The sequence below is a fragment of the Hyphomonas pacifica genome (assembly GCF_000682675.1).
Classification (GTDB): domain Bacteria; phylum Pseudomonadota; class Alphaproteobacteria; order Caulobacterales; family Hyphomonadaceae; genus Hyphomonas; species Hyphomonas pacifica.
The window spans coordinates 54,942-112,492 of the sequence record NZ_AWFA01000056.1 but is presented as its reverse complement, the minus strand read 5'-3'; the positions used below and the strand labels follow the sequence as shown (position 1 = coordinate 112,492).

The following is a 57,551-nucleotide window of genomic DNA, read 5'->3' as shown; positions in this document are numbered from 1 at the left end:
CGCACGCCGAACTTCGGCCGCAAGTCTCTGAACGAGATCAAGGAAGTTCTCGCCGGTCTTGGCCTGCACCTCGGCATGGAAGTGCCGGATTGGCCGCCGGAAGACATCGAAGGTCTTGCCAAGAAGTACGACGACCACCTATAGGACCCGCTTTAACGGGGGCCTGACCACCTCCTGAAGGATAACGACAATGCGCCATCGCCATGGATACCGCAAACTGAACAAGACGACGTCGCACCGCAAGGCGATGTTCGCGAACATGGCTGCCAGCCTGATCGAGCACGAGCAGATCGTGACCACCCTTCCGAAAGCGAAGGAAATGGCTCCGATCATGGACCGGCTCGTGACGCTCGCCAAAAAGGGCGACCTGCCTGCTCGCCGTCAGGCGATCGCTCAGGTTCGCAATGAGGACGCTGTCCGCAAGCTGTTCGACGTCATGGGCGAGCGCTACAAGGACCGCAATGGCGGCTATACCCGCGTGCTGAAAGCCGGCTTCCGCCATGGCGACAATGCACCGGTTGCCGTTCTGGAACTGGTCGATCGTGACGAGAGCGCCAAGGGCGCCGCTGACAAGGCCCGCCATGAGGCCGAACTCGACGCGATGGAAGACTAAGTCTTCACGGCTCTTCGGACCTGAAAGATATCAAGAGCCCCGGACGTAACCCGTCCGGGGCTTTTTGTTTGCGCTGTCGCCGCGTCAGCAGGGGAGGCCGAAAGAAACTGTCATGCTGGTGCGCTAGGCGGGCCTCACATCCTGTGTTTGTGAGTCCTTTCCGGAGATCTGCCCCATGACATTCCTGTTGCCTCGTTTCCCGGCCGCACCGGCCACGGCTTTGGCTGGCCTATTTGCCTTGATGGCGGCCTGTACGAATCAGCCTGCGGCAGAGTCTGCCCAGATTGCCGTGGTGGAGAGCGAATCGGTACGTCTTGTTGAGCCGGTTACAAAGCCGGCGGACCCGACCGACACCTATTTCACCATCGCCGTGCTGCCCGATACTCAGAACTATCTCGATTATACGCACCAGAAAGCCGAGGGTTTTCCGTTCGAGGCGAGCGAGATGTTCCTGGAACAGATGCAATATGTCGCCGACAATCTGGAAAGCGCCGGCGGCGAGATCGCCTTCGTTTCTTCGCTGGGCGATGTGTGGCAGCATCAGACCAAGGCCATGGACCCGGAGCACGCGGCGCGCGGCTTCAAGGCCGTCCCGAACCCGATCATGGATTCCCATTTCGCGCCGACCGAAAAGGTAAAGACGGTAGAGATGCCGAAGGCGCATGAGGGCTTCAGCCTGATCGCCGGCAAGACGCCGTTCTCCGTCGTGCCGGGCAATCATGACTATGACGCGATGTGGACCGATTCGAAATTTCCGCCCTCGGCCAAGGGCCCGGCTGATATTGACCCTACCGATTTGAAAACGTCTCTCGGCGTTCTGCATCCAGGTGGGCTGGACAATTTCCGCACCGTGTTTGGTGCAGAAACCGATTTCTTCAAGGACAAGCCCTGGTATGTGGCCAGCCATGATGGCGGCGCCGACAGCGCGCAGATCTTCGAGGCGGGCGGCTATCGCTTCCTGCATATCGGCCTGCAATTCGATCCGCCGAACGCGTCTCTGGAATGGGCCGCCGACGTCATCGCGCAGTATAAGGGCCTGCCGACCATCATTTCCACGCATGACTATATGACCAAAGAGGGCGAGCGCCTGCCGAACCCGATTGTGGATGGCCATGCTGTGGATCCGCTGAACAACAGCCCGGAAATGGTATGGGAGAAGCTGATCAGCCAGCAGGACCAGATCTTTCTTGTTCTATGCGGGCATGAGCATGGCCAAGCCTGGCGGGTCGACGAGAATGCCCATGGCCACAAGGTGTGGCAGGTGCTGGCCGACTATCAGGACCGGGGTCAGACGGCCATCCAAGCCGGCGTGAAATCTGCCTGGCCGGTCGGCATCGGCGATGGCTGGATGCGCCTGATGAGCTTTGACTTCGGGGCCGAGGTCCCGATTCTGACAGTGGACACCTATTCGACCTATTATCGCAAGGACAGCCGCGACACGGCAGAGTACGCCACCTGGTACAAGGCCGCCGAGAAGCCGCATCTGAGCGATGAGGCGTTCCATGACGAGGATGACTACACGCTGACCTTGGAAGATTTTCGGGTGCGGTTTGATGAGACAGGCCGTGTCAAAAACTAGGCCCAGAGCCTTGTGATACAAGGAAACATGATTTTGCATATCAGTCCCCGGATCATATGTGTCCGGGGATTTTTTTATCTTTGGGGTTGACGCTGCCCGCGCCCTCCGTCATATGGCGGCCTCAATCCACTCAGAGGACGGACCGATGAAACGGCCAGAACCAAACTTTCAAAGCGCAAATCGTAACCGGCTACCCGGTAGCGAGGGCTGCTGCATGGAGGTGAGTGGATAGGGCTGAGTGTCAGTCCGGGGCTGGGCAACCGGTCTTATGCCGCCCTCCGCGCGTTTACGCCCGGAGGGTTTTTTTTATGTCTTTCGAACCCGATGGAAACGCGTGGAGGGCTTGTCAGGAGGAGTCTGAGAAAAGAGCAGACTAAGGAACAATGAGCGATTTTGAAGTGATAGAAACCAGCGCTGGCGGGCGCATCAAGGCCTGGGTCAAGGGTGTGCCTCTGGAAGCGCAAGCGCGCACCCAGCTGGAGAATGTGGCGGGTTTGCCGTTCATTCACAGCCATTTGGCCGTGATGCCGGATGTGCATTATGGCCGCGGCGCGACGGTTGGCTCGGTCATCCCCACGCGGGGCGCGATCATTCCTGCCGCTGTCGGGGTCGATATTGGGTGCGGGATGATGGCAATCCGCACTAGCCTGACGGCGAAAGATCTGCCGGATAGCCTGTCGGCCATCCGTAGCGAGATCGAGCGCAAGGTGCCGGTTGGCAATGGGCGCGGTGGCAACCACAAGGAAGCTCCGGCGCGCGCGGCAACGGCCCTGAAGGCCTCTGGCCTGGCGGACAGACTGGATGTGATCCTGAAGAAGCATCGGCGTATTCAGCGCACGGCATTTGCCAAGCAGTTGGGCACGTTGGGCGGCGGAAACCACTTCATCGAGCTGTGTCTGGATGAAGCGGACCGCGTCTGGGTGATGCTTCATTCCGGCTCTCGCGGGACGGGGAACATCCTCGGAACCTATTTCATTCAGGAAGCACGCGAGGCCCTGGAGAAACGTGTGCTGAGCTATCATGTGCCGGACAAGGATCTCGCCTTCTTCGTGGAAGGAGAGGCATTGTTCGACGATTACACCGAAGCGGTCAGCTGGGCGCAGGATTATGCCCGCCTGAACCGCGAGGTGATGATGGACCGTGTACTGTTTACCCTGCGTGAGCATTTTCCGGCCTTTGCGCTGGAGAAGGAAGCGGTGAATTGCCACCACAATTATGTGGAGCGGGAACACCATTTTGGGTCCGATGTCTGGGTTACCCGGAAGGGCGCCGTGCGCGCCGGGAAGGATGAACTGGGCATCATTCCGGGATCAATGGGGGCGAAATCCTTCATTGTTCGCGGGAAGGGACATGCAGACTCTTTCTGCTCCTGCTCCCATGGGGCAGGGCGGGCCATGAGCCGGGGTGAAGCCAAACGGCGGTTCTCTGTCGAGGATCACCTTGCGGCGACCGAAGGTGTCGAATGCCGGAAGGACAAGGGCGTGATCGATGAGACGCCCATGGCCTATAAGGATATCGACAGCGTCATGGCCGCGCAGACAGATCTTGTGGAAGTGGTTCACACCCTGAAACAGGTTGTGTGCGTGAAGGGCTGATAAGGCCTGGCCGTTGCAGAATGTGACGGCCTGTGCCTGCCAGTAAAATGGACTTGACAGGCTATCCGCTGACGGATGGCCTGTCAGGCAAGCGAGACAAGATGAGATGATGCAGAGTTGTAGAGACACACACAGCTCCTCGCAAAGGCGGGGGGCGTTGTCAGCGGCGCCCGCGCTATGGCCGGTCGCCTCCTGATACTGAGATGATTCTGAAGTTTCATGGTCCGGGAAAAGGAAAATCTGTTTCCGGATCAAGTGAAAGGAGGTGGATCATGGGCACGCTCATGACCCGCGCGGGTGTCTTGTCTCGTGGCAAGGCCCCCGCACCAACGCCTTTGCTGGTGTTCATTGCCGGGCCGCATGCGGGCCGGGTTGCCCATCTCTGGCCTGCGCCACATGCCGGCTTCTTTGCCTTGCCGACGGCGCGGCGTCATGCGGCAGCGATCCTTTTGCAACGGCGCTGGACTGATCCCGGCGGTATGGAGCTGGACGTTGTGCACGCGGTGGAGCGTGCCCGCGACGCTGACCTTGCCCGCATTCTGATGCGCGGTGAGGCGCCGGGTGGCCTGATGAAGGCGCTCGGACGTCTCGGTGAAGCGCTGTGGCAGGAAGACGCGTATGATGCCTTTCTGGCCCTGTTTGCCGATCCGGAAGCCGTCACAGTGTTGCGGCACATGCCGCAGATTGAAGCAGATCAGCTGACCCTGATGCAGGCCCTTCCGTCTGCGTTACGGGTGCCAGGCATCATCGGCCGCCTTCCGGAGCGCAAGGAGGCAGCGGAAGACCTGGCGGATGCCTATGCTCTGGCCCGGAGAATTCATGGGGCGGGGCATGGACCTCACCTGGTCAAGCGCTGGCAACGGGCGGCGACGTCTGTCCGCCTGTTCGACATGGCGGCGGAAGCCCTGCAGCCGGCCGAGTTCGGCTTTGTGCTCGCGCCGCCGCGTCTGCCGGCAGCGTTCCATCCGGTTCGTACCCGCAAGGCACTGGCTGAGATCGCATTGGAGTTCCACAATTGCCTGCGGGACTTCGCGGCCGATCTCTCCCTGGGGCGTATGGCGGTCTATGCCGTACGCGAAGGGGGCCGTCCGCCGGTTGCTCTGGCCCTGCGTCAGGATCCGGCTGGCTGGCGGCTGGCAGAGGCAAAGCTGGCCCGGAATGCCGATGTGGAGGAGCCGCATCTGCGTCACCTGGTCGGCCTACTGGAAGGGGCCGGTGTGCGTACAGGCGAGTCCAGCTGGACGCTGGCAGACCGTCTGCACAAGCATGCCTGTCCGCACTGTGGGCCGGCCTATGTGCCCCATAGGGAAGACTGGCGGGCCGGGCTGATGCTTGGCTCCCTGTGGGACTAGGCAGGACACGGCAAGGCAAAAGGCGCCCCCGGACCAAATGGCCGGGGGCGTTTCTGTTTGTGTCACCGCGCTGGCCTGTGTATTCTGAGCAAAAGATATAAGGGAGGTAAACATGGCCGACGGGCACGATATGGGCGAACGCGCCAAATTCCGCGAAATGCTGGAGGGCACGAAGGAAGACTGGGACATCATCGCGGCGAATTCCAAGGCCTTCAACAAGGGGCTTGCCAAGCGGGTGCTGGACCATTTGCGCCTGCTGGATGGAGATTTTGGCGGCTTTCCGATCGACCGGCTGGAGCACTCCCTGCAGACAGCGACACGTGCGCACCGGGATGGCCGGGATGAGGAATATGTCGTCTGTGCGCTGCTTCATGACATTGGTGATACGTTGGGAAGCTATAACCACCCGGACGTTGCCGCCGCGATCCTGAAGCCTTTCGTCTCAGAGGCAAACCACTGGATGGTGGCCAATCATGGCGCGTTTCAGGGGTATTATTTCTTCCACCATCTGGGTCTCGACCGGAACTTGAGGGAGAAATTCAAGGACAGTCCGCATTATGAATATTGCGCGCAGTTCTGCCATTTATATGATCAAACTGCATTTGATCCGGAGTATAAGAGCGAACCGCTGGAGTTTTTCGTGCCCATGGTGGAGCGTGTCTTCTCCAAGCCTAAAAACTCTATGTATCTCAAGGCAATGGAGGAATAACAAAAGGTGGATTTTTCTACGGGACGGCGGTGTCTTCGCAAAAAGTCGCTTGCCTTTAGTTAACCATGTAAGAGGCTGTTTTTCCTGAATATTTCAGGAAGGACGGCCATTTTTGTGTCAGGTGGTATGCTGTCGATGCAAGGCTCTGATGACTTGTGACCTTCTGTAACGCCTTATTAGTCATGCTTAACAAAATATTATCTTATCCTTATACAGATAAACCGTATTCAGAACTCTGTTAACCATCACATGGGCCGATTATCTGTGCTCAGCCTGTTGGGACGTAACGCTGCGTTAAGCGTAGTTGTGGTACCCAAATGCTTAATGATAACAGTGGTAATGGGCTATGAGAAACGATGCACGCGCTTTGCTGGAGAAGTTGAGTCGTCAAGATTTTCGATACAAGCAGTTCGAAGATCCCTATACGGATATGGAGTTGTGGCCCGTGTTCGAGGCGCTGCTCAAGGACGAACGGATTTCCGGCAAGGGCGAACGCCGGGAAGAGGCGCCGCGAGCGCCTGAACCGCGCCGACCTGCGGCACAGGCACGTCGTGCGCCCCAGTCGGCCAAACCGGCGGGCAGTTTTCTTGGGCAGTATTCGGCGCCGCAGCCATCACCCGCGAATGAACCGGGGCGAGCCCAGACTGAAGCCGTCGATCTTCGACGGTTTCTCGGCAAACTCGGACAGGCAAAATCATGACCGTAATTTCAGTACACTCTCCGAAGGGCGGTAGCGGTACAACGCTGATCGCGGCGCGGCTGGCGATGTCATTCGCGGGCCGTGGTCGTCCGGTCACCCTGATAGACTATACTCGCCAGGATACGTTGAAACTGCACTTCGGAATGGTGCCTTCACAGACGATCCAGCCATGGCAGGGCGCTGAAGCTGATGCCCCGGTGATCGGGGGCGTGCGTCTGGTAAAAGGCTATGGCAGCCGGATGGCAGCGGAACAACTGGTTCAGGATTTTTCCGGCGGCGACACAAGCCAATTGTTCATTTTCGACATTTCCTCTTCCAATCTGGAACTACGCCATGAGATAAGCCGGTTTGCGGATTTCAATCTGTGTGTGCTGGAACCAAGTCCGGCGGACCTGACCAGTCTGACTCTTCTGGATGAAGGGCAATCAATCCGGGAGCTGCAGAATTTTGGCGTCGTACTCAACCGCGTGGATGAGCAGTACAAGCTTTCGCGACATTGCCGCCGGTTTCTGGCTGAACTGCTGGGCGAGCAATATTTCGGAATTGTCCGCCGGGATGAAGCCGTCAATGAGGCGCTGGCACAGTTTGAGGTGCTGGAGAAATTCGCGCCGCAAAGCGTTGTGCTGCGGGATGTTACAGCACTGACCAATATGATTGAGGCACATCTGAAGGGTGAGCCGGGGGTCAGCACTGAAGGCGCAGACACGGCTACGCGGCGGGCGGTCTGATCATGGGAAATTCCTTCGGATTTCTCCGCAAGGTGATGATGCTTCCAGTCTGGATGCTGGTTGCCTTTCTGGCTGTCATGGTCATTTCCGTGCCGCTGGATTTCAGGGATCAATGGATCTTTGGCCTGGGCGTCATGCTCGCGGCCTTTATTGTAAGCCGCACCAAATCCCGCCGTGGTACACTGGTGCTGGCAGGCATCGCACTGTTGGTGTCCACACGGTATATCTGGTGGCGTACAACCCACACGCTTGAATTTGGCACACCGGTGGAGTTTGTGCTGGGCACCGGTCTCTACCTGGCAGAGCTGTATGCCTGGTTGATCATGCTGCTGGGCCTGATCCAGACTAGCTGGCCACTGCATCGCCCGGTCGTGGAGATGAAAGGGGAGCCGTCGGAATGGCCAACGGTGGATGTCTATATCCCGACCTATAATGAAAGCCTGGATATTGTCCGCAATACGGTGTTTGCCGCGATGGACATGGACTATCCGGCAGACCGCTACCGCGTCTTCATCCTGGATGATGGCCGCCGCGAGGAATTCCGTGAATTCGCCCGCGAGGCCAATTGCGGGTATTTGACGCGCACGGACAACAAGCATGCCAAGGCCGGCAATCTGAACGCCGCCATGAAGAAGACTGACGGCGACCTGATCGTCGTGTTCGATTGTGACCATGTGCCAACGCGCGCTTTCTTGCAGCTGACAATTGGCTGGTTCCAGAGAGACCCGAAGCTCGCCCTGTTGCAGACACCGCACCATTTCTATTCGCCTGATCCGGTCCAGCGTAACCTTGGTAGTGTCGAGGATTTGCCAGGGGAGGGTGACCTGTTCTATGGCCCCGTGCAGAGCGGGAACGACCTTTGGAACGCGACCTTTTTCTGCGGCTCCTGCGCGATCATTCGCCGGGAAGCCCTGATGCAGACCAACGGATTTGCCGGGGAAACCGTCACGGAAGATGCGCATACTGCGTTGAAACTGCAGCGAATGGGCTGGAATACGGCCTATATCTCTGCGCGCCTGTCTGCGGGCCTCGCGACCGAGCGTCTAATCCTGCACATCGGACAGCGCATTCGCTGGGCACGGGGCATGACGCAGATTTTCCGCATTGATAATCCGCTGTTTGGCAAGGGGCTGAAATTGCCACAGCGGCTTTGTTATTTGAATGCGATGTTGCACTTCCAGTTTCCGCTGCCGCGCATTGTCTTCCTGACCGCCCCGCTGGCCTATTTGATTGCTGGGCAGAACATCATCCACGCCTCTGCCGCGTTGATCTTCGCCTATGCCGTGCCGCATCTCTATATCTCTACCCTTTCTAGTGAACGTACGCAGGGCGGAGACCGCCGTCCATTCTGGGGAGAGATTTACGAAACCCTGCTGGCCTTCCATCTGGTAAAGCCGACCGTGCTGACCCTGCTCCAGCCACGCAAGGGCAAGTTCAATGTGACCGACAAGGGTGACCTGCTGGACAAAACCTATTTTGACCTGGATGCCGTCAAGCCGCACATGGTGACCATCGGCCTGATGATATTTGGCATTGTTTTCGGAACCGGCCGTCTGCTGATCTTTTCTGAGCCGGGCAGCATGCCGATTGGCACGCTGCTGTTGAATATCGGCTGGGCCACGTTCAGCCTGATTATCCTGCTGGCGGCTGTGTCGGTTGCGCGTGAGACACGCCAGGTGCGTGAACACATTCGGATCGACCAGACATTGCAGGCCACCCTGTACCGGGATGACGGATATGTTTTCGATTGTTCCACGATCAACTTTTCCATGGGCGGTGTGGCTGTCCGCCTGCCGGAAGGCATGGACCTGACCGGACACACGATCAACAGCATCTCCATTCCGATGGGCGATGACACGCTGACGGTTCCGGTTGAAGCCATTCGGACTGATGGCGGCATTCTGCGTCTGCGGTTTGAGCCGCTGGACCAGCTGTATTCGCGCCAACTCGTCCGTGCCGTGATGGGACGCGCCGATGCCTGGCAGCCGAGCGCCCCCCGGGAACCGGTTTCGGGGATGCGCTCAATCAAGGATATCGTGGGAGTTGATGCCGTGACCTTTAAACGCATTCTTGGCCCATCCCTGGGCCGGGTGCCTGTAACTTTGACCGCCATTGCCGCGCTTTGTGTGCTGGCGGGGGCGCTAACACCATCCTTCGCACAGGAAGCGCCGCCACTGCGCTCCGGCCCGGTCAGCCAGGATCTGGGCGCAGGCATGCGCCAGAGCCGCATGACGCTGGAAGACCTGTCGATCCGCTCTCCCATTAGATTGCAAGGCACGCGCGCGGAGATTGGCATCCCGTTCGGCATGCGGGCTGACGAAGTGGCCACAAAGGCATCTGTCACGGTCAACATGGCGTATTCTCCGGCTCTGCTGGGGGATCTCAGCCAGTTGGTGGTGATGCTGAACGGGGAAGTGATTCAGACAGTGAAGCTGTTGCCGGATGGCGCAGATGGCACGACGCTGGAGCTGGAGATTGAACCGGCCCTATTCCTTCCGGGGGCGAACCAGCTGAACTTCCGCTTTCTGGGCCACTATGCCGCCGATTGCGAAGATCCATTCCACTCCTCCCTTTGGATGAATATTTCGAATGAACGCACTTTCCTGGATGTGACGGTGCAGCAATTAAAATTCCCGCCGGATCTTCGAAAGCTGCCGGCGCCTTTCTTTGACGAGCATGATTCCATGCCGCTGAACCTGCCTTTCGTGATGGCGGCGCGACCGAGTGATGGCGAACTGGAGGCTGCCGGAACGATTGCCTCCTGGCTAGGCAGTTTGGCTAGCTATCGCGGATTCCGCTTCACGCCGCAAAGTGGTGTGTTGCCGGAAGGCAATGCAGTTGTGTTCCTGGACGCACAAGATCGTGTACCAGGCATTGAGCGCCAGGTGACTGGCCCGGAAGTGGCGATCGTGCCGAACCCGGCAGACGAGTTTGGCCAGCTTCTGCTGATCATGGGGCGGACCGATGCGGAACTGAAACAGGCGGCCGCAGGTCTCGCCTTTGCCAGCGGCTTCGTGGGCGGCCAGGACATTTCCATGAAGGATTTCCGCGTGCCGGCGTTTGAGCGTTATGGTGCGCCGCGCTGGCTGCCGACTGACCGCAAGGTTCCGCTTTCAGAGATCAGCGAGCCATATTCCCTTGAGGCCCGCGGCCTGCCGCCGGGTCCGCTGAGTGCGCAATTCCGGGTGTCGCCAGACCTGCTCTTCTGGCCAGGCACAGGCGGCAAAGTGGATATGGCGTATCGCTATCCTGCTGCGCCATGGCTGGACCGGGCAGCCTCGCGGCTGGATGTGTCGCTGAATTCGAACTTTCTTGAAACCCTGCCGCTGGGCGGTGAAAGCGTGCTCAACCGCCTTGTGAAGGGGGCTCAGACGGTCTCCGAAGAGCGTAAGGCAAAAGTAACGCTGCCCCGATACAATTTGTTTGGACAGAATGAGCTGGTCTTCGACTACAACCTCATTCTGGCAGACAAGAGCGAGTGTACGGGCATGATACCTACGAATGTCGCGGTGAGTGTTCTGGCTGACAGCCAGATTGACCTCACAGGCGCACATCATGCGATGCAAATGCCGGATCTGGCCCCCTTTGCCGGGGCAGGATACCCGTTCACGATACGTCCGGATCTGGCGGAGACAGCCATTCTGATGCCGCGTGATGCTGATGCGGCAACGATTGAGACCTATCTGGTGCTGATGGGTCGCTTTGGTGATTCGACTGGGGCACCTACTGTCCGCGCTCGTGTGACGCGCGAGGTGAATCCAAACCGCATGCATGACGAGGACATTCTGGTCATCGGACCGGTCAGTCTGGGCAATGATCAGGACCTGTTCCACGGGGCACCTGTGTCGTTCGCAGGTGGCCAGATTCATGTGCCTGCCTCCAGCCTGATGGATCGCGTGGGCAGCATGGCCTCCACCCGTAAACGCAACAGGGCCGCTGAGGCTAATGACACGCTGATGGCGGCGGATGAGTTCACCGGCATGATCGGGTTTGAATCGCCCTTCGCGTCACGGCGCAGCGTTGTGGCCGTACTGGGCAGCGATACGTCGCGCCTGCCGGGCATGATTTACGCGCTGGAAGACATTGATGTGATCGCAGACGTTCAGGGCGACCTGTCCATTGTACATGGGGACGGCATGGCCAGTTACATGATCGGCTCCAGTTACTGGATCAGCGATCTGCCCTGGTGGCTGGCCTTTGCCTTCTGGATGAGTGGTCGCCCATTGTTCATGGTGTTCAGTGGTGTGATCGTTGCCCTGATTGTTGCCGGGCCCGTCTATGCGCTGTTGAAACGTCAGGAACGTCGTCGTCTGCAAGATATGGATAGTGAGTCATGAAAACGACACACCTGACAGCCCTCGCTCTGGCCAGTGTGATCGCCGCCCAAGTGGATGGCGGTCAGGCCGTTGCGGAAAGCGCTGGCGTCGAAACGCTTTTGCAGCAGGCGAAATACTGGGAAACGCGTGGCCAGCATAACCGGGCCAAGGAAACCTATAAGCGGGTGCTGGAGCTCGATCCTCAGAACGCAGTGGCCAAGCAGGCGCTGGAGTTCAATGCTGCCAAGACGGTTCTGACGGTTCCGGTCGCTAGCAAGACGACACAGGAGGCTCCGCAGACAACAGACAAAAAGCCTGGGCCTGCCAGAAGCATGCCAGCGCCAAAGCCTAATCCGGCAGGCGATGCACGTGCGGCCGGGTTCAAGGCGCTCGAAGCAGGCAATCTGGATCTCGCCGAGACATCCTTCAACCGGGCCCGCAGCCTGTCGCCGAAAGATTCCGACGTGCTGGGCGGGCTGGGCGTGGTGCAGCTGCGCAGGAACAATTTTTCCGAGGCAAAAGACTTGCTGGGTCAGGCCCGCAAGCTGGGCCACTCCGACAAATGGGACCAGGCCTATGCGTCTGCGGACTTTTTTGCACGGGTCAGTGAGGCATCTGCCGCGCTTGAGGCGCGCGAGCTTGATACGGCGCTGTCGATTTCGGAAAACCTTGTGCGCTCCGGTGATGGCGATCAGGCGATTGCCTATGGTTTGTTGTCAGATGTTCTGGATGAACTCGGCCGCTATAGCGAGGCGGCGCAGGCGGCTCGCACGGCCCTGCGCATGCCGGGCCTGGAGCAGGGCTTTGCCGATCAGTTGCGCATGAATGCCCTGCGACGGGAGGCCATTGATGCGTCCCAGCAGGGCCGCACGGTTGTGGCCGAGAAACTGTTTCAGGATGGCATGACATCCTATCCGAATGATCCGTGGATTCGGTATGAATATGCGCGTTTCCTGAACGGGCAGGGCAATAGCTGGCAAGCGCGCGCAATGGTCACGTCACTGGCGGCGTCAACCGATGCGGAGCATCTTTACGCCGCTGCGCTGTTGTCTGAGCAATTGGACATGCCGGGCGAGGCGCAGGATCTGATTCGGCGTATTCCGGATGCTGCCCGCACGCCGGAAATGCAGGAATTCGTCCTCAGCCTGACAGCGCAGACGGCGATAGACCGCGCGCAGCTTCTGGCTAAGCAGGGCAAGACCGCGCAGGCCGTTTCCGGCCTTAAGCAGATTGCCGCTACAGGCCGTCTACCAGCCTATCGCCAGGCAGAAATTGCCGGCGTTCTGTATGACCTAGGGGACCGCAGCGATGCGGTGACCATGGCGCAGAATTTGATGAAGGAGAGCCTGTCTGATCCGGCCGCCTATGAGCCTATAGTGCGTATCCTGACATCAGAGGGGCAGACAGCCTTTTCCTATGGCGCGATCCAGCGCGCGGCTGAAGCCGCGGGGGATTCGCCGGAGAAGCAAGCCATCGTGGAGCGCATGCGCCGCATGATGGCGGTGATCGAGGCGGATAATCTGCGCGAAGTCGGCAATTACGCGCAAAGCTATGAAGTGCTGCAGACGGCTTGGCAGACAGCGCCAGGCGATACGGATGTGCTGATGTCTCTCGCGCGGCTCTATCAGGCAGGCGGAATGGCCCTACCGGCAGCGAGAACGCTACAGATGGTGCTGCAGCAGGAACCGCAGAATAAGGATGCTCTGCTTGTTCTGGTCGACACAGCCAGTGCGGCAGGAGATGCAGACTTGGCGCGCACCGCCTTTGAGCACCTTGAAACGCTGGACCCGGACAATTACGAGATTTTTTTGGCCGCCGCCCGTATGGAGAAGCAGGCCGGACGCGACCGTGCGGCCCGCAAATATCTTGAAAAGGCCCGGGAGCTGTACCAAGCCCAAACCGGAGAGGTCGGCGGCGGTGGCTTCAGCAGCACCAATCCGTTTGCCAATCGCGCCATGGGCGGTAATCCGTTTGCCGCGTCCGCCGCGCCGAACCCATTTGATACCAAGGCCTTGGTATCCAGCAACACCCAGTCCGCCAATCCGTGGCAACTGGCCTCGGCTTCTACCGGTCCGGCCTATGGTCAGGCACAGACGACCCCATCCACTCTGCCGGGCAGGGATATGCCGGGTATGCAGACGATTTCTGTCAATCAGAATCCAGGCGGGTTTGGACTGGCCGACCCGGTTCTTGTCGGCATAGCAGCAGACCTTGCGGAGTTGGACGCTGAGACGGGGCCGCGCATCAATGTCAGTACGCACTATCGTGACCGGTCAGGCGAGTCTGGCCTTAGTGCCCTCAACGAGTTGGGTGGAACGGTCGAGTATTCGACCGGCTTCGGCGGTGGGCGTGCCTTCGTCGCAGCGCATGCGGTGTCGATTGATGCCGGCGAAGTGGGTGAAAACAGCCAGCTGAAATTTGGCCGCAATGACCTGCTGCAGGCGCGCGGCATCGTCGGCGAGTATGAGGCTGTTCTGGCAGACCCCGGCACGCAGCATGAGGCGGGTGTCGAACTGACAGCTGGCTATCGCGGCGAATATCTGAACGCGGATGTGGGCGTGACACCACTGGGATTCCAGAAGACCCGCGCGCAGGGCGGCATTTCATATGAACCCAAATTTGGACAGTATACGACCGGAAAGGCCTGGGTGGAGTATCGCCCGGTGACAGACAGCGTCCTGTCCTATGCGGGCACGACCGACCCTGTGACAGGAGAGTTCTGGGGGGCAGTGATGCGCTCGGAAGCCGGTGTGTCGCTCTCCTATGAGCGGGACGGATCAGGCTTCTATGCGGAAGGATCCTATGCCGAGTATGCAGGCGAGAGCGTCAAGGATAATAAAGGCATGCAGCTGAATGCGGGTGGCTATCTTCTGGCACACAAGGGTAAGTACTCGGACCTGTCCGTCGGCGTGAACGGCAACTATCAGGCCTTCGATGACAACCACAATCTCTTCACTTCAGGTTATGGTGGATATTTCAGCCCACAGAGCTTCCTGAGTGTCAGTTTCCCGATCCGCTATGCGTATACGCGCGAGAGGCTGGAGGCGAAAGCCAGCATCACGCCAGGCTATCAGAGCTTTGAGCAGGACCGCGAACCCTTTTATCCGACAGATCCGGCCGCCATGTTCGAGGTGGGCTATCTGGCCTTCCTGAACGAAGATGTGCAGGCCTATCATGATAGCAGCAGCGAAACCGGCTTTGGCGTCAACTTGAACGGGTCAACCTATTTCCAGGTGGCGCCGGGCACAAGCATTGGCGGTGAAGTGCGCCTGAATACGTTCGGCGAGTATAATGAATTCCAGACCCTCTTCGGAATCCGGCAGAACTTCGGAGCATTCCAATGATCCTCATCAATAAAAAGAGCCAGGTGCAGGTACATAACCGCGCTACGGCGACAGCGGTCAGTATAGAGACGCTTCTGTCCCTGTTTCTGGAAGAGGTGACCTCTACCGCCACGCCGGAGCAACTTGACATGTTCCTGGCATCTGTGGGTCGCCGGCTTGCCGGACTGGACCCGCTGACCGGGCTGAGCGACGTCGAGGAAATTGAAAGCGCGGTCAACGCACTTTGGCATGAACTCGGCTGGGGGCATGTGATCTTTGACCTGGATGATGGCGGCATCGACATCATGCACAAGAACCCGCCGACCAGTGCAGGCCAGGAGGACGGCATCCCCTGGGATGTGATCATGCCCGCCCTGTTGCAGGGGGCCTATGCCGCCTGGTTCCACACCTTGTCAGGCAATGATGCCTTGCGTACCTGGATCACGAAATGCGAACCCGGACTTATTGAGCTGCGTCATGCGCCTTGATCGTCGCATGGTTTTGCAGGGGCTGGCGTTGAGCCTGATCTCCGCCTGCGGTGAACGCAGCCAGGCCGAGCCGCCCTATGGCGAGACCGTCGATGCCAATCCTGTCAACGCATCTGTCAGCTTTCTGGATGACTGGGCGTCCTTCAAAAGCCTGTTCGTGAACGGCGAAGGCCGCGTTATTGACAATGGCAATGGTGGCATCAGCCATAGCGAAGGCCAAGGCTATGGTTTGCTGTTTGCCCAGGCGGTCGGCGATCAGGAAACGTTTCGTACACTGCATGACTGGACAGAGGCTAATCTGGCACGTCAGGACGTGAATTTGTTTGCCTGGCTGTATGACCCGGCCAAGGCAAAGGGCGTGGCAGACCCGAACAATGCCACAGATGGAGATATTCTGATTGCCTGGGCGCTGATGCAGGCGGCCCGGCGTTGGAATGAGCCGGCCTACGAGCAGCGCGCCAGCGAGATCCGTGAGGCAATTGCCCGGCATCTGGTGGTAGAGCGGCAGGACAGGATGATTCTGTTGCCTGGCCTTAATGGCTTTGATCATGATGACCTTACCATTTTCAACCCGGCCTATTTCATCTGGCCTGCCTTTCGGGATTTCTCTGCTGGCGGCATGGACAAGGTCTGGACGCGCATCATTGCAGACAGCCAGTGGCTGTTGGCCCAATCTGCTTTCGGTCCACTGCAGCTACCTACGGATTGGTGCGAACTGACCCGCGAAGGCGATGTCCAGCCTGCCAATGGCTGGCCGGCACGGTTTGGTTATGATGCCATCCGTATACCAGTCTATCTGCAAATGGATGGGCTGCAGGTGCCGGCACCGATTGTCACCTTCTGGGAATCCTACCTGTCCGCAGGGCACAGCGTGCCTGCCTGGATTGATGTGAATAGCGGCAACACGCCGGATTTCGGCCCCTCAGAAGGGGGGATGGCTGTAGTCGCCAAGGCGACCGGACGCAGTCTGCAGCATACGAGTTTGCAGGGCGATTACTATTCTGCCGTGCTGAAACTGCTGGTGGGGCTGGTCCAATAAAAAAGCGGGCAATCGGCGCCCGCTTTTTTGACTTTCACTCAGTATACGCCTCAAGTAAGCGCGTCGGCCAGCGGCACGCTCAGTATTTCCATGCTGAGGCTTTCGGCCACGGGTGCGCAAGTGATCTTGCCATTCCAGACATTGAGACCTGCGGCGAGGTGCGGATCAGCCTGAAGGGCGGCCTTCCAGCCCTTGTCTGCAATGCGCAGCCCATGGATCAGCGTTGCATTGTTGAGCGCATAGGTGGAGGTGCGCGCCACGGCGCCCGGCATGTTGGCAACGCAGTAGTGCACAATGTCGTCGACAATATAGGTCGGGTTGTCATGCGTCGTGGCGTGTGAAGTCTCAAAGCAGCCGCCCTGATCGATGGCGACATCCACCATCACCGCGCCTGGCTTCATCAGGGACAGCATCTCACGCGTGACCAGTTTCGGTGCGGCAGCACCAGGCACCAGCACCGCGCCCACGACGAGGTCAGCTTCGGACAGTGCCTGTTCCAGCGTCGCCTTTGTGGAGTAGATGATTTTGGCGCGGCCTTCAAAGTGCGCATCCAGACGGTCCAGCACGTCCGTGTTGCGGTCCAGAATGGTAACTTCCGCATGCATGCCAACGGCCATTTGCGCTGCGTTGAAGCCGACTACGCCGCCACCGATGACGAGCACATTGCCGGGGTGTACGCCGGGCACGCCGCCTAGCAGAACGCCGCGACCGCCTTCATTCTTTTCCAGGGCAGACGCGCCGCATTGAATGGCGAGGCGGCCGGCAACCTGGCTCATCGGTTTGAGAAGGGGAAGGCCGCCATGACGGTCCGTGACCGTTTCATAAGCGATACAGGTGGCACCGGAAGCAAGGAGATCTTTGGTCTGTTCGGGGTCTGGCGCAAGGTGAAGATAGGTGTAGAGGATATGATCCGGGGTAAGACGTTTACGCTCGTCAGCGAGCGGCTCTTTCACCTTGATGATCATTGTGCTGTTGGCGAAGACATCCTCCGCTGTGGGAGCTATCTTGGCGCCAATTGCGACATAGTCTTCATCACTGGCGCCAATGCCGACACCGGCCTGGGTTTCCACCAGCACGTTGTGGCCACGGGCGATGAATTCCCGCGCGCTTTCCGGCGTAAGGCCGACGCGGTATTCGTGGTTCTTGATTTCCTTGGGGACACCGATCTTCATAATAAAATTCCTGCGAAGCCGAAATTAGGGGCGCTTCATGCGCCATATTTGTGGTTTCCTCGATATTACATTTCTCATTTCGCGCAAGACTTGGGATATTATTTCTTTCAGTGCTCGCGGCAGGTAAAAGGCACTGCCTATCTTGGGAGGCATCCTGTATTCATTCGCGAATTCGAGAATGAAACGGGTTTCGCGGAGGGGGGGCTGGCTAGGCCTCACGCCCCTGCGCTCAAGCTTGCCGGGCGCTTTTGCCAGCAGGACAAGCATACCTTTGACGCACCTGCTGCCTGATTTATAGAGTTTGGAGTAAAGCGGGGCGTCTTGAGCCATGAGGTGGTGCGGCCTTCACGGGGTATTTCTGTTGCATTGCCCATGTTCACCAATGCTTGCTTATTTGCCAGAATCTGATTTTGCTGACCACGTTCACCAGCGTGTGGCGTTTGTCTGAAAGGGAGTTAGGCCCTTCCAGGATGATGGGCTGGCAAGCGATTAACTGAACTTGTAATCAAGATGCTCGTGGACTCTGGAGAGTGGATACGGATATCTGAAACCGGATTGTCATATCGTGTTCGGTGCGTAGAGCAGGTGGTCGATATGCTTAGTGGAAGGGTCGGCTGAATGCCTGGAAAGAGGTCGTCTGGTATCAAGAAGGCTTCAGGTAAGAGGAAACCTGAGGCGTGTGATGTCGAATTGGAGGCAAAGGTTGCGCCGTCACAAGACCGTGCACGAATCACCTTCGAAAAAATACTTACAGTTACCGGAGAGTTGCTCGGTGAGGTGGGTTTTGAGCGTCTGTCCACGAACCTAATTTGCAAGCATGCTGGAATTACACCGCCTGCTCTGTATTGGTACTTTCCGAACAAGTACGCCATTCTTCACGAGTTGGGGGAGCGCCTGACATCGGCGCAGGAAAAGATCGTTACCAATTGGGTTGAAGAGGGCGGACTGGAGAAGGATTCCTTCGAGGAAACGGTTCAGAGCTTCATGACGCTGATGTCACGTGTCAATGAGCAGAGCAAGGCGTTCCCGGGTGGCCTGTGGGTTATTCGCGTCATTCGCGTTACCCCGCGCCTGAAAGGTGTGCGGGTTGCTTCGCGAGAGCATTATGCGGCACCAGCCTTTGCAAAACTGCAGGAAGCTTATCCCGGGCTGCCGGAAGAGCGTATCCGTCTGATTACACGCCTGGTTACGGATGTCATTTATGCTGCTGCCGAACTGGCAATTGATGAGCCAGAAGATGAGATGGCGATCATTTTCGATACGAGCGTCATGATTGCCAGCTATTATGAGAAGTTGCGGGAGTTCCTGCGCAAGACCTAAGCCCTGCCCAGGTCTCGTCTCTAGCTTTTGCAGGCACCTTCTGCAGCGACGCTGGTCTTGGCCGCATGGGCCATGCAGGGATTGTTGTAGGTCTTTCCGTCACACCCGCAGACCGGGTTATATTCCCGGGTGCACATCGGGCGGACTTGCTGGCAGGTGCCTGCTGCGTCGGCGATGTTGCGGCAGGCGCCATCATCCATCTTGCAGAACAGGCCGTCTTTGCACTGAATGGCAGCGATGCCGCCACAGGTTTCGCCTTCGCTGACCATGAACGGACCCTGAGGGGATGCTGTGGATGTCCCTGTTGGTGTGCTGGCTTCAGGCGGCGTCTGGACCATGCCGCAAGCCGTGAGCAGCAGGGCTGAAAACAAAAGAGCGATGAGGCGCATGTTGGTCTCCTTTTGGCAGGAGATACCTGCGCCTCAATCGCGTATTTGGCAAGAATGCGGGCGCGTCAGCCCTGCATGCCTTTTGCCACGGCGGCAAAGATGTTCTGGCCGTGCTCGCCGCCGGATTTGAAGGCCGGGCGGGTCGTGGCGACATCCGTGATCTGGTCCCACTTGGCGGCAACGGCTTCAGCGGTGAGGGCTTCGCCCTGGCCGACGAAGACGCCTTCGGTCTCAACGATGCGAGCCATGGAAAACGCGCCGGCACCTGCGGACAGGATCATGCCGGTCGGGGCATCGTCCTTGACCAAATTCATCACGCCCGGCGTGACATATTCCGGCTTCAGCGCGGCGAGCGCCTCTTCGGACATCAGGCCTTCGGTCATGCGAGTTGCCGCGATTGGGCAGACAGCGTTGACCTTGATGTTGCTCTTCGCGCCTTCGATTTTAAGCGTATTCATCATGCCGACCACGCCGAGCTTGGCCGCGCCGTAATTGGCTTGGCCGAAATTGCCATAGAGGCCGGTGGAAGAGGTGGTTACGACGATCCGGCCATATTCCTGTTCCTTCATGATGTTCCAGGCTTCATGGACCGGCATGAAGGTGCCGCGCAGGTGAACGTCCAGCACGAGGTCAATGTCCTGCTGGCTCATTTTGGCGAAGGATTTGTCGCGCAGAATGCCAGCATTGGCGATGATGATGTCGATGCGGCCCCATTTATCCATGGTGTCGCCGATCATTTTCTTCACGCCGGCTTCATCGGACACGGAGGAGCCATTGGCGATGGCTTCGCCGCCAAGGGCTTCGATTTCCTTCACCACGGCTTCAGCCGCTTCGGAATTGCCGCCGGTTCCGTCCATCGAGCCGCCAAGATCGTTGATCACGACCTTTGCGCCGCGGCGGGCGAGTTCCAGGGCATGGCACCGGCCGAGACCACCGCCAGCACCGGTGACAATGGCAACGCGGCCGTCAAAACGGATATCAGACATGGGAGAACTCCTCACTCTATGACTTGTCTGAGCGTGACACACCAGACGCTCACGTAAACGTCAAGCATGCCCCTTGCGTCACCCCTTGCGCGGATTGACGCGCCGTGGTCACGATCTGCTGCACAACAGGTAAGATTACAGGGAGAAACGCAATGCTGGCCTATCTGACACTTGGGACGAATGACAAGGACAAGGCCCTGGAATTCTATGACGCCGTGATGGCAGAGATGGGAGCCAAGCGCGCTTTTGCGAATGACCGCCTGCAATTCTACGGCGTTGGCCCCGGCCAGCCGATGATTGCCATCGGCACACCGTATGACAATGAGGCCGCCAGCGTGGGCAATGGCGTGATGCCGGCCCTGGCCTGCGCTGACAAGGAAACAGTGGACCGGGTTTACAAGAAGGCCATCGAACTGGGCGCGGAGGATGAAGGCGAGCCGGGCAATCGGATGCCGACCTTGTATGGCGCCTACTTCCGCGACCTGGACGGCAACAAGATCTGCGTCTGCAAGCTGGGCTGATCCCAGCACGTTTGCCCGGCCCCGCGGTGCGGTCCGGTCAGGCGAGCTGTGTTTTCAGTGCATCTCAGCCAGAGCTTTCCCAGCTTTCCAGCCCGGCGCGGATAAAGCCCGGCAGCGCCGTGGCCACCGCGCCAAGCTCTGGCGACAGGCGGAACGCGCCCGCCGCGGGGCCGACCATGGGCCGCGCCTCTCCCTTCGCCTGCATCCGCTGCAGCGTGCGCGCCAGGCGCTTTGCGGCGGCCTCCGGCGCTTTCAGGATCTTCTGAAGCGCCAGAATGCGGTCAATCAGCGGCTGGGTGCTCACCGGCCCGGATAGACCCAAAACAGCCCCAAAAGTGTCCCGAGCCTGATCCGACAGGATGACCCGCCGCGCAGGCGGCATCAATGTGAAGCGCTTGACCGGCACGCGCGGAAAAATGGCAAGCTGGGTGCCTTCCGGCAGGTCTGGCTCTGCCTGAGGCGCGCGCGGCGCGGAGGCGGCCAGCGGGCCAAGCTTCAGGGCGAATGCCATCAGAAGGATCAGACGCCGGACGATTGTCTCGATCTGCTTCAGCCGTCCATTGGCCCTGGCCCGGCGCGAACGCGGCATGGTTTTCGGGTTGAGCTGGAGATTGTCCCGCCCCACCACATCCACTACAGCCCGCCGCGCCTGCTCCAGACCCTGCACAAGAAAATCGCCCATCGCATCCATACCGCAAAGTATCCATGCGCGTCTTTTCAGACGGATTGGGACGGACGTTACCCCAGTGCGCCGAGGAGGGCGTGGAGGGTTTCCTGAGCGAACAGGCGCATGTTTTCGGCGCGGTCGGTGAGGCCGGTTTCCAGCGTGTGGGAATGGCGGCTTCCGCCCGGGCCGATGACGGCGATGCAGGTGTGGCCGGCCTCATCGCCATACATATTGCCGCCGGGGCCTGAGGCGCCGGTTTCACAGACGCCCCAGTCTGCGCTGAGCTGGTCCCGGATGCGGCCTGCGAGCAGGCGGGCATAGGGCTCTGTTGCGGAACGGTGCTCTCCCAGATCCTCCCGGCTGAGGCCCAGCAAATGCTTGTAGGCCTTGGCCGTGTAGATGACGCCGCCGCCGCGATAATAGGCCGAGGCGCCTGGCACGGCGAGCAGGGCGGCAGAGATGAGCCCCCCGGCAGAGGATTCCGATATGGCGACGGTTTCGCCGCTATCTTTCAGCTTGTCTGCAATCTGGGCGGCGATGGGGATCAGCGTTTCCATGACCTCTAGTTGAAGCAGGCAGGGCGCCAGTGCAAGCGGCATCTTGGTCCTGCGGCGACCTCACGCGGCGGCAGGACTGATTCAGGTTAACAGATGCCAGAGTCTGCGGCGCCATTGGCGTGTTGCAGCGCGTAGCGCACAAGAGTGCTTCCCCTCTGGCGATGTCACGTTTAAGCCTTAATGTGACAAAATCGGGGAAGGGATCGACTTCATGATTTCGATTGCGGGTTATGAGTGGGGGTGGGACAATGCACGCGCCCTGATCGGGATTGTGCTGATCTATGGCGTTTGTTGGCTGTTGTCAGAAAAACGCAAATTGTTTCCATTGAAACTGGTAATCGGGGCGACGCTGATGCAGTTCGCCTTTGCGCTGATCCTGTTCGGCGTGCCGTTCGTTCGGGCCATTCTGTTCAAGGCGAATGATGTGGTCGACGGCCTGCAGGCCGCCACGCGCGCGGGCACGAGCTTTGTGTTCGGCTATGTCGGGGACAATGTCGCCGCCGAGCAGCTGATGGGCGGATCGCCGCCGCCGCTGTTCTTCTTCCAGATTCTGCCGATTGTGATCGTCGTGGCGGCGCTGTCTGCCATTCTGTGGCACTGGCGCATCCTGCGCTGGGTGACGAATGGCTTTGCCTATATCTTCCAGCGGGCGATGGGGCTGGGCGGGGCGACGTCTCTGGCTGTGTCGGCCAATGTGTTCATGGGAATGACAGAGGCACCGGTTCTGATCCGGCCTTATATCAAGGGCATGACGCGGTCTGAGCTGCTGATCATGATGACGGCGGGCTTTGCGACCATCGCGGGCAGCGTGCTGGTGGTGTACGGCGCGTTCCTGGAAGGCAAGATGGCCAATCCGCTGGCGCAACTGCTGACGGCGTCGATCATGGCGGCCCCGGCGGCTGTGGCCGTGGCGCTGGCGATGATCCCCGAGACGACCCCGGCGACCGAGCGCATGAAGGAGCCGGATTTCAACTATGCCTCCACGATGGATGCCTTCTCCCGCGGGGCCTCTGACGGGCTGCAGATTGTTCTGAACATTGCGACCATGCTGATCGCGGCACTGGCCCTGCTGTGGCTGGTCAATGCGGGCCTTGGTGCGCTGCCGAATGTGGCGGGCGAACCGCTGTCGATCGAGCGCATCCTCGGCTGGATCTTCGCACCCCTGATGTACATGATCGGTGTGCCGATGGGAGAGGCGGCACAGTCCGGGTCCCTGATGGGTGTGAAGACGGTGTTGACCGAATTTGTGGCCTTCCTGCAGCTGGCCGAAGTGCCCGTCGATGCGATGGACCCGCGCACACGCATGATCACGGCGCACGCCATTTGCGGTTTTGCGAACTTTGGCTCCATGGGCATTCTGATCGGCGGCCTGACCATTGTTGAACCGGCGCGGCGCGATGACTTCCTGGCGCTGTCCTGGCGGACGCTGTTGGCTGGGACGCTGGCAACGTGTCTCTCCGGCGCTGTGGTCGGCGCGCTGCCCTATCAGCTGTTCTCTGGCGGAGCGGGCTGATCTTTGAATCCCTTCTCCCTTGGGAGAGGGGATAAGGGGCAGCGCAGGTACCCATTGCATACCGCAAGGGCAGGTACGAAACACAAGCTTTCCGCCACCGTAGGACTCGCTCATGCCGCAACACCGTCATCCGTCACGCCCGGTCCCTCTCCCAAGGGAGAGAGGGGTGCGCATGCGAGCCCGGTTGCTTACGTCAGGCGCTGTGGCCCTGATGGCTGCAGGCCTGCCAGCCATGGCGCAGGAGCGTCTTGCCGCTGTGAAAGTTTGGGGAGATCGCCAGAGTTATGATCCCGGCTCTGTCGCGACGCTTGATGCCGAACAGGTGTTTGAGGTTCGCGCTGACCATCCGGCCGAGATCCTGAACCAGCTGCCCGGCGTGAACGTGCAGATGAATTCCGGGCAGGAGCACCTGATCGCCATCCGCTCGCCGGTGCTGACTGGCGGGGCCGGGCAGGGCAGCTTCCTGATCCTGGAGAATGGCGTGCCGGTGCGCTCGCCCGCTTTTGGTAATGTAAACAGCCTGCTGGAGCCGCATCATGAAGTGGCAAGCGCCATTGAAGTGGTGCGCGGGCCGGGCAGCGCGAAATATGGCTCGAACGCCGTGCACGGACTGATCAATGTCATCTTGCCGGAGGTTGGCCAAGGCAGCGAGGCCGTGGCGAGCTATGGCACGCTGGGGCGCTGGCGCGGGGATGTGACGCTGGATGAGGGCGAGGACTGGCTGGCGGCGCTGTCGCTGCAGAAGGATATTGGCTGGCGGGACAATACCGGCATCGACCAGCAGAAGCTGACCCTGATGGGTGACTGGACTCTGGGCGCCTGGGATACGACCGCATGGCTGACGGCCTCCAACCTCAATCAGGAAACGGCGGGCTTCATTGAGGGCAAGGATGCCTACAAGGATGAAGACATCGCCAGAAGCAATCCGAACCCGGAAGCCTATCGCGATGCCTGGTCCGCGCGGGCCGGGGCGCGGCTGTCACGGCCACTGAATGGTGGCGAACTGGTGCTGACGCCCTATGCGCACACGCAGGCGATGACCTTCGCGCAGCACTTTCTGCCGAATGGCGGGGTTGAGAAGAACGGTTCCACAGGCGGCGGCCTGATGGCGCGCTATGAGCGGGCGGCGTCAGACGCGCTGACCTGGCGGATCGGCGCGGATATGGATCTGGCAAGCGGCTGGCTGAAGGAAATCCAGCCGGAGCCGTTCGGCTTTTTCCCCGGCGACGGGCGCTTCCCGCAGGGCAAGCATTACGACTATACGGTCGACACACTGATGGGCGCGCTGTGGGGGGAGCTGGACTATGCGCTCACGGAAGATGTGCGCGTTGTGGCCGGTCTGCGCGCCGAGGCGCATGACTATGACTATTCCACCGATGTGGCGCCCGGCATCAATGGCCGCTTCAATGTGCCTGCCGACCGGACGGATAATTTCGAGCTGCTGACACCGAAGCTGGGCGTGATCTGGTCTGTGGCAGACACGGTTGATCTCTATGCGAACTATGCCCGCGGGCAGCGCGCGCCACAGGCGTCCGATCTCTACCGCTTGCAAAGCCTGCAAGTGGCCGGGCAGGTGAAGGAAGAGACGCTGGACAGTGTGGAGATCGGCGCGCGGGGCAGCGCGCTGCAGGGGCGGCTGGTCTATGATGTCTCCGCCTACTGGATGGACAAGGAGAATTTCTTCTTCCGCGACAGTGACGGCCTGAATGTTCCCGATGGCTCGACCGAGCACAAGGGTGTCGAGGTGACGGGCGCGTTTGAGCTGTCGTCTGTCGTGTCCCTCTCCGGTGCGGCGAGCTGGTCTGACCAGACCTACACGTTTGACCGGGTTGTCGGCAGCGGCACCGAAACAATCCGCGATGGCAATAAGATCGACACCGCGCCGGAATGGCTGGCCAATCTGTCGCTGGACTGGCAGGCGACGCAGGCGCTGAAGCTGTCGCTGAATGTGGACCATGTCGGCGAGTATTATGTCGATCCGGCGAACACGACGGTCTATCCCGGTCATACTGTGCTGGGCGCACGCGGCAGCTGGGCCTTCAGCGACACGGCGGAAGTCTTCCTGATCGTGCGCAACCTGACCGACGAGCGCTATGCCGACAGGGCAGACCTTGCCTTCGGCAATGACCGGTATTTCCCTGGCGAGCCCGTGAACGCTACGCTGGGTATGAGAAAAAGATTTTAGGAGGAAACGGCATGAAACTTTACCATACACCAGGCGCGCCCAATCCGGACCGGGTGACGTTTTTCCTGCGGGCCAAGGGCAAGCTGGACGCGGTGGACCTGGAAGAGGTCTCCATCATGAAGCAGGAACACAAGACGGCGGAATATCGCGATGTGTCTCCGTTTGCGCAGGTGCCTGCACTGGCGCTGGATGATGGCACGAAGATTACCGAAAGCCGCGCGATTTGTACTTATTTCGAGAACGTGTTTCCGGAGCCAAACCTTATGGGCACGGATGCGAAGGAAAAGGCGCTGATCGAGATGTGGGATCGCCGTGTCGAGATGATGTTCTTCATCCAGTTCGCCACATGGTTCCGCAATGCGCACGAGATGATGGCCCCGCTGGAAGTTCCGCAAAGCGCCGAGGCCGCTGCCAAGGGCGAGAAAAATGCGAAGAAGATGGCCGAGCGCATCAATGCGCATCTGGCGGATCATGAATTCCTGGCGGCAGACCGCTTCTCCATTGCCGACATCACGCTGTTCATCACCTGTGGCTTCTGCCGCGTGATGAAATGGGCGCCGACGAAAGAGCATGAGCATCTGGGGCGCTGGTTTGAGGCTATGAAAGCCCGAGGCTTTGCGGGCTAAAGTGGCAAGAGACCGCTAAGAGACCCGACGAATCCCACAGGATGGGTGCCATTACGGGATTGATGCGATATGCATGAGTTCAGGACACTTTCTGGAGCGATTCATGCGGACATTCTTCCTGTCTTTTCTGATGCTTGGCCTTGGTTCTTTGTTAGCCGCCTGTGGCAGCCATTCTCAATGGGGCGTGGCCACCAGCCCGGTCAGCCTGGAAGAATTGAAGGCGGTCGCTCCCAAGGGACAATTGGCCGGAAATGCCCAGCCACAGCTCTACCGCGTCTCGCTGGACCTAGACCCGCGCGAGCAGCGTTTCTCCGGCAATGTCTCTATCGCGATCAAACTGGAGACCGCGGCCACCGGCATCTGGATGCATGGCGATGATCTGAACGTTACCAGGGTGACGGTTACGTCGGGCGGAGAGAGCCAACCCGCGACCTGGAATGAAGTGCTGAGCACGGGCGTTGTGCGCGTCGGTTTTCCGCGCCGTCTGAAGCCCGGCTATCTGACGCTGGACATCGAATATGACGCCGCCTTTGACGCCAATCTGGCCGGCCTGTTCCGTGTGGACGAGAAGGGCGAGGCCTATGCGCTGGCCAAGAGCGAGAGCATTCAGGCGCGGCGCTTCCTGCCGAGCTTTGACGAGCCCGGCTTCAAGGCCCCGTTCGACATGCAGTTCACGGTTCCGGCCGGGATGGTGGCGATTGCAAACACGCCGGAAATCTCCCGCGAGGACATTGGCGCTGGCAAAGAGCTGATCACTTTTGCGCGGACGCGGCCGCTGTCGACCTATCTGCTGTCCGTCGCGGTCGGCAATTTCGACAAGGTGGATGCGGGCGTTCTGCCGCCGAACTCCGTTCGCGCCAAGGCCATTCCGCTGACAGGCTATGCCCGCAAGGGCAAGGGCGCGGAGATGGATTATATCCTGAAGATGACGCCCGAACTGGTGCAGACCTTTGAGGAGTCCCTGCAACAGCCCTATCCGTATGAGAAGCTGGATATTGTCGCCGCGCCGCAATGGCCGTCTGGCGCAACGGAGCTGGCGGCGGCGATCACCTATCGGGAAAGCCGCATTCTGGCGAACGAGAATTCCGGCCCGGCCTTTCTGCGCGGCCTGAAATCCATCCATGCGCACGAGATGGCGCATATGTGGTTTGGAGATCTGGTGACGCCGCCCTGGTGGGACGGGCTGTGGCTGAAAGAAGGCTTTGCAACCTGGGGCGAGGCGATGGCGCTGTCGCAGATGGAGCCGACAGAGGGCCATGATGTGCAGGCCGTGGCCGATGCGATTGGCGCGATGCGGCTGGACAGCCTGGCCAGCGTGCGCGCCATTCAGGAGCCGATCCTGCGCAATGAAGACATCCGCAATGCCTATGATTCGATCACGTACAATAAGAGTCTCGGCGTCATCAACATGGCGGATTCCTATTTCCGCCCGGATGTGTTTCGCCCGGCGCTAGGCGAGTATATCGCCCGCTTCGCGGATGGTGTGGCTGACAGTGATGATTTCTTCCATGTGATTGGCAAGACTGTCGGATCACCGGACCTGACAGATGCGTTTGATAGTTTTGTCCTGCAGCAGGGCGTGCCGGTTGTATCGGCAGACCTTCAGTGTACGTCCCTCGGCGCAAAAGTTGCGCTGTCGCAGGCGCGCTATCGCCCGCTTGGCTCTTCCATCGAACCGGGGACGCGCTGGACCATTCCTGTCTGCATCGCCTGGCAGGACGGGGCCGAGAGCGGCCGCACCTGCACGATGCTGAAAACGCGCGAAAAGACGCTGGCGCTGTCTCTGCCGGAAGGGGCGTGCCCGGGTGTTATCCATCCGAATGCGGGCGGTGTGGGCTATTACCGATTTACTCTGGGCGCGCATGAGTGGGACGCACTGCGCGGATCCTTCGCTACGATGCCGGAAACGGGAGTTCTCACAGCGCTGGACAGTGCTATTGCGGCCTTTGAGGCTGGAGAGCTGGACGCTGTGCGTTTGCTGGACATTCTGGATGCCGGGGCAGAACAGTCTGGCAATCAGGCGGCCAATCTGGCGCTGGATTATTATGGTGACCTGTTGGAGCGGGTGAAAGGCACGCCTGCCGAAGCAGCCGCACAGGCAAGGGCAGGCGCGGTGGTTGCGAAGATCCGAAGCGTTCTGGAAGCGGATGGGGGAGATGCGGAGATGTCCGCCCGGCTCGACCGCTTTGCGGCCATCAAGCTGAATGATGAAGAAGTTCGTGTGCGGCTGATGGCATCAGCGGAAACCTATCTGGACACGCAAACGGGCCTGTCCAGTGATGAGTATTTTCCGGCACTGTCGGTGGCCCTGGCAGACGGCGGGCCGGAAATGATGGACCGCGTATTGATGGCGACTGACGAGATTGATGACCCGGTCTTTGATCAATCGGTCGTCAATGCGCTCGGCACGGTGAAGGCTGCGGAAGGCTCGGCCAGGGTGCTGACACTGATCGAGAGCGCTGAACTCGGCCCCCGCGAAACCTATACGCTGGCCATGATGCAAATGGCCAATCCGGAAACCGAAGAGGCGACCTGGACATGGCTGAAAGCGAACATGCCCGCCTTCCTGAATTCAATCCCTACCCAGTGGCGTCGCCGCGCACCACGCCTGGGGCAGTATTTCTGCGACACAGCGCGGATTGCGGAGCTGGACGATCTGTTTGCGGAATATGGGGCGCAGGCCGAAGGCTATGAACGCGCGCTGGCCGAGACAAAAGAGAGCATCAGGCTCTGCGCCGCCCTGAATGAAGCGACGCAGAGGGATCTGGAAGCGGCCTTCAAGATCTCTGCCGACTAGGTCTCATGCGTTCTTGATGGTCAGGCCGCCATCGACCGGGATGTGTACGCCGGTTAGGAAGCTGGCGGCGGGCAGGACGAGCGAGAGGGTGATATTGGCAACCTCTTCCGGGATGCCATACCGGCGCAGTGGCACGCGGCGCTTGGCGTAGATTTCCTTGTGCTCGTCCGGGATACCCGCCGTGATGCCTGTCTTGATCGGGCCGGGGCAGATGCAGTTCACCGTGATGCCTTCGCGGCCAAGATCCACCGCCAGGCCGCGGGTCAGGCCGATGACGCCATGCTTTGCTGCGACGTAGGGGCTGTTGCCGGGTGTCGCGCCGAGGCCTTCGGTGGAGGCGATGTTCACGATGCGGCCAAAACCGGCCTTGCGCATATAGGGCAGGGCTGCGCGGATGGCGCGCTGATGGCTGCTTAGCATGACATTGATGCTGGGGCCCCAGCTGTCTTCATAGGACTCCTCTGCCACATCGGCCATCTTCGCAAAGCCGGCATTGTTGACGAGGATTTCCAGCCCGCCAAAATGGGCGGCGGCCTCGTCCACGACGCGCTTGATGGCGTCCGCATCGCCGACATCCATGGCCCAGCCTTTGACATGGTCGATGCCAGCTGCCTTGATCTCGTCCACAACGATATCGACGTTTTCCTGCTTCAGGTCTGTGACGATGACGTTCGCGCCTTCGCGGGCGAAGAGGTGGGCGGTCGCCCGGCCCATGCCGCTGGCGGCGCCGGTGATGAGGGCGGTCTTGCCTTTGATGGAGCGCGACAGCTCCTGATAGGGCGGTTGGGTCATGATGGCTGTTTCCTCTTTTTCTTGATTGTGCCGGAGAAGTTTAGAACAGGCCGGCCATTGGCCGTGATGATGCCCCTGACGAAGAGCAGCGAGCGGCCTTTGCGCAGCAGGTCTCCGCGCGCTTCGATATATTCGCCCTCCAGCGCGCCATCGAGGAATTCTGACGTGAAGGCGACGGTCAGGCCGTATTCGCCTTCCATGCCCTCATGAGCGATGGCGAACAGGGAATAGTCCGCAAAGGTCATCAGGCAGCCGCCATGCATGACGCCGCCGGCATTCATGTGCTTGCGCTCGGCCCGGAAAGCGGCGACGGGGCCTTTCTCGTCAGTTCTGAAATAGAATGGACCTGCTGCATCATACTCGAATGGCTCATTTGGCCAGATTTGCCAGCCAGTAAACTCTCCTTCCTTCACGATTTCAGTGGTCATAGGCCCTCCTTGCAGATTTTGTCGCACGATATCGCACCGTCACCCTTCGACAACCGTGCCGTAGGGGCATAGATTGAGCCCGAGAAGACATTACCGGAGGAAACTACATGGCTTTTGATGCCGAAATCCGTGCTGCACTGATCGATCAGGTGCGCCGGTTCGTGACTGAGAAATGTGTGCCCATCGAGGCCAAGGTCGGCGAAGAAGATGAAGTGCCGCAGGATGTGGTCGATGAGATGAAAAATCTCGGCCTGTTCGGTATTGCCGTGCCGGAAGAATATGGTGGCCTGGCGCTGGACATGGAGACTGAGGCGCTGGTGGCGATGGAACTGGGACAGACCTCTCCGGCCTTCCGCAGCGTGGCGGGCACCAATATCGGCATCGGCAGCCAGGCTCTGGTTCTGTTCGGCACCGACGCGCAGAAAGAGAAATGGCTGCCCGGCATTGCCAGCGGTGATCTGATCGCCAGCTTCGCCCTGACCGAGCCGGAAGCAGGCTCCGATGCCGGCAGTCTGACCACGAAGGCCATACGCGACGGCGACCATTATGTGCTGAATGGTACGAAGCGCTACATCACCAATGCCAACAAGGCGGACCTGTTCACGGTCATGGCCCGGACCGATCCCGATACGCCGGGGGCAAAGGGCGTTTCGGCCTTCGTCGTGGAGCGCAACACGCCCGGCGTGACCGTCGGCGTTCCGGAAAAGAAGATGGGCCAGCAGGGCGCGCATATTTGTGACGTGATCTTCGAAGACGCCCGCGTGCCTGCCGAGAACCTGATCGGCAAGGAAGGCGAAGGCTTCAAGGTGGCGATGAGTGTGCTGGACAAGGGCCGCCTGCACATCTCCGCTGTGGCGACTGGCGTGTCCAAGCGCCTGATCCGCGAGATGGTGAATTATGCTTTGGAGCGCAAACAGTTCGGCACGGCCATCATGAACCATCAGATGATCCAGGCGATGATCGCCGACAGCCAGGCGGAAACCTATGCCGCTGAATGCATGATTATGGACGCCGCCCGCCGCCGCGATGCCGGCGAGGACGTCACCCTGCTCGCCTCATCTACGAAACTGTTCGCGACGGAGGCGTGTGGCCGTGTGGCTGATCGCGCGGTGCAGGTATTCGGCGGGGCCGGCTATGTCTCCGACTATGGCATTGAGCGCTTCTACCGCGATGTACGTATCTTCCGCCTTTATGAAGGCACTAGCCAGATTCAGCAGATTATCATTGCACGGGAACTGGCCCGGGCGGCGAAAGCCGGAAAGCTGTAATGAAAGGACTGTTTGGTCTCTTCTCTCGCAAATCGCGGCCAAGCGGCGCGCAGCGTGTACAACTCGCGCCTGGTCAGGTCTGGACGTTTCAGGACCAGCCTGTGCCGGAAGCGCGCCTTGTCATCGGAGAAGTCGAGACACCCTGGCCGGATAATTCGGATGTGGCGGTCAGCGTTTCCATTGTAGGCCTGCCTAAATGGCCGATGGAAAACGGTGAAATGGTTGGTGGCACGATCAGTCACCTTCCATTTGATAAGGCCACCCTCATCGCATCGCTCGACCAGCAGATGGAGGAGCCAACACAGCTGGACGAGAGCTTTGAGGGGGGATACCAGACGTGGCGAGATGCTCTGGACAAGGGCGAAGCTGGTGTCTTTACCATCCCTCCGAGTGAGGTGGTGAACATGATTGCGGGCGTGGCCCAAGGAGACTCTTAATGTTCGAACACGATTTGACGGACCCGCATGATGTCGGCCTGAATGCCGACCGCCTGGATGCCATCCCGGAATATTTCCAGGAGCATTATCTGGACAGTGGCAAGCTGCCCTGTGTGGCGACACTGGTCTCACGCGGCGGTGAAGTGGCGCTGGAGGATTACTCCGGCACGACGGAACTGGGTGCGGGCAAGCCAATTGGTCCGGATACGATCTTCCGTATCTACTCCATGACAAAGCCGGTCACGTCTCTGGCGGCGATGATGCTGTTCGAGGAAGGCAAGCTGCGCCTGGACCATGAAGTGAGCCGCTACATTCCGGAGTTTGCAGACACGCAGGTGTTCGATAGTGGCAACCGCGAAGACTATACGACGCGCAAGCCGGACCGTGAAATCACACTGCTGGATCTGTTCACGCACACATCCGGCATTCCTTATGGCTTCCTGATGCAGGACGAAACGGACGCGCTTTACCGCAAGCACAAGATTTCCGAGACCAAGGAAACCCTGCTGGAGATGAGCAAGCGGATTGCCGGGCTGCCGCTGGCATTCTCTCCGGGGGAACGTTGGTGCTATGGCCATTCCATTGATGTGTTGGGCGCAGTTGTGGAAATCGTATCAGGCCAGCCTCTTGATGAATTCTTCCGGGAACGTATCTTTGGCCCGCTGGGCATGGAAGATACTGATTTCTGGGTACCTGAAGACAAGATCGACCGTCTGATGGCCTGCTATAGCAAGCATCCGATTACCGGAGAGGTGACCGAGTCTGACGGGGCAGGCGCTGCGTCAAAACTATTCAGCAAGCGGCCAACTCTGCTGAATGCCGGCGGCGGACTGGTGTCCACTGTGCGCGATTATCACCGTTTCTGCCTGATGCTGATGCGCGGCGGCACGCTGGATGATGCCCGCATCATCAGCCCCAAGACATGGGAGTTCATGCGCCAGAACCATCTGCCCGATGGCAAGACAATCAAGGATATGGGCGACAAGACGTTCTCGGAAGCGCGGATGGAAGGCAATGGCTTCGGGCTTGGCGGTTCAGTTCTAGTGGACCCGGTGGCCTCCATGCAGCCTTCCAGCCAGGGCAATTTTAGCTGGGGCGGACTCGCCTCAACCTTCTTCTGGATTGACCCGGTGGAAGAGATGATTGCCATTCAGGCGACGCAGATGATCCCGTCCGGTACCTATCCGATCCGGCCACAATTGCAGCAATTGGTCTATGCGGCGGTGGACTGGTGAGCGAGGCACAGGCAAATCCGGTGCGTGAAGCCATTCTTGAGCTGACGGAAGCGTGCGGCGCGGGGAAGACAATCAGTGCGGAACAGGCGGCGCGGGCTGTCAGTGAGAAAAACTTTCAGCGCGTGCTGAAAGATGTTCGCGCGGAGGCGATCCGACTGCACAAGGCGGGCATCGTTCTGATCTATCGCAAAGGCAAGCCGGTGGAAGACCCCGATACGTTCAAGGGCGTCTACCGTCTGGGCCGACCCGACGTGTGACCCATGCCCAAGCCGCCCGATCCCTTTCATGAGTTTGTCGCGGAAGTGTTCGGGCCCATGGGTGCAGTGCGGGTGCGGCGTATGTTTGGCGGGGCAGGTGTCTTCCTCGAAGGTGTCATGTTCGCCCTGTTGGACGATGAGACGATCTACCTGAAAACCGACCCTGATTTGCGTGCTGCCCTTGAAGACGAGGGCGGCGCGTCTTTCATCTGGACCCGGCCCGGTGATGGAAAGCAGATCGATATGGGCTATGTCCGCATACCGGATGCGGCGCTGGACGATCCTGATTTGGCAGTGAGTGGGGCAGGCGAGCCTTGGCGGCTGCGCTGGCGACCAAGAAGAATTAGGGGTTAGTTCCCGTAGCGGCGCAGCTCAGTGCGGAACTTCCGGCCGTCCGCCGTCAGAACATATAGCCGGTCATATTCGCTGGCCTCATCAATGGGCGTGCCGGGCTTTCCGCCCAGAAGCTTGACCAGTTCTGGTGTCGTATTGGAGTGACCGACGACGAGGATGTTGCCCGGCGTCGCGCGCAGCTGGGCCGCAAAGCGTTCCAGATTGCTCGGATCATATTCGAACACATCCAGGTTTTGCGCGCGCGCCGTAGGGGCGGCGGTCTGGCGGGTGCGCTTGTAAGCTGTGGAATAGATTGCCGTGAGGTGCGCGTTTGACAATTCCTGCGCCAGGATGTCTGCGCGCGTGCGGCCGATCAGGGTAAGGGATGGATCATCCCCCGATTGCTTCTCTGCGTGGCGCACAAGATAGATTGTGTTGGTAATGGGAGGCGGCGTTGACGCACAGGCCGCTAGCATCAAGCTGGCGGCGATGGCGGCAAATGTCTGGCGTCGTGTCAGCATCAGGCGGCTGCCGGATGGGACTTCAGATGGTCCAGCGTGAAGGCCTGATCGGTAGGGCCGTGCTCACGCAGATGCATCAGCTTGTTCCAGCCATCCTCAAGTGACAAGGTCTGGCTGCGCGGAGCCCACCAAAGGACAAAGTTGGCGCCCTGGCTGCGATCCAGCTGCGAGGCGAGGCGGCGCATGCCCGGCGGGTGAGTGCGGCCGCTATAGGTGAATTCCTTCAGCGCCTCTATACCGGTCCAGACCGCCATGGTGCATATATCTGGCATACCCATGCCTTCGGGATGGGGCAGCGCGTCATTCATGCCGCGCCATTCTGCATTCGGGCGGCGAACGCCATGAGAGTGCCAGCGCAGACCTTCGAACTGATCAGCATCCGTGAAAATGCGTGGCAGAATCGACAATGAATACGCGCACGAATTCATTGTCGAAATTGAACTCGCCGAATGGGCGGGCGCAATTGAAATGAATCAACCGGTATTCTTTGTTCATTACGAGCTATCCCCACTCCAGCTCCTGAGGGGATAAATCAAAGGAATTACTCAATTATTAAGGGAAACAGGGTGGTATAAAATATACTTAAAGTTTATTTTCCCTTAAACTCGGCCTGGCGTTTTTCGAGGAACGCGCTGACGCCTTCCTTGAAATCCTCTGTGCGTCCGGCCGTACGCTGAGCAAGGCGCTCATTATAGATCGCTTCGTCAAAATGATTTTCGCATGCGCTCCAGATGAGCTGGCGTGCCATGGAGAGGGCCACCGTTGGACCCTTGGCCAGTTTGTCTGCCATTTCCAGGGCGGTCACCATGAGCTGGTCATCTTCCACAATGCGGTTGACCATTCCCCATTCCATGGCGGTTTCGGCAGGCACCTTGTCGCCAAACAAGGCCATTTCCATAGCGCGTACACGGCCAATCGTGCGAGCGAGCAGCCAGGTAGAGCCGCCATCCGGCACCAGGCCGATACGGCGGAAGGCCTGAAGGAAGTAGGCGCTCTTGGCGCACACAACGATGTCTCCGATCAGGGCGAGAGAGCAGCCGACACCGGCAGCGGCGCCGTTTACAGCCGTGATCACAGGATGCGGGTGTTCCCGAATGGCCTGAACCAGCGGATTGTAATGTGTCGTCAGCGCGCGGCCAGCATCCGGCTTGGAGCCTTCATGGCTCAGTTTGGGAGCCAGTCCGCCCGGGCCGAGATTGGCACCGGAGCAGAACCCGCGGCCCTCGCCGGTGAGAATGGTGCAGCGCGCTTCATCCGCAGCGACTTCGAAAGCATGCAACATTTCCTGAGCCGTATCCACACCGCATGCATTTAGCGTCTTCGGATCATTGAACTTGATGATGGCGATGTCGCCCTTCAGTTCATAGGAAATCTTTTCGTAGGTCATCCGGTGCTGCTCCCTTTCATGTTTATGCGGTCACCTTATTCACTTGTGCGGCCTTGTGAACGCCTGACCCGGCGGAAATGTTTTTTATTTTGTTCAGCGCTCATTCCGCGCTAATCTGCATATTGAGGAACATCACACGGGAGAGAGACAATGGCCTTAGACAGCGCGTCCGGCTCGGGAATGAGTACAATACTGGCAAAGCAAAAGGCGGCCCATATTCGGGATGGTATCCCCTCTGCGGTTAAGCGGATTGAGTGGCTGGACCGGTCAATTGATCTTCTGGTGACGCATGGTGAAGCCCTCAGTGAGGCCATGCGAGACGATTTCGGGCACCGCTCAATGGATCAGTCCGCCCTTACAGATATCGCCGGTTCAATTGGTGCACTGAAGTTTGCCAAAAAGAATGTGGCCAAATGGATGCGGCCCGAAAAGCGCAAGGCCGAGTTTCCGCTTGGCCTCCTGGGTTCCAAGTCCGAAATCCGCTACCAGCCCAAAGGCGTGATCGGTGTGATCAGCCCATGGAACTTCCCGGTTAATCTGACCTTCGCGCCACTGGCAGGCGTCTTTGCGGCAGGCAACCGCACCATGATCAAGCCCTCGGAATTTACCGAGGCGACATCAGAGCTGATGAAGAAACTGCTGGCGCAATATTATGATGAAGAGGAGGTGGCCGTGATTACGGGCGGTCCTGAAGTGGGCGCCGAGTTTACGAAGCTGGCCTTCGATCACATCATCTTCACGGGCGCGACCTCCATCGCGCACCATGTGATGCGGGCAGCGGCCGACAATCTGGTGCCGCTGACGCTGGAGCTGGGTGGCAAAAGCCCTGTTATACTGGGCCGGTCCGCCGATATGCAGAAGGCCGCCAACCGCATCATGGCGGGCAAGACGCTGAATGCCGGGCAAATCTGTCTTGCCCCGGACTATGCCTTCGTTCCACAGGAAAAGAAGGCGGAGTTCGTCAGCGCAGCGACCAAGGCCATTGAGACGATGTATCCTACGGGCCTGAAGGACAATGCGGATTACACCTCCGTCGTCAACCAACGCCATTATGACCGGATCATGAGCTATATCGAGGAAGCGCGCGATAAGGGTGCCGAGGTGATCGAGTTGAACCCGACGGGCGAGAATTTCTCCCAACAGCCGCATCACAAGATCCCGCCGCACATTATTGTGGACCCGAGCGAGGACCTGAAAGTGATGCAGGATGAAATCTTTGGCCCGGTCCTGCCGATTAAGTCCTATGGGGAAACAAAGGATGCGGTGGCGTATATCAACGGCCATCCACGTCCGCTGGGGCTTTACTATTTTGGGGAGGATCCGGCCGAGAAAGACTTCGTGCTGAACAATACGACGTCAGGCGGTGTGACGGTGAATGATGTGATCTTCCATGTTGCGCAGGAAGACTTGCCCTTTGGCGGCGTAGGTCCGTCGGGCATGGGCAGCTATCATGGCCGCGAAGGATTCTATGAGTTCAGCCACAAGAAATCTGTTTACACGCAGACGGGCAGTGAAATGCTGGCCATGATGCGTCCACCCTATACGGACAAGTTCCGCAAGCAGGTGCAGGGGCGCGTCAAGCGCTAGGCGCAATCGGCTGAGACTTCAAAGACCCGTCAGCGTGTCTGGCGGGTCTTTTCGCGTGCGGAACCGAAACATTGTGATTTCGTATAGTTCCGGTCACATCCCTCCAAGGTGACGGCGTGTATTCCTATATCCATGCCACCGAGACGTGGCTTGCAAAGAAGGAGATACAGGTATGAAACATATGAAGAAAACGCTCGCTGCCGCTGTTGTTCTGGGCGGAGCCACTACCGGATTAGCCTATGCTGACCGCGACGATGCCCGTGCCATGGAAGCGGCCAAGATCACGCTGATCGAGGCGATTCAGGCAGCTGAAAGCCACCAGGGCGGCAAGGCGTTCGAAGCCCAGATCGAGGATGACAGCTTTACCCCGGAATATGAAGTCAACATTCTGGCGGATGGCAAAGTCTATGATGTGCGGGTAAATGCCGAGACGGGAGACATCATCGGGTCTCGTGAAGATCTGGATGACTGATAACATTGTGCTCCCTGCTGGCCTTGTTCCAGCGGGGGGTGCCTCTTGAGGGCTGGACTGTGCGTATCTTGCTGATCGAAGATGATGCCGAAACGGCAGACTATGTTCTGCGAGGCCTGAAAGAGAGCGGCTGGATGGCAGACCATGCCGCAACCGGGCAGGACGGTCTGATGATGGCGACGGATGCCGACTATGACATCCTAATTGTTGACCGTATGCTGCCTGGCCTGGATGGCTATAAATTACTGACCATGCTGCGGGCGGGTGGCGACGCAACGCCGGCCATCTTTCTGACGGCGGTGTCCAGCATTGAGAGTCGTGTGGAGGGCCTTGAGATTGCTGATGACTATTTAGTGAAGCCGTTTGCCTTCTCCGAGTTGAAAGCGCGCATTGGCGCCGTCGCTCGGCGGCCAGCACGGGAGGTGCAGGAGACCGTGTTGAAGGTGGCCGATCTTGAAATGGATCTGCTGAAGCGCCGCGTAAAGCGTGCCGGAGCAGAGATCAACCTGCAACCGACCGAGTTCCGCCTGCTGGAATATCTGATGCGCTCCAAGGGGCAGGTCGTGACACGTACGATGCTGCTGGAAAATGTGTGGGATTTTCACTTCGACCCGAAGACCAATATCGTCGAGACACATATCAGTCGGCTACGGAGCAAAGTGGACAAGCCCTTTAAGGGAGAATTAATCCAGACCATACGCGGCGCAGGATACATGATTTCAGATGCAGATGCCCCGGCTTCTTAGGACCGCGCAGTTCCGTTATGCGGTAGGTGCGGCGCTACTGTTCGCCTTTCTGTCGTCCATCCTGGGCGCATTCCTCTATTATGGTGTACGCGATGGCATGGAGCATCAGTTGAAGGAGTATATCCGGACTGAGACCAGTCACCTTATGGGAGACTATCAGGACCAGGGCATTGATGAATTGGTGCACGATATACGCGAACGTGTGGAGCGCACGCCGAGCCCGCGTATGCTGTATGTGGTTGAAGCGCCAACCGGCCGCCGTATCTTTGACCGCATTGATTTGCCCAAACAGGATGGCTGGAGCCGCATTATGCGGGATGACCGACCGGACATCATCCTGAATACGGTGCTGCTGGAAGATGGCTATTGGTTGGGCGTGGGAGCAGAAGCCCGCGGTCAGTATGAGTTTTCCCGCGCCTTCAGACATTTTCTTATTCTGGCGATGGGCGGGATTGTGCTGCTCAGCGCAGTGGCTGGTTTGCTGATCAGCCAGCGTTTCCTGGCGCGACTCAAACGCTTCAATATTTTTGCCGCGCGCGTGGGTGAGGGAGACTTGTCCGTTCGTATGCCGACAGAGGGCATGGGTGAAGATCTGAGGCCTTTGGCGGATACGGTAAACCGGATGCTGGAACAGATTGAAATCCTGCTGGATGATGTACGTCACACCTCAGTCAGCATTGCGCATGATTTACGCACGCCGCTAGGGCATCTGCGCCAGACGCTGGAAAGCCTGACGGCGTACCAGTCTGGCGCAGAGGCGCGGATAAAATGCGAGAAGGCGATTGCGGAGCTGGATAGCATCCTCGCCACTTTCTCCTCCCTGCTGAAGATCGGGGAACTTGAATCCGGAAGCGCGAAAGTGCGTGCCGACCACGTTAAGCTAAGTGAGCTGCTGGAGGCTTTGGCCGAAGCCTATGCGCCCGTGGCCGAAGAGGCTGGGCAGGTATTGTTTGCTCATATCACACCCAGCGTGAAGGTCTCCGGCGACCGAAATCTTCTGGTGCAGCTTTTCTCGAACCTTCTGGAGAATGCTGTGCGTCATGCCGGAGCAGGCGCCGAGATTGAAGTGTTCCTGCGGAGAGAGGCTGGGGCCGCGATATGCGGCGTATCCGATAGCGGGCCCGGTATACCTAGGGCCAGCCAAGTAGACATGTTGAAACCCTTCCGGCGGATGGACGCAAGCCGCAGCACCCGGGGAAGCGGACTTGGGCTTAGTCTGGTGCGCAGCATCGCCGCGCGCCACGAGGCAGAATTGTCCCTTAAGAACAATGCGCCCGGCCTTGTTGTTGAACTGATTTTTCCGAAGTCTTACTAGCGGCGCAGGAAGGCCGGGATGTCGTCGCCAAAGCCTTTGACATTGTCCGGGGCCGGATCCAGCACCAGATCATCATCCTTGCGCTTGCGGTCTTTTTCGCGCTTCGGCTTGCGGTCGCGCTTCGGCTTTTCAGAGGTGGCCTCGTCAGACTTTGCCGTCTTGTCGGCTTTCTTTGCCTTGGCGGGCTTGTCTTCCCTGGCAGGCTTTTCGGCCTTTGCCTCTTTTTCTTCTGGTGCGCTTACTGTCTCGGCTTCGACGGCGGCGTCGCTTTCTTCCGTGCGGCGTGTGCGTGAGCGGCTGCCGCGGGAGGAGCGCTCGCTGCGATCATTGCTGCGCGACCCACGGCGGCCACGGCTGCGGCTTTCTTCCGGAGGCAGATTTTCGATCTCTTCGAGTAAACCTTCCGGCATGAACTCTTCCACATCCTGCTGGATCATCTTGAGGACATAGCCCCAGGACTTTTCGTCATCCGGCGAGACGAGTGTGTAGGCTTCACCCTTGCGTCCGGCGCGGCCAGTCCGGCCGATGCGGTGCACATAGTCTTCATCCTTGGGCGGAGGTGCATAGTTGAAGACGTGGGAGACTTCAGGAATATCGAGCCCGCGGGCCGCAACGTCGGAGCCGACCAGCAGGGTCAGGTCACCGTCGCGGAATTTCTGCAGCACTTCACTGCGGACAGCCTGGGGCAGGTCGCCATGGATGGCAGCCGCGTCATGGCCGTGCTTGGACAGCGAGGCAGCGACGATGTCGACTTCAACCTTCCGGTTACAGAAGACAATGCCGTTCTGAACGTCGCAGGATTCGATCACGCGGCGCAGGGCCGTGCGCTTCGCCTTGGCGCTGTTGTTCGGCAGTTTGACAACGTGCTGTGTGATCGTCTCGGCGGTCTGCGCCGGACGGGACACTTCGATCTTCTTCGGATCGTTCTGGAACTTCTTGGCGAGGTTCGCGATTTCCGGCGGCATGGTGGCCGAGAAGAGCAGGGTCTGGCGGCGCGGCGGTAGAAGGCTACAGATTTTCTCAATGTCAGGAATGAAGCCCATGTCCAGCATGCGGTCGGCCTCATCAATGATGAGATAGTCTACGCCCATCAGCAGCAGCTTTCCGCGTTCGAACTGGTCCATCAGGCGGCCAGGCGTCGCGATCAGAACGTCCACGCCGCGCTGCAGCAGAACTTCCTGTTCCTTGAAGCTGACGCCACCGATCAGCAGCGCCATGGTGAGCTTCAGATACTTGCCGTACTTCTCGAATTGCTCTGCCACCTGAGCGGCGAGTTCGCGCGTCGGGCAGAGGATCAGGCAGCGCGGCATGCGCGCACGGGCGCGGCCACGGGCTAGACGATGGATCATCGGCAGCACGAAGGCGGCCGTCTTGCCGGTGCCGGTCTGGGCAACGCCCGTGACATCCCCGCCCGCAATGACGTGCGGAATGGCTTCTGCCTGAATTGGAGTGGGGTGTGTGTAGCCAGCCTCAGTGACGGCTTTCAGTACGTTTGGCCCGAGGCCAAGGTCTGCGAATGTAATCTCGGTCAAATCTATCGTTCCCGGAATGGTATCTTTTTTAAACCCGAGCGGCCCCTCTGGCCGCAATTCCTGCATTCAGCGCCTCAGTGCGCATTCAGCAGGCCGGGCGATTCCATTGCCCGGAGCGTCGTGTTGCGGTGCACATAAGCCAAACTGTGGATAAATGGAAGGGGGGCGGCTCAGCTTTTCGGATACCGCCGGTTTGTCATCGTTCGCAAGAGAGCGCGCCGACAAGCTGTGTTCGGAAAGCGTCTGGCTCGTCGCGGATATGCGGCGCGCGCAGACGTCTCGCTTAGCAAAGTAAAAAGCCCCCTCATCGCTGAGGATGAGGGGGCTTTTTTGAAATCAGGCGCCTGCGTCAGCGAGATTCTGGTTAGCAAAATCCCAGTTCACGAGGTTGTTCAGGAAGGCGTCCATATAATTCGGACGGCTGTTCTGATAGTCCAGATAATAGGCGTGCTCCCAGACATCCATGGTCAGGATCGGGGTGGCCGCGTCATCTGTCAGTGGGGTTTCGGCATTCGGCGTCTTGGTGATGGACAGCTTGCCATCCTTATAGACCAGCCATGCCCAGCCGGAGCCGAATTGGCCGCCGCCTGCGCCTTTGAAAGCTTTGACAAATTCGTCATAGCCGCCAAGGTCGCGGTCGATCAGCTCAGCCACTTTGCCGTGCGGCTTGCCGCCACCGCCCGGTTTCATGGAGTGCCAGTAGAAGGTGTGGTTCCAGACCTGAGCCGCGTTGTTGAAGAGGCCGGCCTTGGAGCTGTCGGCGGCGGCTTTCTTCACAATGGTTTCCAGAGAATCGTCGGCCATGTCCGTGCCTTCGATCAGGCCGTTCAGGTTGTTGACGTAAGCGGCGTGATGCTTGCCGTGGTGAAAGTTCAAGGTCTCCTCGGAGATATGCGGAGCGAGGCCATCGCGGGCATATGGGAGATCAGGGAGGGAAAAAGCCATTTGGGCGTCCTTTCTTGCAGCAAAGTGTCTAGTCTAATAACGCGTCTTCCCACATATGGGTTGCATGTCCAACAAGACTACCCCCCTTTCGAAATCTCAATGGGACGCCATCGACAAGCGGATCCTGCGTGCGGACGAGGATCGCTGGATTTCCAGCCGTTATGCGCCTGCCGAGTTTCGCAACACGCTTACGGCGCTCTATGCACTGGCCTATGAGCTGGCGCGGGTCCGGCTTGTGGTGACGGAAGAAGGCCTGGGCCTGATCCGCTTCCAGTGGTGGCGGGATGCCATATCCGAGATCGAAGCCGGGAAGGTGCGCGAGCATGATGTCGCCCGCGCGCTGATGGAGGAAGTTACGGCAGGGCGGCTGAAGACGCGGGCACTACAGAATCTGGTTGATGGCTATCAGGCCGCCTTTGAGGAGGATGACCGGGACAAGGAACCGGAAGCCTGGTTGGCGCTGACGGCGGCGAATGTGCTGGCACCTATCCATGACTGGGGCGAAGAGATACGGGAGGTCGCGCCCTTCTTTGCGGCGTCGCGCCGGTCTGACTCAAAGGCCTATGGCCCGATCATATCCCCGGCCCCGAAACCGATCCGCCCGGCGGTCGCTCATTTCCGCCTGCGCAAGCACTATATTGAAGGGCGCAATCCGAACGCGCTGCAAAAGCGGTTGTCCATCTTGCAGGCCATTCGTACTGGCAAGGTCTAGGACTCGAACGCTTTCAGGATGGGGCATGGGCCGTCATCTTCGTGAACGCAGTCTTCGGCTAGCTGTTTCAGAGACGCGCGGGCCCGCTGCAGTTCATTGATTTGCGCGTCCAGCGCCTTGAGGCGGTCTGTAGCCATTTGTCTTGCTTCGGTGCGGTCTGTCATCGCGTCGAGTTCTATCAGGCGCGCGATTTGCTTTAAAGTGAACCCGGCGGCCTGCGCGGAGCGGATGAAGCGAAGGCGCTCTACATCCACCCGGCCATAGTGACGGATGCCGCCCGATATGCCTCCGCCCTGCGGGCGTTGCGGCAACGGCATCAGGCCCTGACGCTGATAATAGCGGACGGTTTCGACGCCCACACCGCCCGCTTCGGCCAGCTTTCCAATCGGAATCTGAAGATCGTCTTGCAACCGTACCATGGTACGGGAGTTATATATGGGAGACCAGAAACCCACAATGGAAGTTTCCCATGTCCACTCCCAAACCAGTTGCCCATCTCTACCGGATGAAAACCCCCTCCCATATCTGTCCGTTCGGCCTGAAGAGCCGCGCGCTGTTGCGGCGAGAGGGGTATAAGGTGGATGATCATCTCCTGACCTCACGCGAAGAGGCTGATGCCTTCAAGCAAGAGCATGATGTCAAAACCACCCCGCAGACTTTCATCGGTGGCAAGCGCATTGGCGGTTATGACGATCTGATGGACCATTTCGGCAAGGCCACAAAAGACAAGGACAAGAAGACATATAGGCCTGTCATCGCGATTTTTGCGTCTGCCGCATTGATGGCGCTGGCTGCCAGCTGGGCCGCCTATGGCAGCCTGCTGACGATCCGGACTGCGGAATGGTTCATCGCGATCAGCATGTGTGTGCTGGCCATCCAGAAACTGCGCGACCTGGAAAGCTTCACCAATACATTTCTGGGCTATGACCTGCTGGCGCGGAAATGGGTACGTTACGCTTATATCTATCCTTTCGCAGAATTGCTGGCGGGCGTTCTTATGATTGCGGGCGCGCTGACTTATGTTGCGGCACCTGTCGCGCTTGTGATCGGAACGATTGGGGCGGTTTCCGTTTACCGGGCCGTCTATATCGAGAAGCGGGACCTGAAATGCGCCTGTGTCGGGGGCGACAGCAATGTGCCGCTTGGCTTCGTCTCGCTGACGGAGAACGTCATGATGGTGGCCATGGCCATCTGGATGCTTGTGAAATAGCCATCTAGGTGCGACCAAATTGCAAATGAGTTTCATTTCAGCTTGACCTTTGCGGACGGTCTCAATAGCGAGACTGCAAATCATTCGCAAAATGGAAGGTCAGGGAATGAGATCATACATGGGGCAGACTGCATTGGCAGGCGTGATCCTTGCGAGTGCCACGTTCGGCTATCCGGCCTGGGCACAGGAGCAGATCGACACGCCAGCCACCCAGAGCGACGAATCTGATGACGAGATGCGCCTTAGGGATGTGGTTGTTACAGCGGCAGGTTTTGAACAGCTGATCGAGCAGGCGCCGGCATCTATCTCCATGATGTCGCGTGAGGAACTGGAAGAAGGCCGCTATCAAAGCCTGGCCGAGGCCATTTCCAATGTAGAGGGCGTCGATGTCGGCAGCTCTGTCGGTAAGACGGGCGGCCTGGAAATCTCCATTCGCGGTATGCCGAGCGATTACACCCTGGTGCTGATAGATGGCCGCCGCCAGAATGCGGCAGGGTCTGTCACGCCGAACGGGTTTGGCTCTACCTCGACCAGCTTCATTCCGCCGATGTCTGCGATTGAGAGGATCGAGGTGGTGCGCGGTCCCGTCTCCACACTTTATGGGTCAGATGCCATGGGTGGTGTCGTCAACGTCATTACGCGCAAGGTGGGCGACAGATGGGGCGGCTCATTCTCTGCTGATGCGACCCTTCAGTCTAATGACGATTTCGGAAATATCTATGGCACAAACCTGTATGCCAATGGCCCCTTGGTGAAGGATCTGGTCGGCGTTGCGGTGCGCGGCCGATATCAGACGCGTGAAGCATCCGATCTTAGTTATACGGACGAAAATGGTGATCCGATCGAGATCAGCAAGCGCGGGCCAAGCCCGGTCGAGAACGAGATCTGGTCGTTCGGCGGACGCCTGAGCATCACGCCGAATGCCAATCATGACATCATGATAGATTATGATGTGACCGAGCAATGGTATGATAACTCCGAGGCTCAGCTCGGCACGCTTGGTACACGCGGCTATGCCGAAGAGCTGGAGTTCAATCAGGAAGAGCTTGTTCTGGCGCATAATTGGCGTCTCTCCTTCGGTGAACTGCAAAGCACTCTGTCACGCGGTGAGCGCGAGACCGTTGGGCGTATTCTGCCGAGTGATGTGCCCGGTACGGATCGTGTTGCTGGTGATCCCCGTGAGCTGGTGGCTACCAATACCGTATTCGACACAAAATTCTTTTCCCAATGGGGCAACCATACTTTCGCGCTGGGGGGGCAGTATTGGGATGCGGAACTGGTGGATGGCGTCGCCCCCAAGCCCTACACGCATGAGCAGTGGGCCCTGTTCGCAGAAGATACCTGGCAAATCTTCCCGGCTTTCAACCTGACCTATGGCGCACGGCTAGATGACCATAGTCAGTTTGGGGAACATCTGAGCCCCCGTATCTATGGTGTCTGGAATCTCGCTGATCGCTGGACGGTGAAAGGCGGCGTCAGTCAGGGGTTCAAGACCCCGCGCCTGGACCAGATTGCCGAAGGCATTACTGGCTTTACCGGCCAGGGGACGCGCCCTGTCATCGGGACGCCCACGCTGCAACCGGAAACCAGCACAAGTACGGAAGTGGCCATCTTTTATGATAATCGTGACAATTTCCGGGCTGATGTCACCGTCTTCCACAACAAGTTTGAAGACAAGATCGCGAGCGGCAGGCCACTCGATAATTGTTCCTTCGGGCTTACGGAAGACGAGTATGAGGCCGGGCAGGCTGCTTTCCCGGATTGCGCTGACTATGGATACTGGCCTGCGGTGGAAAGCTATGCCCAGACGGTGAACGTGGACGAGGCTGTGACGCAGGGCGTGGAAGCAAGTTTTCGTTGGGCGTTTCTGGAAGACTGGTCTCTACGTGGAAACTATACCTATACGGATAGTGAGCAGAAAAGCGGAAGTCAGAAAGGTTTGCCGCTGAGCGATACGCCGGAGCATATACTGAATGGGAACCTGCGCTGGAATGCGACGGACAAACTCTCTCTCTGGTTGCGTGGAGAATATCGCAGTTCCCGTTTTCGAAGTCCTGACCGTCGCGGCAATAATTTTGCGAGAGATGCCTATGGTGACTACAAGGCCTATGAAGTGTTCCACATGGGCGGATCATACGCAATGAGCGATGCCGTTTCGTTCAATGCCACGATCTACAACCTACTCGACAAGGATTTCGTGAAATACGAACCGTATGTAAGCAATACAAGCACGAACGAGATATCCTACACAAATCTGTATGCGATCAACCAGGAGCCGCGGCGCCTGTGGGTGTCCGTGAATGTAGACTTCTAGTCCGCAGCGCCCTGTCACTTGATTGGTGGCGGGGCGTTTCCGCTTATGTGCCGCGGGTGTCGCCATAGAGGTGGATGTGCAGGCGGCCTGTGAAATTGTAGCCTTCCTTTAGGCAGGCATCGGCGAGCCATTGTTCGCGTTGCTGCAGTTCCTGCGTTGAGCGGCCTTCCGGCATCAGCCAGACGCGGGAGAGTGGCATTTCCGTCTCGACCACAAGGGACTTCACCTCTTCAAGGTCTGGTGGGCTCTCAACCACAATCTTGAAATTTGCGCGTGGATCATTGGCGTAAAAGCGAAGCGTTTCCAGTTTGTGGCGGATGGCGGTGTCATTGCCGGAATGGGCGAGCTTGGGTGAGACGTTGAACTGGTCGATCAAATCTGCTGCAAGGCCCACGGGGCTGATCGTGCCATTGGTCTCAATCTCGATGTAGAAGCTTGGGTCTGCCTCTTTCAGGCGCTGGATCAGTTCGCCCAGTTCGCGCTGCTGCAACAGAGGCTCGCCGCCTGTGAAGATGATACGCCGGCATGGCAAAGCGAGCAGGTGTTCGGTCAGTTCCTCTACGGAGCGGTCGACCGTTTCCTGCGCCCGGTCATATTTGCGCGGCGCACCCGGAGTGTCATCTCGGTGATGAAACTCCGTTCCCTGAAAATTCCAGGTGTAAGCCGTGTCACACCAGACGCAGTGGAGATTGCATTGCGACAGCCGGACGAAAACGCTCGGTTTTCCGGCAGAGACGCCCTCACCCTGCAGTGAGTGAAAGATTTCAGGCGCGCCGGGCTCGGTAACGGCGAGGCGCATGACTATTCCGCCGGAACCATGGCTTCGGCCTTCAGCCAGGCGTCAAAATCATTCAGGGCCCGTACAGCCTGGGCGCGTTTCTTGGCGCGACCCTTGTCCTTGCCGCGCAGGCGTTTGCCATCCGGTCCGTGTTTCGGGTAGTCAGTGATGTCCGGGAACAGACCGAAATTGACGTTCATCGGCTGGAAGCTGGCCTTGCCCTCAAGATGGCCGCCGGTGATGTGGCGGACGAGGGAGCCGAGAGCTGTCGTCTCAGGCGGCGGTGCCAGCGGCTTGCCGAGGCGCTCTGCTGCCGCAAACCGGCCCGCGAGCAGGCCCATGCCGGCGCTTTCCACATAGCCTTCAACCCCTGTCACCTGACCCGCAAAGCGCAGGCGCGGCAGGCTTTTCATGCGCAGCTGGTCGTCCAGAAGTTTCGGAGAGTTTAGGAAGGTATTACGGTGGATGCCGCCAAGCCGCGCGAACTCAGCCTTTTCCAAACCGGGGATCATGCGGAAGATGTCCGTCTGTGCGCCATATTTCAGCTTGGTCTGGAAGCCGACCATGTTCCACAGCGTGCCTAGGGCATTGTCCTGACGCAGTTGGACAATGGCATGAGCCTTGATGTCCGGCTGGTGCGGATTGGTCAGGCCGACCGGTTTCATCGGGCCAAAGCGCAGGGTCTCGCGGCCCCGCTCCGCCATCACTTCAATCGGCAGGCAGCCTTCAAAGTATGGCGTGTCCTTTTCCCAGTCCTTGAACTCTGTCTTCGGCGCCTCGATCAGGGCGTCCAGGAAGGCATTGTATTGGTCTTCATCCAGCGGGCAGTTGATATAGGCCGCCGTGTCGCCGCCCGGCCCTGGCTTGTCATAACGGCTCTGGCGCCAGGCCTTGGTCATGTCGATGGAGTCGAAATAGACGATCGGTGCGATGGCATCGAAGAAGGCCAGATCATCTTCGCCGGTATGGGCGTGGATGGCTTCAGCCAGCTTGATGGAGGTCAGTGGGCCAGTGGCAATGATGACGCTGTCCCAGTCTTCCGGCGGAATGCCGTCAATTTCCTCGCGCACGATGGTGACGTTTGGGTGGGCTTCCAGCTTTGCGGTGACGGCTTCGGCAAAGCCTTCCCGGTCCACGGCGAGCGCGCTGCCGGCAGGCACCTGATGGGCATCGGCCGTCTGGATGATCAGGCCATTGGCCCGGCGCATCTCCTCATGCAGGACGCCGACAGCGTTGGACTCATGGTCATCGGACCGGAAAGAATTGGAGCAAACAAGCTCAGCCAGCTTGTCGGTCTGATGGGCATCTGTGCCCTTCACACCGCGCATTTCGTGCAGAATAACGGGTACGCCTGCATTCGCGGCTTGCCAGGTCGCTTCGGAACCGGCCATGCCGCCGCCGATTATATGTATAGGTTTGATGCTCATGAGCCGGGATGTGCGGGGCAAGTGCGGTCGCGTCAAGATGGCCTATGCCGTCATTGGCCGTGGCAAGAGCAGTATCAGGTGTGTATGGAGGGCTTCATGACTCGGAAATTGCCTGTTCTGGACCTTGTGAGAGAGGCGTGGGTGCTGGCCTTCCAGGCGGTACATCCCACTTTGCTGATCATGCTTGCCCTGCTGATTGCGGGTGGGCTTTACACATTTGCCGTCGGGCCGGGATCTGCATTGGGAGATGCGGCACCGGCCATTGCGGCGCTGGTGGTCTTTGTCGTCGGCGTCGAGTTTTCACTTGTCACATATCGTACGATGCTGGGTACGCCGCATGGAGACAGGTTGCGCCTGGCGCACGCCAATCTGGCTGTTTATGTCGCCTTCCTTTTTGTAGGCGTCTTTATCGGCTTTTTTCTACTCACCCTGCCAGGCATTCTGCTGAAAGCCTCGGGACGGACGGATCTTGATGCGGATACGCCGCCCGCCGTCGTGCAGCAGGCGCTGGTGGATATGCTGCCAAGTGCCTATGGCGCAGTGCTGATTGTGGCCTGTCTGGCGGGCGCCCTAGCGCTTTGCTATCTGGCGATCCGCCTGCTTTTGATCGGATCCGCGACGATCAGCACGCGTCAAACCATGGTGTTCCGTACCTGGGGGTGGACAAAGGGCCATGTCATCTCGCTTTGGCTGGCTGCGCTGGCGACACATGTCGCGCCGTTTGCCGGTGCCGTTCTCATCAATTGGGGGCTTCACGGCCTTTGGGGGCAAAGCGGTGTCGGGGCTTTCCTTTCTGGTTTTATCGGAATGCTGTTGCTGGTGCCGTTTTTGCTGGCGGGTCATGGGTTGGCTGTGGCGGTCTTGCGCCGTTTGCAACCGGAACAAGCCCCTGCAGGGTGATTGCCTCTGCCGCCGAAAACGCTTTATCGTGGTGCAAGGCTGAAAAGAGGCATCAGGGGGCTTTTAAGTGCTGAATCGATTTACATTTGACGGAGCGCTCGCCAGCCCGTTGCGGTCAGCGCATGCAAATTCGTTCCCCTGGCTGTTCGCTGTCAGCTATGCCACTGTGTCGAGCCTTGGCCTCCTGCTTCTGCTGTTTCTTGGCAGAAGTGCTTTTGTATCAATCGCAGAAACAATCGAGGCGCTCGACAGGATAGATGTTGATCAGGTTGAGCCTTTTACCTTCCTGCGCCTGATCCTTGGCTCCTTTGCGCCACTGTTTCCCTGGATTTTGCTGGGATCCTTCGGTGCCTGGGTCATCTGGTCTGTCTTTCAGGCGGCAAGTCAGCGGCGCTATGTGCGGGATGAGCGGTTTTTCCTGCGCTTTGGCGGCGATGAATTGCGGATGATGGTTGTCAGTCTGTTGTGGGGCGGTCTGCAGCTGGTCTTCACATTTGTACCCATCATTATCTTCCTGGGCGGTATGTTGGATGTCGTCGCCTTGATCCTGTCCGGGGACGATGATCCCCGTCTTGTCGGCCGGGTCATGACGACCTTGCTGATGGGAGGCTTTTTGTGGCTCATCCTGTTTGTCGTCTATGTTTTCTTTGCGACCAGGCTGGCGCCGAGCTTCGCACTGACGATCAAGGAAAGACGCATTTGCTTCTTTGATGCCTGGAATGTTTCCCGCGGACGCTTCTGGCCTATTTTGGGGGCCTATCTGATCTGGTCCATAGGCGGTGGTATGGTCGTTTCCGTCATTGATCAGATACTCCAGATTCCCCTGGGCATGCTGATGATGCCTCACCTCGACAGCCTGCAGACAGGTGAGGAACTGATGACGCTGGTCATGAGTGCAGGGTTTCTTATTCCGCTTTTTATTTACACTTTTCTGCGCATGTTCGCGGCAGGACTGTTGATGCATGCTGTGGCGGGGCCGGCAGCTTTCGCTGCGCGTCATGATCCTCGCGGCAGTGTGGACGATAAGGCCATGATGGGCGCATTCGATTAGGATTTACGCATGACACCTCTTCCCTTCACCTTCGGCAATGCACTGAACCATTTTTCCCGCACGGGTGGCCCAAAAGGGTTCCTTTGGAAATATGCCCTGGCCTATGGCCTTTGCTCCCTGCTGGTACAGGTGTTGAGCGGGTATTTCATGGGCTCGTACTATGCCGCCATTTTCAATCCTGCGACGTTTGGCGACGAGCGCGCCATTAATGCGGCGCTGACGCAGAACTTTGGCCGCATCATGATCGGTTACGTCATCTCGCTGGTTGGCGGCATTGCATTATGGACGGTTTTTGAAGCTGCCAGCCAGCGTCGCTACATGCGTTCAGAAGGGTTCAGTCTCAGATTTGGCGCTGATGAGGGGCGGCTTCTGCTGATTGGCTTGATCTGGATCGGGATCTTTCTAGCGCTCTATGTCGGGCTGATCATTGTCATGATCGTTCCTGCGGGACTGCTCGCATTTCTCGCCTCATCGGGCAGCGATGGCGGAACAGCGTTTGCCGTTCTGCTGATGTTTGTCGCGATCCTCGCCTATATGGTCTTTGCGCTCTGGTTTTGCGCCCGTTTCTCGCCAGCCGCGGCGATGACCATTCGCGATAATTCCATTCAGTTTGGGGAAGCCTGGCGAGTTACAAAGGGCAAGGCGTGGACCATTGTTGGCAGCTGGATTGTCATTATGCTGCTCAGCATGTTGGTGCTGGTCGTGCTCTATATCGCGTTCGCGGCATTTGCGCTGGTTTCTCTTGTGCCTGCTCTGCAAGGGGATGCTGATCCTGCAGCTGTGATGTCAGCAATGATGACGCCCCAATTTATTCTGCCTCTGATCATTTTCGGCGCGCTTTACATGTTCATTACTGCGGCGTTGATGCACATTTTTGGTGGCCCGGCAGCGCTTGCGGCCAAGGCTGACCCGAGCTGGGTGAACAATCCCGAAATGGACAAGACCTTCAGCTGAACGACTGAACTGAAACAGCGCACAGCAGGAGCGCCCGCTATTTGGCGGAGCTCTTGCTGCGCGCTTTCGCTTTAGGCTTGGCTGGAGCTTTCTTTGCTGCGCTTTTGGCTGGTTTCCTGGTGGAAGTAGCTGTTTTGGTCTCAGCCTTGGCTTTCGGCTTGGACTTCGGGGTGGCTTTGGGTTTTGGGACCGGTTTGGTCTCAGGTTTGGGCTTCGATTTGGTCTTGGCAGACTCCGCGGCTCTCACCCGTTTGTTGCGGGCCGCGCGGCGTTCATCCTGACGGCGGAAGGTTTCGGCCAGATGCTTGCCGGTCCAGCTTTCCTCGCAGGCGGCAATGTCTTCCGGCGTTCCGGCCGCAACCAGCTGGCCGCCACCATCGCCGCCCTCGGGCCCTAGATCCAGCACCCAGTCGGCTGTCTTCACGACATCCAGATTGTGCTCGATCACCACCACTGTATTGCCGGTGTCGACCAGCGAGTGCAGCACTTCGAGTAGCTTGCGCACGTCTTCAAAGTGCAGGCCGGTGGTCGGCTCATCCAGAATGTAAAGCGTCTTGCCGGTGGCGCGTTTCGACAATTCCTTGGCGAGTTTCACGCGCTGCGCCTCACCGCCGGACAGCGTCGTCGCCTGCTGCCCAACTTTCACATAGCCGAGACCGACCTCGTTCAGCGTGTCGAGCTTTGTTGCGATGGCTGGTACGGCGGAGAAGAATTTCGCCGCATCCTCAACCGTCATGTCCAGCACATCTGCGATGGATTTGCCCTTGAACAGGACTTCCAAGGTCTCGCGATTGTAGCGTTTGCCCTTGCAGGTCTCGCACGTGACATAGACATCTGGCAGGAAGTGCATCTCGATCTTGATGACGCCGTCGCCCTGACAAGCCTCGCACCGACCGCCCTTCACATTGAAGCTGAAGCGTCCCGGCGCATACCCGCGTGCCTTGGCTTCCGGAAGTCCGGCGAACCAGTCACGGATCGGGCCGAATGCGCCGGTATAAGTTGCCGGGTTGGACCGGGGTGTCCGGCCAATCGGGCTCTGGTCTATGTCGATCACCTTGTCGAGATGCTGAAGGCCCTCAATGCTTTCATAGGGCTGCGGGGGGGCGGAAGCCCCGTTCAGCTTGCGGGCGAGCGCTTTGTAGAGGGTCTCTATGATCAGTGTGGATTTACCGCCGCCGGACACGCCCGTAATGCAGGTGAAGCTGCCGAGCGGGATCGTCGCGGTCACATTCTTCAGATTGTTGCCGGTTGCGCCTTTCAGGGTGATCTTGCGCTTGGCTTTCTCTACCGGGCGGCGTTTCGGAATCGGGATTTCCTTTGTGCCGTTCAGATAGTCTGCCGTCAGGCTTTTCGGATTGGCCATCACCTCTTCCGGTGTGCCTTCGGCAATGATCTCACCGCCATGCACGCCAGCGGCCGGGCCCATATCGATAACATGGTCGGCCGTCAGGATCGCGTCCTCGTCATGCTCCACAACGATGACCGAGTTGCCGAGATCGCGGAGGCGCTTCAACGTTTCCAGCAAGCGATCATTGTCGCGTTGGTGCAGGCCGATGCTCGGTTCGTCCAGCACATAGAGTACGCCCGTAAGGCCGGAGCCGATTTGACTGGCCAGGCGAATGCGCTGGCTTTCCCCACCCGACAGCGTGCCGGACGCGCGGCTGAGCGTCAGATATTCCAGGCCGACATCATTCAGGAAATCGAGACGGTCATTGATCTCTTTCAGGATGCGGCTGGCGATTTCGTTCTGCTGCTTGGTCAACGATTTGTAGACTTGGGCGAACCATTCATGGGCCTGCTTGATGGAGAACGCGCCGGCATCTGAAATGTCGAGCGTGTCGATCTTCACCGCGAGGGCTTCTGGCTTCAAGCGCTTGCCACCACAGGCAGGGCATGGCGCGGCGGCCTGGAATTTGGCGATCTCGTCACGCACCCACTGGCTGTCAGTCTCGCGGTAGCGGCGCTCCAGGTTCGGAATGACGCCTTCAAACGTCTTCTTCACTTCATAGCGGCGCATACCGTCATCATAGACGAACTTCACCTCATCCTCCCCAGTGCCGAACAGGATGATATTATGGATTTCCTCTGGCAGCTGGTTCCAGGGTTTCTTGAGGTCAAAGCGGTAATGCGCCGACAGGGCCTGCAGTGTCTGGGTCTGATAGGGCGAGGTAGATTTGGCCCAGGGCGCGATTGCGCCATTCAGCAGGTCGAGATCCTTATCCGGCACAACGAGGCCTGCATCTACTTTAAGCTGCTCGCCGAGGCCGTCACAGGTCGGGCAGGCGCCAAAGGGGTTGTTGAACGAGAACAGGCGCGGCTCGATTTCCGGAATAGTGAAGCCGGAGACCGGGCAGGCGAAATTGGCGCTGTAGGTGATGCGTTTTGGCTCGGTCTCACCCTCTTCCACATCGGCATATTCGCCAATCGCGATACCGTCTGCGAGGCCGATGGCGGTTTCGAAACTCTCCGCAAGGCGCTGTTCCATACCTTCGCGCACAACAATCCGGTCCACGACCACATCAATGTCGTGCTTGAACTTTTTGTCGAGCTTTGGCGGGGTTTCGAGTTCGTGGAACTCCCCGTCCACTTTAACGCGCTGATAGCCATTTTTCAGAAGTTCGGCGAATTCCTTGCGGTATTCCCCCTTCCGGCCGCGCACTATGGGCGCGAGCAGATAGAGGCGCGTGCCTTCCGGCAGGTCCATTGTGCGGTCGACCATCTGGCTGACGGTTTGGCTTTCAATGGGCAGGCCCGTGGCCGGAGAATACGGCACACCGACACGTGCCCAGAGCAAGCGCATATAGTCGTAAATTTCCGTCACAGTGCCGACGGTTGAGCGTGGATTGCGGCTGGTCGTCTTTTGCTCGATCGAGATGGCGGGCGACAGGCCTTCGATGCTCTCGACGTCAGGCTTTTGCATCAGCTCCAGGAACTGGCGCGCATATGCCGACAGGGATTCGACATAGCGGCGCTGGCCCTCGGCATAGATCGTGTCGAAGGCGAGCGAGGACTTGCCGGAGCCTGACAGGCCTGTCATCACAACCAACTCGCCGCGCGGGATATCCACGTCGACATTTTTGAGATTGTGTTCCTTGGCGCCGCGCACGCGTATATAGGGGGACTCGGCCATAGAGTTTCTCTGGAATGGTATTTAGACCGTTGCGGTTGCGAAACGGTGTGTGTCTATTTGCTAGGGCTTATGTGTGCCTTGAGTCCAGCTTGACGACAAGAACAAATTGTGAACATCGTTTTCTTGCTGCATTTTCATGTCGATGACTCATGAATCTCGTTGCGCTATGGGCGACATGCTCAGCGTGGCGGAGTAAAAGCAGAATCGAATCGAGAACGAAACATATCAGATCGGAGATGGAATTATGGCGGGATCAGTGAACAAGGTTATTCTTGTCGGCAATGTCGGCCAGGATCCGGAAGTCCGCCAGTTCCAGAATGGCGGCCAGGTGGCCAGCTTTACGCTCGCCACCTCGGAAACCTGGAAAGACAAGAACACCGGTGAGCGCAAGGAGCGCACCGAATGGCACCGCATTTCCGTGTTCAGTGAGGGCCTTGTACGGGTCGTCCAGAACTATGTGAAAAAAGGCTCAAAGCTCTACATCGAAGGCCAGCTTGAAACCCGCAAATGGCAGGACAAGGATGGCCAGGATCGCTACACGACCGAAGTTGTGCTTCGTGGCTTCAATTCTACGCTGACCATGCTGGATGCCCGTGGTGAAGGCGGTGGCCGGTCTGCCGGTAATGATTTCGGCGGCTATCAAGGCGGTGGCGGCAATAGCGGTCCGCGTCAGATGAGCGGCCCGCAGGAGAGCTTCAGCCAGGATCTAGATGACGAGATTCCATTCTAGGAGCGGCTCGTGATTCGGCATCTGTTCGGCCTTGCTCTTGGACTGACGGCGTTGCTCTGCGCCTGTCAGGCTGTGCCGGAGCGCCCGCAGACGCTGGATGAGGTGTTGGTGGCGCAAGGGCTGACGCCTGAGGCGGCTGCCCTCGTCATCTACCGTCTTGAAGATGGCGGCACATGGGAGACGAGCGGCGACCGGCCCGAAAACCGGTTCGTCGCAGCTTCCACCTCAAAAATACCGCACACGCTGATCGCGCTTGAGACCGGGGCTGTAACGGGCCCGGATGAGTGGTTTGAGTGGGATGGCGAGACGCGATTCTCGCCAGGCTGGAATGAGAGTCAGAGCTTTGCCAAAGCGTTCCAGCGCTCCACGGTGTGGATCTATCAGACTGTAACACCGCGCATTGGTAGTGCCGTCCTGCATGACTGGCTCATGCGGTTTGATTATGGAAATGCCGATGTGGGCGGCGAGTCTGATATTCAGACTTACTGGCTGAAGGGGCCGTTGGCGATATCTGCGCGCGAGCAGGTGGCGTTTCTGGCCCGGCTGGCGGCGCATACATTGCCGCTGTCCGCACGCACTTATGAGCAGGCCATTCCCATCATGCTGGCGGATCAGGGCGAAGGCTGGACGCTCTATGCCAAAACAGGGTGGAAGCGTGTTGAGGGAGAGACCGATATTGGTTGGTATGTAGGTTGGCTGGAACAGACCGGCGGACCTGCACCCGGCACCTATGCCTTCGCTATGAATATGGACATGGATGTGGACAATCCCGCGCTCGAAAAGCGCAAGATTGTGGTGCATGAGGGGCTTGTCGCTGTGGGCGCGCTGGAATAGGCGAAAAAGCCTCTGAATCGGTTGTTTCGCCCCGTATTTACTGCCTTTTTAGCCCCTCTGGTATTTGTTTCCGCGTGCCTGGGATGCTAGACATATTCCTGTAACGGAACAGGTGATTCCCGTTTGAATTCACCGTAGCCAGGACGACTTCTCCATGAGCGACGACACGACCACGCCGGACGACCCGGAAACCCCCGAAAATGGTGGCGAAGGTGGCGCGATCCTGCCGGACGGCATTGAGCCGATTTCCATCGAATCCGAACTAAAAAGTTCCTATCTCGATTATGCGATGAGCGTGATCGTCAGCCGGGCCCTGCCGGATGTACGTGACGGACTCAAGCCCGTTCACCGCCGCATTCTGTATGCCATGAATGAAGGCGGCAATACGCCGGGTAAGCCCTACAAGAAATCGGCAAATATCGTAGGCGCCGTGATGGGTAATTATCACCCGCACGGTGACTCCGCGATTTATGACGCCCTTGTCCGGATGGCGCAGCCTTTCTCCATGGGCGTGCCGCTGGTTGATGGTCAGGGTAATTTCGGTTCGATTGACAATGATCCGCCGGCCGCCATGCGTTATACTGAAAGCCGGATGACCCGTGAGGCGACCTACCTTCTTGCAGACATCGAGAAGGATACGGTCGACTTCCAGAAAAACTATGACGACTCCAAGCTGGAGCCGATTGTCCTGCCGGCGCAGTTCCCCAATCTGCTCGTCAATGGGGCAGGCGGTATTGCGGTCGGCATGGCGACGAACATTCCGCCTCACAATCTGGGCGAGGTCGTGGATGCGACGCTGGCCCTGATTGACGATCCGACCCTGGATGATGATGCGCTGCTGGAGATCGTGCCGGGACCGGACTTCCCGACAGGCGGCCTGATCATGGGCATGTCCGGCAGTCGCAAAGCACTGATGACAGGCCGTGGCAGCGTCATCATGCGTTCCAAAACCGATATTGAAGAGGCCAAGAATGGCCGCCAGGCCATCATTGTCACCGAGATTCCATATCAGGTGAACAAGGCCGCCATGATCACCAAGATCGCCGAACTCGTGCGCGAGAAGCGGATCGAAGGCATTGCT

The 57,551-nt window shown here is 58.8% G+C and carries 52 protein-coding genes (2 of these 52 cut by a window edge); 36 read left to right on the top strand and 16 right to left on the bottom strand.

Annotation, left to right across the window (positions count from 1 at the left end):
* From HY2_RS14300 to HY2_RS14245, 12 genes are all read left to right on the top strand, one after another.
* Positions 1-144 carry the 3' portion of a DNA-directed RNA polymerase subunit alpha gene (locus HY2_RS14300; protein ID WP_034797027.1) on the top strand. 900 nt of this gene lie to the left of the window's left edge, so 144 of the gene's 1,044 nt are visible here — the last part of the coding sequence; its start codon lies beyond the left edge, outside the window; its stop codon occupies positions 142-144.
* A 46-nt stretch (positions 145-190) separates the two neighbouring features.
* Positions 191-613 (top strand): 50S ribosomal protein L17, encoded by a 423-nt coding sequence (gene rplQ, locus HY2_RS14295; protein WP_034828792.1) that lies wholly within the window; start codon positions 191-193, stop codon positions 611-613.
* 175 nt (positions 614-788) lie between these two features.
* Complete coding sequence (locus tag HY2_RS14290) at positions 789-2,192, top strand: metallophosphoesterase family protein (RefSeq protein WP_206741040.1); 1,404 nt, start codon at positions 789-791, stop codon at positions 2,190-2,192.
* Positions 2,193-2,575: 383 nt separating this feature from the next.
* Entirely contained in the window at positions 2,576-3,787 is a 1,212-nt protein-coding gene (locus tag HY2_RS14285) for an RtcB family protein (protein ID WP_034828791.1), read from the top strand.
* A 272-nt stretch (positions 3,788-4,059) separates the two neighbouring features.
* On the top strand, positions 4,060-5,139 hold the full coding sequence (locus tag HY2_RS14280; RefSeq protein ID WP_034828789.1) for a hypothetical protein: 1,080 nt from the start codon (positions 4,060-4,062) through the stop codon (positions 5,137-5,139).
* A gap of 112 nt (positions 5,140-5,251) precedes the next feature.
* On the top strand, positions 5,252-5,848 hold the full coding sequence (locus HY2_RS14275) for an HD domain-containing protein (protein ID WP_034828787.1): 597 nt from the start codon (positions 5,252-5,254) through the stop codon (positions 5,846-5,848).
* Positions 5,849-6,194: 346 nt separating this feature from the next.
* Positions 6,195-6,548, top strand: a complete 354-nt coding sequence (locus tag HY2_RS14270; protein WP_034828785.1) for a hypothetical protein — start codon at positions 6,195-6,197, stop codon at positions 6,546-6,548.
* A complete protein-coding gene (locus tag HY2_RS14265) occupies positions 6,545-7,276 on the top strand; it encodes a cellulose synthase operon protein YhjQ/BcsQ (RefSeq protein ID WP_051595075.1) in 732 nt (243 codons plus the stop codon). The genes HY2_RS14270 and HY2_RS14265 overlap by 4 nt, the downstream gene beginning before the upstream one ends.
* A gap of 2 nt (positions 7,277-7,278) precedes the next feature.
* Positions 7,279-11,613 carry a UDP-forming cellulose synthase catalytic subunit gene (gene bcsA / locus HY2_RS14260; protein WP_081815078.1) on the top strand — a complete coding sequence of 1,445 codons (4,335 nt, stop codon included), beginning with the start codon at positions 7,279-7,281 and terminating at the stop codon, positions 11,611-11,613.
* A complete protein-coding gene (locus HY2_RS14255) occupies positions 11,610-14,936 on the top strand; it encodes a cellulose synthase subunit BcsC-related outer membrane protein (protein WP_034828783.1) in 3,327 nt (1,108 codons plus the stop codon). Before bcsA ends, HY2_RS14255 begins: the two co-directional genes overlap by 4 nt.
* On the top strand, positions 14,933-15,403 hold the full coding sequence (gene bcsD / locus HY2_RS14250; RefSeq protein WP_051595074.1) for a cellulose biosynthesis protein BcsD: 471 nt from the start codon (positions 14,933-14,935) through the stop codon (positions 15,401-15,403). Before HY2_RS14255 ends, bcsD begins: the two co-directional genes overlap by 4 nt.
* Positions 15,393-16,442, top strand: coding sequence for a family 8 glycosyl hydrolase (locus HY2_RS14245; RefSeq protein WP_034828782.1), 1,050 nt, complete (start codon positions 15,393-15,395; stop codon positions 16,440-16,442). Before bcsD ends, HY2_RS14245 begins: the two co-directional genes overlap by 11 nt.
* A gap of 50 nt (positions 16,443-16,492) precedes the next feature.
* On the opposite strand, the gene ald is transcribed toward HY2_RS14245, so the two are convergent.
* Positions 16,493-17,614: an alanine dehydrogenase gene (ald, locus tag HY2_RS14240; RefSeq protein WP_034828781.1), complete on the bottom strand. Its 1,122-nt coding sequence runs from the start codon at positions 17,612-17,614 to the stop codon at positions 16,493-16,495.
* Positions 17,615-18,232: 618 nt separating this feature from the next.
* On the opposite strand from ald, the gene HY2_RS14230 reads away from it, so the two are divergent.
* The gene (locus tag HY2_RS14230) at positions 18,233-18,934 is read left to right on the top strand and encodes a TetR/AcrR family transcriptional regulator (protein WP_034828779.1); all 702 of its coding nucleotides are present in this window, start codon (positions 18,233-18,235) and stop codon (positions 18,932-18,934) included.
* Positions 18,935-18,954: 20 nt separating this feature from the next.
* On the opposite strand, the gene HY2_RS14225 is transcribed toward HY2_RS14230, so the two are convergent.
* Positions 18,955-19,323 (bottom strand): Kazal-type serine protease inhibitor family protein, encoded by a 369-nt coding sequence (locus HY2_RS14225; protein WP_034828778.1) that lies wholly within the window; start codon positions 19,321-19,323, stop codon positions 18,955-18,957.
* Between the two features lie 65 nt (positions 19,324-19,388).
* A complete protein-coding gene (locus HY2_RS14220; protein ID WP_034828777.1) occupies positions 19,389-20,309 on the bottom strand; it encodes an SDR family NAD(P)-dependent oxidoreductase in 921 nt (306 codons plus the stop codon).
* Positions 20,310-20,461: 152 nt separating this feature from the next.
* On the opposite strand from HY2_RS14220, the gene HY2_RS14215 reads away from it, so the two are divergent.
* A complete protein-coding gene (locus HY2_RS14215; RefSeq protein WP_034828776.1) occupies positions 20,462-20,830 on the top strand; it encodes a VOC family protein in 369 nt (122 codons plus the stop codon).
* Positions 20,831-20,894: 64 nt separating this feature from the next.
* On the opposite strand, the gene HY2_RS14210 is transcribed toward HY2_RS14215, so the two are convergent.
* Together HY2_RS14210 and HY2_RS14205 are read right to left on the bottom strand one after the other, a co-directional pair.
* Positions 20,895-21,512, bottom strand: a complete 618-nt coding sequence (locus HY2_RS14210; protein WP_146617211.1) for a hypothetical protein — start codon at positions 21,510-21,512, stop codon at positions 20,895-20,897.
* Between the two features lie 56 nt (positions 21,513-21,568).
* Entirely contained in the window at positions 21,569-22,054 is a 486-nt protein-coding gene (locus HY2_RS14205) for a CinA family protein (protein WP_034828864.1), read from the bottom strand.
* A gap of 211 nt (positions 22,055-22,265) precedes the next feature.
* On the opposite strand from HY2_RS14205, the gene HY2_RS14200 reads away from it, so the two are divergent.
* From HY2_RS14200 to HY2_RS14185, 4 genes are all read left to right on the top strand, one after another.
* Positions 22,266-23,567, top strand: a complete 1,302-nt coding sequence (locus tag HY2_RS14200) for a NupC/NupG family nucleoside CNT transporter (RefSeq protein ID WP_034828772.1) — start codon at positions 22,266-22,268, stop codon at positions 23,565-23,567.
* 172 nt (positions 23,568-23,739) lie between these two features.
* Positions 23,740-25,752, top strand: a complete 2,013-nt coding sequence (locus tag HY2_RS14195) for a TonB-dependent receptor (RefSeq protein ID WP_233346875.1) — start codon at positions 23,740-23,742, stop codon at positions 25,750-25,752.
* 11 nt (positions 25,753-25,763) lie between these two features.
* Entirely contained in the window at positions 25,764-26,378 is a 615-nt protein-coding gene (locus tag HY2_RS14190; RefSeq protein WP_034828768.1) for a glutathione S-transferase family protein, read from the top strand.
* A gap of 73 nt (positions 26,379-26,451) precedes the next feature.
* Positions 26,452-29,175, top strand: coding sequence for a M1 family metallopeptidase (locus HY2_RS14185; protein WP_081815077.1), 2,724 nt, complete (start codon positions 26,452-26,454; stop codon positions 29,173-29,175).
* Positions 29,176-29,178: 3 nt separating this feature from the next.
* Here the strand turns inward: HY2_RS14185 and HY2_RS14180 are convergent, their stop codons facing one another.
* The gene (locus HY2_RS14180; protein ID WP_034828767.1) at positions 29,179-29,967 is read right to left on the bottom strand and encodes an SDR family NAD(P)-dependent oxidoreductase; all 789 of its coding nucleotides are present in this window, start codon (positions 29,965-29,967) and stop codon (positions 29,179-29,181) included.
* The gene (locus HY2_RS14175; protein WP_034828765.1) at positions 29,964-30,395 is read right to left on the bottom strand and encodes a PaaI family thioesterase; all 432 of its coding nucleotides are present in this window, start codon (positions 30,393-30,395) and stop codon (positions 29,964-29,966) included. Before HY2_RS14175 ends, HY2_RS14180 begins: the two co-directional genes overlap by 4 nt.
* 107 nt (positions 30,396-30,502) lie before the next feature.
* Here HY2_RS14175 and HY2_RS14170 point away from each other — a divergent pair, with 107 nt between their 5' ends.
* From HY2_RS14170 to HY2_RS14150, 5 genes are read left to right on the top strand one after another with little or no spacing between them, the layout of a single operon-like run.
* On the top strand, positions 30,503-31,663 hold the full coding sequence (locus HY2_RS14170) for an acyl-CoA dehydrogenase family protein (RefSeq protein ID WP_034828763.1): 1,161 nt from the start codon (positions 30,503-30,505) through the stop codon (positions 31,661-31,663).
* A complete protein-coding gene (locus tag HY2_RS16900) occupies positions 31,663-32,100 on the top strand; it encodes a hypothetical protein (RefSeq protein WP_051595071.1) in 438 nt (145 codons plus the stop codon). Before HY2_RS14170 ends, HY2_RS16900 begins: the two co-directional genes overlap by 1 nt.
* On the top strand, positions 32,100-33,335 hold the full coding sequence (locus HY2_RS14160) for a serine hydrolase domain-containing protein (RefSeq protein WP_034828761.1): 1,236 nt from the start codon (positions 32,100-32,102) through the stop codon (positions 33,333-33,335). Before HY2_RS16900 ends, HY2_RS14160 begins: the two co-directional genes overlap by 1 nt.
* Entirely contained in the window at positions 33,332-33,592 is a 261-nt protein-coding gene (locus HY2_RS14155; RefSeq protein ID WP_034828759.1) for a DUF3253 domain-containing protein, read from the top strand. Before HY2_RS14160 ends, HY2_RS14155 begins: the two co-directional genes overlap by 4 nt.
* Positions 33,593-33,595: 3 nt before the next feature.
* Positions 33,596-33,946 (top strand): TfoX/Sxy family protein, encoded by a 351-nt coding sequence (locus HY2_RS14150; protein WP_051595069.1) that lies wholly within the window; start codon positions 33,596-33,598, stop codon positions 33,944-33,946.
* Here HY2_RS14150 and HY2_RS14145 read toward each other — a convergent pair.
* The 3 genes from HY2_RS14145 to HY2_RS14135 form a co-directional block, all read right to left on the bottom strand.
* Positions 33,943-34,446, bottom strand: a complete 504-nt coding sequence (locus tag HY2_RS14145) for a SixA phosphatase family protein (protein ID WP_034828756.1) — start codon at positions 34,444-34,446, stop codon at positions 33,943-33,945. The two genes, HY2_RS14150 and HY2_RS14145, sit on opposite strands and share 4 nt — an antisense overlap.
* Positions 34,446-34,853: a DUF3291 domain-containing protein gene (locus HY2_RS14140; RefSeq protein WP_158534033.1), complete on the bottom strand. Its 408-nt coding sequence runs from the start codon at positions 34,851-34,853 to the stop codon at positions 34,446-34,448. The genes HY2_RS14145 and HY2_RS14140 overlap by 1 nt, the downstream gene beginning before the upstream one ends.
* A gap of 182 nt (positions 34,854-35,035) precedes the next feature.
* Positions 35,036-35,833 carry an enoyl-CoA hydratase/isomerase gene (locus HY2_RS14135; protein WP_034828754.1) on the bottom strand — a complete coding sequence of 266 codons (798 nt, stop codon included), beginning with the start codon at positions 35,831-35,833 and terminating at the stop codon, positions 35,036-35,038.
* 150 nt (positions 35,834-35,983) lie between these two features.
* On the opposite strand from HY2_RS14135, the gene HY2_RS14130 reads away from it, so the two are divergent.
* The 4 genes from HY2_RS14130 to HY2_RS14115 all read left to right on the top strand — a co-directional run bounded on the left by HY2_RS14130 (position 35,984) and on the right by HY2_RS14115 (position 39,953).
* Positions 35,984-37,420, top strand: a complete 1,437-nt coding sequence (locus tag HY2_RS14130; protein WP_034828753.1) for a coniferyl aldehyde dehydrogenase — start codon at positions 35,984-35,986, stop codon at positions 37,418-37,420.
* Positions 37,421-37,592: 172 nt separating this feature from the next.
* Positions 37,593-37,892 carry a PepSY domain-containing protein gene (locus tag HY2_RS14125; protein ID WP_034828751.1) on the top strand — a complete coding sequence of 100 codons (300 nt, stop codon included), beginning with the start codon at positions 37,593-37,595 and terminating at the stop codon, positions 37,890-37,892.
* Positions 37,893-37,951: 59 nt separating this feature from the next.
* A complete protein-coding gene (locus HY2_RS14120; RefSeq protein ID WP_051595078.1) occupies positions 37,952-38,638 on the top strand; it encodes a winged helix-turn-helix domain-containing protein in 687 nt (228 codons plus the stop codon).
* Positions 38,622-39,953, top strand: coding sequence for a sensor histidine kinase (locus HY2_RS14115; RefSeq protein ID WP_158534032.1), 1,332 nt, complete (start codon positions 38,622-38,624; stop codon positions 39,951-39,953). Before HY2_RS14120 ends, HY2_RS14115 begins: the two co-directional genes overlap by 17 nt.
* Here HY2_RS14115 and HY2_RS14110 read toward each other — a convergent pair.
* Together HY2_RS14110 and HY2_RS14105 are read right to left on the bottom strand one after the other, a co-directional pair.
* Positions 39,950-41,485 (bottom strand): DEAD/DEAH box helicase, encoded by a 1,536-nt coding sequence (locus tag HY2_RS14110; protein WP_034828857.1) that lies wholly within the window; start codon positions 41,483-41,485, stop codon positions 39,950-39,952. The two genes, HY2_RS14115 and HY2_RS14110, sit on opposite strands and share 4 nt — an antisense overlap.
* A 336-nt stretch (positions 41,486-41,821) precedes the next feature.
* Positions 41,822-42,430, bottom strand: coding sequence for a superoxide dismutase (locus HY2_RS14105; protein ID WP_034828747.1), 609 nt, complete (start codon positions 42,428-42,430; stop codon positions 41,822-41,824).
* A gap of 64 nt (positions 42,431-42,494) precedes the next feature.
* On the opposite strand from HY2_RS14105, the gene HY2_RS16895 reads away from it, so the two are divergent.
* Positions 42,495-43,142 carry a squalene/phytoene synthase family protein gene (locus tag HY2_RS16895; protein ID WP_158534031.1) on the top strand — a complete coding sequence of 216 codons (648 nt, stop codon included), beginning with the start codon at positions 42,495-42,497 and terminating at the stop codon, positions 43,140-43,142.
* Here HY2_RS16895 and HY2_RS14095 read toward each other — a convergent pair.
* Entirely contained in the window at positions 43,139-43,561 is a 423-nt protein-coding gene (locus HY2_RS14095) for a MerR family DNA-binding protein (RefSeq protein WP_034828745.1), read from the bottom strand. The two genes, HY2_RS16895 and HY2_RS14095, sit on opposite strands and share 4 nt — an antisense overlap.
* Before the next feature lie 50 nt (positions 43,562-43,611).
* Between HY2_RS14095 and HY2_RS14090 the strand changes: the two genes are divergently transcribed.
* Both HY2_RS14090 and HY2_RS14085 read left to right on the top strand, forming a co-directional pair.
* On the top strand, positions 43,612-44,352 hold the full coding sequence (locus HY2_RS14090) for a glutaredoxin family protein (protein WP_034828742.1): 741 nt from the start codon (positions 43,612-43,614) through the stop codon (positions 44,350-44,352).
* Positions 44,353-44,470: 118 nt separating this feature from the next.
* Entirely contained in the window at positions 44,471-46,666 is a 2,196-nt protein-coding gene (locus tag HY2_RS14085; RefSeq protein WP_034828739.1) for a TonB-dependent receptor domain-containing protein, read from the top strand.
* Positions 46,667-46,709: 43 nt separating this feature from the next.
* Here the strand turns inward: HY2_RS14085 and HY2_RS14080 are convergent, their stop codons facing one another.
* Positions 46,710-47,465 carry a 7-carboxy-7-deazaguanine synthase QueE gene (locus HY2_RS14080; RefSeq protein ID WP_051595065.1) on the bottom strand — a complete coding sequence of 252 codons (756 nt, stop codon included), beginning with the start codon at positions 47,463-47,465 and terminating at the stop codon, positions 46,710-46,712.
* 2 nt (positions 47,466-47,467) lie between these two features.
* The gene (trmFO, locus tag HY2_RS14075) at positions 47,468-48,871 is read right to left on the bottom strand and encodes a methylenetetrahydrofolate--tRNA-(uracil(54)-C(5))-methyltransferase (FADH(2)-oxidizing) TrmFO (RefSeq protein WP_034828735.1); all 1,404 of its coding nucleotides are present in this window, start codon (positions 48,869-48,871) and stop codon (positions 47,468-47,470) included.
* Positions 48,872-48,967: 96 nt separating this feature from the next.
* On the opposite strand from trmFO, the gene HY2_RS14070 reads away from it, so the two are divergent.
* The 3 genes from HY2_RS14070 (at position 48,968) to HY2_RS14060 (ending at position 51,776) form a co-directional block, all read left to right on the top strand.
* The gene (locus HY2_RS14070; protein ID WP_146617210.1) at positions 48,968-49,771 is read left to right on the top strand and encodes a hypothetical protein; all 804 of its coding nucleotides are present in this window, start codon (positions 48,968-48,970) and stop codon (positions 49,769-49,771) included.
* A gap of 67 nt (positions 49,772-49,838) precedes the next feature.
* Entirely contained in the window at positions 49,839-50,822 is a 984-nt protein-coding gene (locus tag HY2_RS14065; protein ID WP_034828731.1) for a hypothetical protein, read from the top strand.
* 9 nt (positions 50,823-50,831) lie between these two features.
* Positions 50,832-51,776 carry a hypothetical protein gene (locus HY2_RS14060; RefSeq protein WP_034828729.1) on the top strand — a complete coding sequence of 315 codons (945 nt, stop codon included), beginning with the start codon at positions 50,832-50,834 and terminating at the stop codon, positions 51,774-51,776.
* Positions 51,777-51,813: 37 nt separating this feature from the next.
* Here HY2_RS14060 and uvrA read toward each other — a convergent pair whose 3' ends face one another.
* A complete protein-coding gene (gene uvrA / locus HY2_RS14055) occupies positions 51,814-54,906 on the bottom strand; it encodes an excinuclease ABC subunit UvrA (RefSeq protein ID WP_051595064.1) in 3,093 nt (1,030 codons plus the stop codon).
* 244 nt (positions 54,907-55,150) lie between these two features.
* Between uvrA and ssb the strand changes: the two genes are divergently transcribed.
* From ssb to gyrA, 3 genes are all read left to right on the top strand, one after another.
* On the top strand, positions 55,151-55,636 hold the full coding sequence (gene ssb / locus HY2_RS14050) for a single-stranded DNA-binding protein (RefSeq protein ID WP_034828727.1): 486 nt from the start codon (positions 55,151-55,153) through the stop codon (positions 55,634-55,636).
* Positions 55,637-55,645: 9 nt separating this feature from the next.
* On the top strand, positions 55,646-56,470 hold the full coding sequence (blaOXA, locus tag HY2_RS14045) for an OXA-1090 family carbapenem-hydrolyzing class D beta-lactamase (RefSeq protein ID WP_051595063.1): 825 nt from the start codon (positions 55,646-55,648) through the stop codon (positions 56,468-56,470).
* Positions 56,471-56,624: 154 nt separating this feature from the next.
* On the top strand, positions 56,625-57,551 hold the beginning of the coding sequence (gene gyrA, locus HY2_RS14040) for a DNA gyrase subunit A (RefSeq protein ID WP_051595062.1). It continues 1,869 nt past the right edge of the window; the window shows 927 of its 2,796 coding nt (coding positions 1-927); its start codon is at positions 56,625-56,627; the stop codon falls past the right edge of the window.

Bases quoted from the DNA above. Each gene is read 5' to 3' on its own strand.
- rplQ (WP_034828792.1), top strand. From the start codon at position 191: ATGCGCCATCGCCATGGATACCGCAAACTGAACAAGACGACGTCGCAC.
- HY2_RS14290 (WP_206741040.1), top strand. From the start codon at position 789: ATGACATTCCTGTTGCCTCGTTTCCCGGCCGCACCGGCCACGGCTTTG.
- HY2_RS14285 (WP_034828791.1), top strand. From the start codon at position 2,576: ATGAGCGATTTTGAAGTGATAGAAACCAGCGCTGGCGGGCGCATCAAG.
- HY2_RS14280 (WP_034828789.1), top strand. From the start codon at position 4,060: ATGGGCACGCTCATGACCCGCGCGGGTGTCTTGTCTCGTGGCAAGGCC.
- HY2_RS14275 (WP_034828787.1), top strand. From the start codon at position 5,252: ATGGCCGACGGGCACGATATGGGCGAACGCGCCAAATTCCGCGAAATG.
- HY2_RS14270 (WP_034828785.1), top strand. From the start codon at position 6,195: ATGAGAAACGATGCACGCGCTTTGCTGGAGAAGTTGAGTCGTCAAGAT.
- HY2_RS14265 (WP_051595075.1), top strand. From the start codon at position 6,545: ATGACCGTAATTTCAGTACACTCTCCGAAGGGCGGTAGCGGTACAACG.
- bcsA (WP_081815078.1), top strand. From the start codon at position 7,279: ATGGGAAATTCCTTCGGATTTCTCCGCAAGGTGATGATGCTTCCAGTC.
- HY2_RS14255 (WP_034828783.1), top strand. From the start codon at position 11,610: ATGAAAACGACACACCTGACAGCCCTCGCTCTGGCCAGTGTGATCGCC.
- bcsD (WP_051595074.1), top strand. From the start codon at position 14,933: ATGATCCTCATCAATAAAAAGAGCCAGGTGCAGGTACATAACCGCGCT.
- HY2_RS14245 (WP_034828782.1), top strand. From the start codon at position 15,393: ATGCGCCTTGATCGTCGCATGGTTTTGCAGGGGCTGGCGTTGAGCCTG.
- ald (WP_034828781.1), bottom strand. From the start codon at position 17,614: ATGAAGATCGGTGTCCCCAAGGAAATCAAGAACCACGAATACCGCGTC.
- HY2_RS14230 (WP_034828779.1), top strand. From the start codon at position 18,233: ATGCCTGGAAAGAGGTCGTCTGGTATCAAGAAGGCTTCAGGTAAGAGG.
- HY2_RS14225 (WP_034828778.1), bottom strand. From the start codon at position 19,323: ATGCGCCTCATCGCTCTTTTGTTTTCAGCCCTGCTGCTCACGGCTTGC.
- HY2_RS14220 (WP_034828777.1), bottom strand. From the start codon at position 20,309: ATGTCTGATATCCGTTTTGACGGCCGCGTTGCCATTGTCACCGGTGCT.
- HY2_RS14215 (WP_034828776.1), top strand. From the start codon at position 20,462: ATGCTGGCCTATCTGACACTTGGGACGAATGACAAGGACAAGGCCCTG.
- HY2_RS14210 (WP_146617211.1), bottom strand. From the start codon at position 21,512: ATGGGCGATTTTCTTGTGCAGGGTCTGGAGCAGGCGCGGCGGGCTGTA.
- HY2_RS14205 (WP_034828864.1), bottom strand. From the start codon at position 22,054: ATGGAAACGCTGATCCCCATCGCCGCCCAGATTGCAGACAAGCTGAAA.
- HY2_RS14200 (WP_034828772.1), top strand. From the start codon at position 22,266: ATGATTTCGATTGCGGGTTATGAGTGGGGGTGGGACAATGCACGCGCC.
- HY2_RS14195 (WP_233346875.1), top strand. From the start codon at position 23,740: ATGCGAGCCCGGTTGCTTACGTCAGGCGCTGTGGCCCTGATGGCTGCA.
- HY2_RS14190 (WP_034828768.1), top strand. From the start codon at position 25,764: ATGAAACTTTACCATACACCAGGCGCGCCCAATCCGGACCGGGTGACG.
- HY2_RS14185 (WP_081815077.1), top strand. From the start codon at position 26,452: ATGAGTTCAGGACACTTTCTGGAGCGATTCATGCGGACATTCTTCCTG.
- HY2_RS14180 (WP_034828767.1), bottom strand. From the start codon at position 29,967: ATGACCCAACCGCCCTATCAGGAGCTGTCGCGCTCCATCAAAGGCAAG.
- HY2_RS14175 (WP_034828765.1), bottom strand. From the start codon at position 30,395: ATGACCACTGAAATCGTGAAGGAAGGAGAGTTTACTGGCTGGCAAATC.
- HY2_RS14170 (WP_034828763.1), top strand. From the start codon at position 30,503: ATGGCTTTTGATGCCGAAATCCGTGCTGCACTGATCGATCAGGTGCGC.
- HY2_RS16900 (WP_051595071.1), top strand. From the start codon at position 31,663: ATGAAAGGACTGTTTGGTCTCTTCTCTCGCAAATCGCGGCCAAGCGGC.
- HY2_RS14160 (WP_034828761.1), top strand. From the start codon at position 32,100: ATGTTCGAACACGATTTGACGGACCCGCATGATGTCGGCCTGAATGCC.
- HY2_RS14150 (WP_051595069.1), top strand. From the start codon at position 33,596: ATGCCCAAGCCGCCCGATCCCTTTCATGAGTTTGTCGCGGAAGTGTTC.
- HY2_RS14145 (WP_034828756.1), bottom strand. From the start codon at position 34,446: ATGCTGACACGACGCCAGACATTTGCCGCCATCGCCGCCAGCTTGATG.
- HY2_RS14135 (WP_034828754.1), bottom strand. From the start codon at position 35,833: ATGACCTACGAAAAGATTTCCTATGAACTGAAGGGCGACATCGCCATC.
- HY2_RS14130 (WP_034828753.1), top strand. From the start codon at position 35,984: ATGGCCTTAGACAGCGCGTCCGGCTCGGGAATGAGTACAATACTGGCA.
- HY2_RS14125 (WP_034828751.1), top strand. From the start codon at position 37,593: ATGAAACATATGAAGAAAACGCTCGCTGCCGCTGTTGTTCTGGGCGGA.
- HY2_RS14115 (WP_158534032.1), top strand. From the start codon at position 38,622: ATGCCCCGGCTTCTTAGGACCGCGCAGTTCCGTTATGCGGTAGGTGCG.
- HY2_RS14105 (WP_034828747.1), bottom strand. From the start codon at position 42,430: ATGGCTTTTTCCCTCCCTGATCTCCCATATGCCCGCGATGGCCTCGCT.
- HY2_RS16895 (WP_158534031.1), top strand. From the start codon at position 42,495: ATGTCCAACAAGACTACCCCCCTTTCGAAATCTCAATGGGACGCCATC.
- HY2_RS14095 (WP_034828745.1), bottom strand. From the start codon at position 43,561: ATGGTACGGTTGCAAGACGATCTTCAGATTCCGATTGGAAAGCTGGCC.
- HY2_RS14090 (WP_034828742.1), top strand. From the start codon at position 43,612: ATGTCCACTCCCAAACCAGTTGCCCATCTCTACCGGATGAAAACCCCC.
- HY2_RS14085 (WP_034828739.1), top strand. From the start codon at position 44,471: ATGGGGCAGACTGCATTGGCAGGCGTGATCCTTGCGAGTGCCACGTTC.
- HY2_RS14080 (WP_051595065.1), bottom strand. From the start codon at position 47,465: ATGCGCCTCGCCGTTACCGAGCCCGGCGCGCCTGAAATCTTTCACTCA.
- trmFO (WP_034828735.1), bottom strand. From the start codon at position 48,871: ATGAGCATCAAACCTATACATATAATCGGCGGCGGCATGGCCGGTTCC.
- HY2_RS14070 (WP_146617210.1), top strand. From the start codon at position 48,968: ATGACTCGGAAATTGCCTGTTCTGGACCTTGTGAGAGAGGCGTGGGTG.
- HY2_RS14060 (WP_034828729.1), top strand. From the start codon at position 50,832: ATGACACCTCTTCCCTTCACCTTCGGCAATGCACTGAACCATTTTTCC.
- uvrA (WP_051595064.1), bottom strand. From the start codon at position 54,906: ATGGCCGAGTCCCCCTATATACGCGTGCGCGGCGCCAAGGAACACAAT.
- ssb (WP_034828727.1), top strand. From the start codon at position 55,151: ATGGCGGGATCAGTGAACAAGGTTATTCTTGTCGGCAATGTCGGCCAG.